Annotated in this window: 58 protein-coding genes and 1 tRNA gene (1 of these 59 running past the window's edge); 56 read left to right on the top strand and 3 right to left on the bottom strand. The window is 42.4% G+C overall.

Annotated features, from left to right (window positions below):
- From CSV68_RS12130 to rsmI, 11 genes are all read left to right on the top strand, one after another.
- A protein-coding gene (locus CSV68_RS12130) for a winged helix-turn-helix domain-containing protein (RefSeq protein WP_099662264.1) crosses the window boundary here: on the top strand, window positions 1-716 show its 3' end. Its footprint begins 1,750 nt before the window's first position; 716 of the gene's 2,466 nt are visible here — the last part of the coding sequence; the start codon falls outside the window, past its left edge; the stop codon is at window positions 714-716.
- A gap of 108 nt (window positions 717-824) precedes the next feature.
- Window positions 825-2,249, top strand: a complete 1,425-nt coding sequence (locus tag CSV68_RS12125) for an aminotransferase class I/II-fold pyridoxal phosphate-dependent enzyme (protein ID WP_099634804.1) — start codon at window positions 825-827, stop codon at window positions 2,247-2,249.
- Between the two features lie 15 nt (window positions 2,250-2,264).
- Window positions 2,265-2,906: a dTMP kinase gene (gene tmk / locus CSV68_RS12120; protein WP_099634805.1), complete on the top strand. Its 642-nt coding sequence runs from the start codon at window positions 2,265-2,267 to the stop codon at window positions 2,904-2,906.
- 53 nt (window positions 2,907-2,959) lie between these two features.
- Window positions 2,960-3,289 (top strand): cyclic-di-AMP receptor, encoded by a 330-nt coding sequence (locus CSV68_RS12115; protein WP_009499399.1) that lies wholly within the window; start codon window positions 2,960-2,962, stop codon window positions 3,287-3,289.
- 17 nt (window positions 3,290-3,306) lie between these two features.
- Window positions 3,307-3,747 (top strand): YaaR family protein, encoded by a 441-nt coding sequence (locus CSV68_RS12110; RefSeq protein WP_099634806.1) that lies wholly within the window; start codon window positions 3,307-3,309, stop codon window positions 3,745-3,747.
- Window positions 3,748-3,815: 68 nt separating this feature from the next.
- Window positions 3,816-4,826, top strand: a complete 1,011-nt coding sequence (gene holB / locus CSV68_RS12105; protein WP_099634807.1) for a DNA polymerase III subunit delta' — start codon at window positions 3,816-3,818, stop codon at window positions 4,824-4,826.
- Complete coding sequence (locus CSV68_RS12100) at window positions 4,819-5,646, top strand: PSP1 domain-containing protein (RefSeq protein WP_099634808.1); 828 nt, start codon at window positions 4,819-4,821, stop codon at window positions 5,644-5,646. Before holB ends, CSV68_RS12100 begins: the two co-directional genes overlap by 8 nt.
- A 13-nt stretch (window positions 5,647-5,659) precedes the next feature.
- On the top strand, window positions 5,660-6,019 hold the full coding sequence (yabA, locus tag CSV68_RS12095) for a DNA replication initiation control protein YabA (RefSeq protein WP_099632507.1): 360 nt from the start codon (window positions 5,660-5,662) through the stop codon (window positions 6,017-6,019).
- Window positions 6,020-6,074: 55 nt separating this feature from the next.
- Window positions 6,075-6,818 (top strand): tRNA1(Val) (adenine(37)-N6)-methyltransferase, encoded by a 744-nt coding sequence (locus CSV68_RS12090; RefSeq protein ID WP_099634809.1) that lies wholly within the window; start codon window positions 6,075-6,077, stop codon window positions 6,816-6,818.
- Complete coding sequence (locus CSV68_RS12085; protein ID WP_085132302.1) at window positions 6,805-7,068, top strand: GIY-YIG nuclease family protein; 264 nt, start codon at window positions 6,805-6,807, stop codon at window positions 7,066-7,068. The genes CSV68_RS12090 and CSV68_RS12085 overlap by 14 nt, the downstream gene beginning before the upstream one ends.
- Window positions 7,068-7,943 carry a 16S rRNA (cytidine(1402)-2'-O)-methyltransferase gene (gene rsmI, locus CSV68_RS12080; RefSeq protein ID WP_099662268.1) on the top strand — a complete coding sequence of 292 codons (876 nt, stop codon included), beginning with the start codon at window positions 7,068-7,070 and terminating at the stop codon, window positions 7,941-7,943. Before CSV68_RS12085 ends, rsmI begins: the two co-directional genes overlap by 1 nt.
- Before the next feature lie 45 nt (window positions 7,944-7,988).
- On the opposite strand, the gene CSV68_RS12075 is transcribed toward rsmI, so the two are convergent.
- Complete coding sequence (locus CSV68_RS12075; protein WP_029054857.1) at window positions 7,989-8,264, bottom strand: transition state genes transcriptional regulator AbrB; 276 nt, start codon at window positions 8,262-8,264, stop codon at window positions 7,989-7,991.
- A 303-nt stretch (window positions 8,265-8,567) separates the two neighbouring features.
- Between CSV68_RS12075 and metG the strand changes: the two genes are divergently transcribed.
- From metG to CSV68_RS12040, 7 genes are all read left to right on the top strand, one after another.
- Window positions 8,568-10,526 carry a methionine--tRNA ligase gene (gene metG, locus CSV68_RS12070; RefSeq protein WP_233192916.1) on the top strand — a complete coding sequence of 653 codons (1,959 nt, stop codon included), beginning with the start codon at window positions 8,568-8,570 and terminating at the stop codon, window positions 10,524-10,526.
- Between the two features lie 443 nt (window positions 10,527-10,969).
- Window positions 10,970-11,737: a TatD family hydrolase gene (locus CSV68_RS12065; protein ID WP_099634811.1), complete on the top strand. Its 768-nt coding sequence runs from the start codon at window positions 10,970-10,972 to the stop codon at window positions 11,735-11,737.
- A gap of 132 nt (window positions 11,738-11,869) precedes the next feature.
- Entirely contained in the window at window positions 11,870-13,153 is a 1,284-nt protein-coding gene (locus CSV68_RS12060; RefSeq protein WP_233190460.1) for a G5 and 3D domain-containing protein, read from the top strand.
- A gap of 134 nt (window positions 13,154-13,287) precedes the next feature.
- Window positions 13,288-13,854, top strand: a complete 567-nt coding sequence (gene rnmV, locus CSV68_RS12055) for a ribonuclease M5 (RefSeq protein ID WP_099662262.1) — start codon at window positions 13,288-13,290, stop codon at window positions 13,852-13,854.
- Window positions 13,847-14,740, top strand: a complete 894-nt coding sequence (gene rsmA, locus CSV68_RS12050; RefSeq protein ID WP_099662261.1) for a 16S rRNA (adenine(1518)-N(6)/adenine(1519)-N(6))-dimethyltransferase RsmA — start codon at window positions 13,847-13,849, stop codon at window positions 14,738-14,740. The genes rnmV and rsmA overlap by 8 nt, the downstream gene beginning before the upstream one ends.
- 143 nt (window positions 14,741-14,883) lie before the next feature.
- Complete coding sequence (veg, locus tag CSV68_RS12045) at window positions 14,884-15,150, top strand: biofilm formation stimulator Veg (RefSeq protein WP_029054863.1); 267 nt, start codon at window positions 14,884-14,886, stop codon at window positions 15,148-15,150.
- A 140-nt stretch (window positions 15,151-15,290) separates the two neighbouring features.
- Entirely contained in the window at window positions 15,291-15,464 is a 174-nt protein-coding gene (locus tag CSV68_RS12040; protein WP_085427746.1) for a small, acid-soluble spore protein, alpha/beta type, read from the top strand.
- Between the two features lie 143 nt (window positions 15,465-15,607).
- On the opposite strand, the gene CSV68_RS17440 is transcribed toward CSV68_RS12040, so the two are convergent.
- Entirely contained in the window at window positions 15,608-16,906 is a 1,299-nt protein-coding gene (locus CSV68_RS17440; protein WP_233192915.1) for a lytic polysaccharide monooxygenase, read from the bottom strand.
- A 509-nt stretch (window positions 16,907-17,415) separates the two neighbouring features.
- Between CSV68_RS17440 and CSV68_RS12015 the strand changes: the two genes are divergently transcribed.
- From CSV68_RS12015 to CSV68_RS11900, 24 genes are all read left to right on the top strand, one after another.
- Window positions 17,416-18,462: an S-layer homology domain-containing protein gene (locus CSV68_RS12015; protein ID WP_099662260.1), complete on the top strand. Its 1,047-nt coding sequence runs from the start codon at window positions 17,416-17,418 to the stop codon at window positions 18,460-18,462.
- A 177-nt stretch (window positions 18,463-18,639) separates the two neighbouring features.
- Window positions 18,640-18,843: a hypothetical protein gene (locus CSV68_RS12010; protein ID WP_099634816.1), complete on the top strand. Its 204-nt coding sequence runs from the start codon at window positions 18,640-18,642 to the stop codon at window positions 18,841-18,843.
- 33 nt (window positions 18,844-18,876) lie between these two features.
- A complete protein-coding gene (locus tag CSV68_RS12005) occupies window positions 18,877-19,944 on the top strand; it encodes an NAD(P)H-dependent flavin oxidoreductase (protein WP_099662259.1) in 1,068 nt (355 codons plus the stop codon).
- Between the two features lie 14 nt (window positions 19,945-19,958).
- The gene (locus tag CSV68_RS12000; protein WP_099662258.1) at window positions 19,959-20,309 is read left to right on the top strand and encodes a DUF2200 domain-containing protein; all 351 of its coding nucleotides are present in this window, start codon (window positions 19,959-19,961) and stop codon (window positions 20,307-20,309) included.
- A gap of 191 nt (window positions 20,310-20,500) precedes the next feature.
- Entirely contained in the window at window positions 20,501-21,367 is an 867-nt protein-coding gene (gene ispE, locus CSV68_RS11995) for a 4-(cytidine 5'-diphospho)-2-C-methyl-D-erythritol kinase (protein ID WP_099662257.1), read from the top strand.
- Window positions 21,368-21,425: 58 nt separating this feature from the next.
- Window positions 21,426-22,268: a pur operon repressor gene (gene purR, locus CSV68_RS11990; RefSeq protein ID WP_099634820.1), complete on the top strand. Its 843-nt coding sequence runs from the start codon at window positions 21,426-21,428 to the stop codon at window positions 22,266-22,268.
- Window positions 22,256-22,630 carry a RidA family protein gene (locus tag CSV68_RS11985; RefSeq protein ID WP_099634821.1) on the top strand — a complete coding sequence of 125 codons (375 nt, stop codon included), beginning with the start codon at window positions 22,256-22,258 and terminating at the stop codon, window positions 22,628-22,630. Before purR ends, CSV68_RS11985 begins: the two co-directional genes overlap by 13 nt.
- 257 nt (window positions 22,631-22,887) lie before the next feature.
- Window positions 22,888-23,175 (top strand): septation regulator SpoVG, encoded by a 288-nt coding sequence (gene spoVG / locus CSV68_RS11980; protein WP_099632522.1) that lies wholly within the window; start codon window positions 22,888-22,890, stop codon window positions 23,173-23,175.
- Window positions 23,176-23,637: 462 nt separating this feature from the next.
- A complete protein-coding gene (gene glmU, locus CSV68_RS11975) occupies window positions 23,638-24,996 on the top strand; it encodes a bifunctional UDP-N-acetylglucosamine diphosphorylase/glucosamine-1-phosphate N-acetyltransferase GlmU (RefSeq protein ID WP_099634822.1) in 1,359 nt (452 codons plus the stop codon).
- Between the two features lie 27 nt (window positions 24,997-25,023).
- Window positions 25,024-25,983, top strand: coding sequence for a ribose-phosphate diphosphokinase (locus tag CSV68_RS11970; protein ID WP_099634823.1), 960 nt, complete (start codon window positions 25,024-25,026; stop codon window positions 25,981-25,983).
- 81 nt (window positions 25,984-26,064) lie between these two features.
- Window positions 26,065-26,694 (top strand): 50S ribosomal protein L25/general stress protein Ctc, encoded by a 630-nt coding sequence (locus CSV68_RS11965; protein ID WP_099634824.1) that lies wholly within the window; start codon window positions 26,065-26,067, stop codon window positions 26,692-26,694.
- A gap of 80 nt (window positions 26,695-26,774) precedes the next feature.
- Window positions 26,775-27,341, top strand: a complete 567-nt coding sequence (pth, locus tag CSV68_RS11960) for an aminoacyl-tRNA hydrolase (protein WP_099634825.1) — start codon at window positions 26,775-26,777, stop codon at window positions 27,339-27,341.
- Between the two features lie 53 nt (window positions 27,342-27,394).
- Entirely contained in the window at window positions 27,395-27,613 is a 219-nt protein-coding gene (locus CSV68_RS11955) for an anti-sigma-F factor Fin (protein ID WP_099634826.1), read from the top strand.
- 103 nt (window positions 27,614-27,716) lie between these two features.
- On the top strand, window positions 27,717-31,250 hold the full coding sequence (gene mfd, locus CSV68_RS11950) for a transcription-repair coupling factor (RefSeq protein WP_099634827.1): 3,534 nt from the start codon (window positions 27,717-27,719) through the stop codon (window positions 31,248-31,250).
- An 83-nt stretch (window positions 31,251-31,333) separates the two neighbouring features.
- Complete coding sequence (gene spoVT, locus CSV68_RS11945) at window positions 31,334-31,870, top strand: stage V sporulation protein T (RefSeq protein WP_099634828.1); 537 nt, start codon at window positions 31,334-31,336, stop codon at window positions 31,868-31,870.
- A gap of 574 nt (window positions 31,871-32,444) precedes the next feature.
- Window positions 32,445-33,650, top strand: a complete 1,206-nt coding sequence (locus tag CSV68_RS11940) for an NAD(P)-dependent malic enzyme (protein WP_099662256.1) — start codon at window positions 32,445-32,447, stop codon at window positions 33,648-33,650.
- Window positions 33,651-34,121: 471 nt separating this feature from the next.
- On the top strand, window positions 34,122-34,715 hold the full coding sequence (gene ytaF, locus CSV68_RS11935) for a sporulation membrane protein YtaF (RefSeq protein WP_099662255.1): 594 nt from the start codon (window positions 34,122-34,124) through the stop codon (window positions 34,713-34,715).
- A gap of 51 nt (window positions 34,716-34,766) precedes the next feature.
- The gene (locus tag CSV68_RS11930; RefSeq protein ID WP_099662254.1) at window positions 34,767-36,359 is read left to right on the top strand and encodes a putative polysaccharide biosynthesis protein; all 1,593 of its coding nucleotides are present in this window, start codon (window positions 34,767-34,769) and stop codon (window positions 36,357-36,359) included.
- A gap of 5 nt (window positions 36,360-36,364) precedes the next feature.
- Window positions 36,365-37,825, top strand: coding sequence for a bifunctional methyltransferase/pyrophosphohydrolase YabN (yabN, locus tag CSV68_RS11925; RefSeq protein ID WP_099662253.1), 1,461 nt, complete (start codon window positions 36,365-36,367; stop codon window positions 37,823-37,825).
- Window positions 37,822-38,112 (top strand): RNA-binding S4 domain-containing protein, encoded by a 291-nt coding sequence (locus CSV68_RS11920; RefSeq protein WP_099634833.1) that lies wholly within the window; start codon window positions 37,822-37,824, stop codon window positions 38,110-38,112. The genes yabN and CSV68_RS11920 overlap by 4 nt, the downstream gene beginning before the upstream one ends.
- A 245-nt stretch (window positions 38,113-38,357) precedes the next feature.
- Window positions 38,358-38,654 carry a sporulation protein YabP gene (yabP, locus tag CSV68_RS11915; RefSeq protein WP_029054884.1) on the top strand — a complete coding sequence of 99 codons (297 nt, stop codon included), beginning with the start codon at window positions 38,358-38,360 and terminating at the stop codon, window positions 38,652-38,654.
- The gene (gene yabQ / locus CSV68_RS11910; RefSeq protein ID WP_099634834.1) at window positions 38,651-39,136 is read left to right on the top strand and encodes a spore cortex biosynthesis protein YabQ; all 486 of its coding nucleotides are present in this window, start codon (window positions 38,651-38,653) and stop codon (window positions 39,134-39,136) included. Before yabP ends, yabQ begins: the two co-directional genes overlap by 4 nt.
- A gap of 29 nt (window positions 39,137-39,165) precedes the next feature.
- On the top strand, window positions 39,166-39,579 hold the full coding sequence (locus tag CSV68_RS11905; RefSeq protein ID WP_099634835.1) for an FtsB family cell division protein: 414 nt from the start codon (window positions 39,166-39,168) through the stop codon (window positions 39,577-39,579).
- Window positions 39,580-39,700: 121 nt separating this feature from the next.
- The gene (locus CSV68_RS11900; protein ID WP_029054887.1) at window positions 39,701-40,126 is read left to right on the top strand and encodes a S1 domain-containing RNA-binding protein; all 426 of its coding nucleotides are present in this window, start codon (window positions 39,701-39,703) and stop codon (window positions 40,124-40,126) included.
- Between the two features lie 681 nt (window positions 40,127-40,807).
- Here CSV68_RS11900 and CSV68_RS11890 read toward each other — a convergent pair.
- Window positions 40,808-40,881, bottom strand: a tRNA-Met gene (locus CSV68_RS11890).
- 208 nt (window positions 40,882-41,089) lie between these two features.
- Here CSV68_RS11890 and CSV68_RS11885 point away from each other — a divergent pair.
- The 14 genes from CSV68_RS11885 to lysS all read left to right on the top strand — a co-directional run bounded on the left by CSV68_RS11885 (window position 41,090) and on the right by lysS (window position 57,234).
- Window positions 41,090-43,489 (top strand): SpoIIE family protein phosphatase, encoded by a 2,400-nt coding sequence (locus tag CSV68_RS11885; protein WP_099634837.1) that lies wholly within the window; start codon window positions 41,090-41,092, stop codon window positions 43,487-43,489.
- Between the two features lie 35 nt (window positions 43,490-43,524).
- Entirely contained in the window at window positions 43,525-44,934 is a 1,410-nt protein-coding gene (gene tilS, locus CSV68_RS11880; RefSeq protein ID WP_099634838.1) for a tRNA lysidine(34) synthetase TilS, read from the top strand.
- A gap of 19 nt (window positions 44,935-44,953) precedes the next feature.
- Window positions 44,954-45,496, top strand: a complete 543-nt coding sequence (gene hpt / locus CSV68_RS11875) for a hypoxanthine phosphoribosyltransferase (protein ID WP_085132333.1) — start codon at window positions 44,954-44,956, stop codon at window positions 45,494-45,496.
- Window positions 45,497-45,627: 131 nt separating this feature from the next.
- Entirely contained in the window at window positions 45,628-47,640 is a 2,013-nt protein-coding gene (gene ftsH / locus CSV68_RS11870; RefSeq protein WP_099634839.1) for an ATP-dependent zinc metalloprotease FtsH, read from the top strand.
- A 139-nt stretch (window positions 47,641-47,779) separates the two neighbouring features.
- Entirely contained in the window at window positions 47,780-48,544 is a 765-nt protein-coding gene (locus CSV68_RS11865) for a type III pantothenate kinase (protein WP_099634840.1), read from the top strand.
- 12 nt (window positions 48,545-48,556) lie between these two features.
- Window positions 48,557-49,426, top strand: a complete 870-nt coding sequence (gene hslO, locus CSV68_RS11860) for an Hsp33 family molecular chaperone HslO (RefSeq protein ID WP_099634841.1) — start codon at window positions 48,557-48,559, stop codon at window positions 49,424-49,426.
- A 297-nt stretch (window positions 49,427-49,723) separates the two neighbouring features.
- Window positions 49,724-50,650 (top strand): cysteine synthase A, encoded by a 927-nt coding sequence (gene cysK / locus CSV68_RS11855; protein ID WP_099634842.1) that lies wholly within the window; start codon window positions 49,724-49,726, stop codon window positions 50,648-50,650.
- A gap of 230 nt (window positions 50,651-50,880) precedes the next feature.
- Window positions 50,881-51,522, top strand: a complete 642-nt coding sequence (locus CSV68_RS11850) for a peroxiredoxin family protein (protein ID WP_099634843.1) — start codon at window positions 50,881-50,883, stop codon at window positions 51,520-51,522.
- 26 nt (window positions 51,523-51,548) lie between these two features.
- Window positions 51,549-52,979 carry an anthranilate synthase component I family protein gene (locus CSV68_RS11845; RefSeq protein ID WP_099662251.1) on the top strand — a complete coding sequence of 477 codons (1,431 nt, stop codon included), beginning with the start codon at window positions 51,549-51,551 and terminating at the stop codon, window positions 52,977-52,979.
- A complete protein-coding gene (gene pabC, locus CSV68_RS11840; protein ID WP_099634845.1) occupies window positions 52,976-53,827 on the top strand; it encodes an aminodeoxychorismate lyase in 852 nt (283 codons plus the stop codon). Before CSV68_RS11845 ends, pabC begins: the two co-directional genes overlap by 4 nt.
- 2 nt (window positions 53,828-53,829) lie before the next feature.
- Complete coding sequence (folP, locus tag CSV68_RS11835) at window positions 53,830-54,681, top strand: dihydropteroate synthase (protein WP_099662250.1); 852 nt, start codon at window positions 53,830-53,832, stop codon at window positions 54,679-54,681.
- Window positions 54,682-54,702: 21 nt separating this feature from the next.
- Window positions 54,703-55,071, top strand: coding sequence for a dihydroneopterin aldolase (gene folB, locus CSV68_RS11830; protein ID WP_085132342.1), 369 nt, complete (start codon window positions 54,703-54,705; stop codon window positions 55,069-55,071).
- A complete protein-coding gene (gene folK / locus CSV68_RS11825; protein ID WP_099634847.1) occupies window positions 55,068-55,577 on the top strand; it encodes a 2-amino-4-hydroxy-6-hydroxymethyldihydropteridine diphosphokinase in 510 nt (169 codons plus the stop codon). Before folB ends, folK begins: the two co-directional genes overlap by 4 nt.
- 166 nt (window positions 55,578-55,743) lie before the next feature.
- Window positions 55,744-57,234, top strand: a complete 1,491-nt coding sequence (gene lysS / locus CSV68_RS11820) for a lysine--tRNA ligase (RefSeq protein ID WP_099662249.1) — start codon at window positions 55,744-55,746, stop codon at window positions 57,232-57,234.
- Window positions 57,235-57,671: the final 437 nt, after the last annotated feature.

Genomic DNA, 57,671 nt, shown 5'->3' with positions numbered 1-57,671 from the left:
GTTGTAAGCTGTATATGGCAGATGGCGAGATAGAAATAGCGCATGGAGCGTTGAAGAGTGCTTTGTCTTATACAGAAGATAGTTACTGGAAAAGGTTTTTATATGCTTCCGAAGCACTCCTCTACTTGAGGCAAGATTGTCTAGAAGAAGCAGATGCTGCCTTCTTGAAAGCGCGGGAGGCTAACCTGGAGGGACTTCCACAACATCCATTTATCACACTTATAGAAGCAAGACTATTGATTATGAAAGGGAAATGGGAAGAGGCATTGAAGAAAGTAATACAAGTGAAAATCGAAGCGTTACAGGAAGGGCAAACCGAGACTATCGTCGAAGCGATGATCTTGGAGAGCTCGTGTTACGCCCATCAAGAACACTGGCTAAAGATGACTCAGTCATTACATGATGCTATGACTTATAGTAAAGAATACGATTATACGCAATTATTCATGGAGGAAGAGAATATAGAATTAATGTTAAAGGGATATGTAAAAATTCGTGAGCAACAACAGTATATGAATTGGACCCAGGTCCCCTATTTCTATGTAGAACGCTTAGTACAGGCGACATTAGAACAGAATCCAATCCTAAATCTTCTGACACCACTTGAACGAGAAGTAATTTCATCTCATGTATTAGATAAACGCATAAAAAAAGACAGCCAGAAATTCTTCTTTAACGAAGGAGAGTGTACGTATCTACTTGACTTCGATATATGAGAAATCAAATGTAAGATCACGAACACAAGCTATTTTAAAAGCGATTCTCCTTTACTCAGGAGTGTCGCTTTTTGCTATACTAAATGAAAGTAAAGGAGTGCGTAATAGATGAAGTATCAAGATCGTCCACTTGTGCAAGCCTTGCAGAACTTTCATGACCGGAAACCTGTATCATTCCATGTGCCCGGACATAAAGGTGGCGCATTATCCAATTTGCCAGTTGCTGTGCGTCAAGCACTCGCCTACGACTTGACGGAGCTTACAGGACTTGATGACTTGCATGAACCGTCAGCAGCCATTAAAGAAGCAGAAGACAAGTTGGCATGTCTTTACGGTAGTGAACGGAGTTTCTTTCTAGTGAATGGTTCGACTGTTGGAAACCTGGCTATGCTGTATGCAACCGTTCGACCGGGTGACTTAGTAATGGTACAACGCAATGCACATAAATCGATATTCAATGCACTGGAACTGACAGGGGCCAACCCGGTGTTTCTATCCCCAGATTGGGATGAACTGACACAAACGGCTGGAACGGTATCTTTGAAGACCGTAAAAGAGGCCCTTACACAGTATCCAAATGTAAAAGCAGCCGTCTTCACGACGCCTACTTATTACGGAATACTAAATAAAGATTTAGAACAGATTATAGAAGTGTGTCATAGTTCTAGCATACCGGTTCTAGTTGATGAAGCGCATGGGGCACATTTTATAGTACATGATGCATTTCCAACGAGCGCACTCGAACTCGGAGCAGATCTGGTCGTTCATTCAGCGCATAAAACATTACCCGCGATGACTATGGCCTCTTTTTTACATATACATTCGCAATTTGTGAAGATGGAAAGAGTCGCACATTACCTCCAGATGTTACAGTCCAGCAGTCCATCTTATTTATTGATGGCATCTTTGGATGATGCAAGGTATTATGCAGAGACATATGATGAAAAAGACTTTGAAAGCTTTCAATTATATAGAAGGAATTTAATTCGAGATTTGTGCAACATGGCGGGCGTTGAAGTAGTGGAAACTGACGATCAACTGAAGTTACTCATACGCGCAACAGGTCATACGGGGTACGTCTTGCAAGAGGCCTTGGAGCATCAGGATATTTATCCGGAGTTGGCCGATCTATACCAAGTGTTGCTTGTCCTGCCTTTAGTGAAAGTAGGGGATGGAAAACGCTACATTGACGTGGTGGACAAATTTAAGGTAGCGATGAACTGCTTAGCGGAGAAAAAAACTACTTCAGTGCGGATCCACAACTATTTATCAAAGAGTTCTCCGTCAACGGTAGTATATACAGCAAGTCAGCTTCATACGATGGATATGGAATGGCTAAACATGCAGAGCGCCACTGGCAGAGTGGCGGCGGATGCGATTATTCCGTATCCGCCAGGCATTCCACTTTTATGTGCAGGAGAGCGTATTAGCCATGAACACATGGAACAAATAGATGATCTATTAATGGCGGGCTGTAGATTTCAAGGAGCAATTAATAAAGAGACGAAACAAATAAAAGTAGTTGTTGAATAGATAGGGGATAACAAGATGGCAGGATTATTCATTAGTTTTGAAGGACCAGAAGGGGCTGGCAAGACGACTGTATTGCAAGAAATTGCAGAGCGCCTAAAAGCACAAGGACAAGATGTAGTCATGACACGAGAACCAGGTGGCATTCCTATAGCAGAAAAAATCCGTGAAGTCATTTTGGACTCAAACCACAGTGCGATGGACGGTAAGACGGAAGCGTTGCTGTATGCAGCTGCGCGGAGACAACATTTAGTAGAGAAAATTATCCCTGCACTGAAGCAGAATAAAATCGTGCTATGCGATCGTTTCATTGATAGTTCATTGGCTTATCAAGGGGTTGCACGTAAACTTGGCATCAACGAAGTTCTGGCAATCAACTTGTTCGCGATTGAGGAATATATGCCGGATTGCACCATCTTCTTCGATGTGCCGCCCGAAGTGGGGCTAGCCCGTATATGGAAAGATCAAGAGCGTGAACAGAACCGTCTAGATTTGGAAAAACTGGAGTTTCATGAACAAGTGTATAAAGGCTATCAAGAAGTAATGCTTCGGGATGAAGGGCGAATCCAGGTGGTGGACGCACAACAATTACCAGCACAAGTAATTGAAAATGTTTGGCAAATTGTAAGTTCAGAAGTCAACTTACATAAGAATTCATGATATAATAAAAAAGAAACATGTTTTTATAAGAAATCGGAAAAGGGGAGAGTACATTGAAACTGATTGTAGCAGTGGTACAGGACCAAGATAGTAACCGATTATCTTCTGCATTGACTAAAAGTGATTTTCGGAATACAAAGTTAGCCAGTACAGGTGGATTTCTTCGCGCTGGTAACACAACGTTTCTAATGGGTGTGGAAGATGAGTTAGTCTCCAAAGCACTGGATTTAATTCGTGATAATTGCCGTTCCCGCGATCAAATGGTCGCACCGGTTTCACCAATGGGTGGTAATGCGGATTCATATATTCCGTATCCAATTGAAGTAGAAGTAGGCGGAGCTACTGTATTCGTCTTGCCAATTGAACAGTTCCACCATTTTTAATCTAGAGGTGAATGCTGATGAAAGTCAATGGTGAATACCGTACAGGGATGGATAAGTTACCGCCTGACCCTCTTCGGCATGCACAAGGTAATGCCAAGTTTGGACAAATGGTAGAAAAACAAGGATCTCGTCTGCAAGGAGAACAGATCGCACGGTTGTTTGGGGATATCTCAAGTGCGGGGGATCGACTCGCTAGGTCCCGGAATTTACGTGATATGGCGAAGTACAAGATGTTGATTAAACGTTTTTTGAAAGAAGCGGTAGATTCAGGTATTGAGCTAACACAATCTCATACATGGAACCAATTCGGTGAAGGCCGCCGATTAAAACTTGTCCAAACAATAGATGAAAAACTAATCGCGTTGACGGAAGCACTGTTGGATGAAGAAGCGTCATCCATTGATTTACTCGCCAAAATAGGTGAAATCAAAGGTCTTCTGATCAATTTATATACGTGATCCCGTGCCGCACTCACATGTAGCACGGGGTTTTTTGTAACATCTTTACTAACTAAGGAGGAGCTTGCATGTCACAGAAGTTGCACGACCATGCATTGCAGTCTCAGAAGCAGGTTATTGATAAATTAACTATGATTCACCGAAGACAGCGTATTGGACATGCCTATATTTTTGACGGTTCAAATGGGGCAGGCAAAGAAGCGATTGCACAATATTTCACAAAACTGCTATTATGCATGAATCCGAAAGAAAATGTTCCATGTGAAACATGTCATTCGTGTAAACGTATAGAATCGGGTAACCATCCGAACTTAGTATGGATTAGACCCGACGGACAGGATATCAAAAAGGATCAAATGTCCGAATTAATTATGAAGATGACGAAAAAAGGGTATGAAGAAGGACGAAAAGTATATGTGATTGTTAATGCGGAAAGAATGAATGCTTCGGCAGCCAATACATTGCTGAAATTCCTAGAAGAACCTGAAGGAAGCGTCACAGCTATTTTACTTACAGATTCTTATCCATCCATTTTGCCGACCATTCAATCACGTTGTCAGCGAATTTCACTACAGCCAATGAATCGCCAGAATAGTATTGAAAGTCTTGTGGAAAAAGGAGTTACAGCCTCTATGGCATCTACTGTAACGATGATGACAGCAAATGTCGAAGTAGCTTATGAAATGGCTCAAGAAGATTCCTTTGTACAGAGACGGAAATTAGTGTTAAAATTAGTAGAGGCAATCGAACAGAGAACTCCGGGTGAGGCATTGCTGTTCATTCAGACAGATTGGATGCCTTCCATGAAGGAAAAAAGTGATTGTGAACAAGGACTCGATTTGCTTCTCTTCGCATACCGTGATATTGTGGCGGTAAAAGCAGGGTTGCAGTCGACGATATCCTATCCCGATCAAGTAGAAGTCTTCACAGGACATTCTGTCAAAAATACTTATAGCAGTTTAACTGTTAAAATAGATGCCGTCTTGCAGGCGAAAAAACGATTGCATCAAAATATGAATCGTACGCTTTTACTAGAACAATTGGTGCTTACTATGCAGGAGGGGTTATTGTTTGTTTAAAGTCGTAGGCGTCCGCTTTAAAAAGGCGGGAAAATTATATTATTTCGACCCATTGGATATGCCGATTGAAATTGGTGACTATGTCATTGTGGAAACCGCGAGAGGCGTAGAGTACGGTAAAGTAGCCAGTCGAAGTAATGAAATAGATGATGAAGATGTCGTTTTGCCATTGAAAAAGATCATTCGTCTTGCAGATGAGGGTGATCGTGAACGCGTCAAAGAGAATGAGCAAGAAGCTAATGAAGCATTTGATGTCTGCGTAGAAAAAATTGCGGAACATCAATTAGATATGCGTTTAGTAGATGTAGAATATACATTTGATCGTAATAAAATTGTTTTTTACTTCACTGCTGAAGGTCGAGTAGACTTCCGCAACTTAGTGAAAGATCTCGCTGCGATTTTCCGGACGAGAATCGAATTGCGCCAAATCGGTGTGCGTGATGAAGCAAAAATGCTAGGCGGTATTGGTCCATGTGGTAGAATGCTTTGCTGTTCAACATTTTTGGGTGATTTTGAACCAGTGTCTATTAAGATGGCGAAAGATCAAAACCTTTCATTGAACCCATCGAAAATTTCTGGTCTGTGTGGTCGCTTGATGTGTTGCTTGAAGTATGAAAATGATGCATATGAAGAAGCGAAAGCACTCATGCCCGATCTTGGTAAACAAGTAGTTACACAGGATGGAGTAGGGAAGGTAGTCGGACTGAACTTATTGGAGCGTGTGCTTCAAGTGAATATGCCGGCATTTGAACGAGTAGTGGAATATGCGTGGAGTGAGATTGAGGATTTACAGAAAGAAACAGCTCAATTGACTAAATGATGAGGTGGAACAGTTGAAAGAAGTGAACTTCCTTGACAGGGTAATGGATTTTGAACAACAGTTGGATTCTATGCAAAAACAATTCAGGGAACTCATTGGATTTGTTGCAAAGATGACTGAAGAAAACCACTCGCTTCGTCTGGAAAACCATCATCTACGAACGCGACTCGATGAAATCGATAAGATTACACAAGAAATAGAAGAGGCCGCGCGTGATGAACGTCCAAAGAAGCTTGATGTGGGCGAAGGCGTAGACAATCTGGCTCGTTTGTACAATGAAGGTTTTCATGTGTGCAATGTCCACTATGGCAGCAGTCGTAAAGGCGAGGATTGTCTATTCTGCCTGTCATTCTTAAATAAACAGAACGGTTGAGAGGTCAATTCCTATTTTTAGGTATTGGCTTTTTCTTTTGATTGAAGGAGTGTAGATTGTGAACCTACAAAGTGACGAACGATTGGATTATTTATTAGCAGAGGACTTGCGGATTATTCAAAGTCCTTCCGTTTTTTCCTTTTCACTAGATGCGGTGCTGCTGGCGCGTTTTGCCTATATGCCGATCCGTGGAGGCAAGATTGTGGATTTGTGTACGGGGAATGGTGTAATCCCATTGTTCATGAGTGCTCGAACAAAAGGTGAAATCATCGGTATTGAGTTGCAAGAACGGCTAGCGGATATGGCACACAGAAGCGTAGCGCTTAACGGTCTCGAAGAACAGATAACAATTGAACATGAAAACGTCATAGGGATTGCAAAGAAAATTGGTTACGAAGTATATGACACCGTAACATGCAATCCGCCTTATTTCCCGGCAAATGAAGCAAGTGCTAGAAATAAAAGTGAGCACTATACGATCGCTAGGCATGAAGTGGAGCTAACATTAGATCAAGCAGTGAAATCTGCAAGTGAATTATTGAAGCAAGGTGGAAAAGCGGCTTTTGTCCACCGGCCTGGCAGACTTCTCGACATCATTACATCGATGAGACAGTACCGTCTGGAACCAAAGCGCATTCGTTTTGTCTATCCGAAAGAAGGAAAAGATGCGAATACACTGTTAATTGAAGCAATTAAGGATGGAAAACCTGATCTGAAAATCCTACCTCCTTTATATGTCTACCGCGAAAATGGGGAGTATACAGAAGAAGTGAGGCAGCTATTGTATGGAGAAGAATGAACACTTCTTCTATGTGCTGACATGTAATGATGGATCGTATTATGCTGGATATACGAATGATTTAGAACGTCGCTTGCGTGTACATAATGAAGGAAAAGGTGCTAAATATACGAGAGGGCGCTTACCTGTAAAGTACATTTATCAAGAATCGTTTGAAACGCAGCGACAGGCGATGCAAGCAGAGTATCAGTTTAAGCAATTGACCAGAAAACAAAAAGAACACTATATAAAAAAGGAGCGGTCCACATGATTACGTCACAAAAGAGTGCCGAAGCAACAGAGTTCGGGAAGCTGTTCATCGTAGGCACACCAATCGGCAACCTCGAGGACATGACATTCCGTGCAGTCCGAATCTTACAGGAAGCAGATTATATTGCGGCGGAGGACACGCGTAATACGATAAAATTATGTAATCATTTTGAGATTACTACACAAATGATCAGCTATCATGAACACAATACACGTGTGGCGGGAGAAAAGATTATAGAACTCCTTCAAGAAGGGAAGGATATTGCTATTGTCAGTGATGCAGGAATGCCGTGTATTTCAGATCCTGGTGCAGATCTAGTGGAATTGGCTATTGAACAGGGAATTGCTGTCGTTCCTGTTCCAGGACCGAACGCAGCCATTACAGCATTAGTAGCATCAGGTATTACACCACAACCGTTCTTGTTTTTTGGCTTTCTATCGCGTCAAAAGAAGGAGCTGAAAATCCAGCTCGAGAAATTACAGCGCTATGAGGAAACCTTATTGTTTTACGAAGCCCCTCATCGTTTAAAACAGACACTGCGTGGCTTAGCAGAACAGTTTGGGGATGAACGAAAGATTGTAATGGCCCGCGAATTGACGAAGCGATTTGAGGAATTCTTGAGAGGGACAATTGCAGAAGCAATTGAGTGGGCAGATTCCAATGAAATTAGAGGAGAGTTCTGTTTGGTCGTGGAAGGTAATCAGGACATCCAACAGGAAGTTGCGACTGCCTGGTGGACAGACTTGTCAATCAAGGAGCATGTTGAACATATAATAGAAGAAAAAGAAATTCGTTCGAAAGATGCGATAAAAGAGGTAGCTGATCTTCGTGAGGTAAGTAAACGAGTTGTTTATCAGGCATATCACGTAGAATAAGACAAAAAAGTCCTGAACGTGTTAAACGTTCAGGACTTTTACAAATCAATTGATTTTATTTTGAATTTCATCCATCAATTGTTTTGCGCCTTCAGGACTCAAAATTAACTTGCCGTCGATCAAACGAAGGTTATCATCCGATACTTCCCCCGTAATAGAACATGTCATATTAGGCATGTACTTTTTCAAGATGATTTTGTCGTCGTCCACGTATATTTCTAATGCGTCTTTTTGCTCAATACCGAGCGTACGACGGAGTTCAATCGGTATCACAACACGGCCTAGCTCATCAACTTTTCTTACAATTCCAGTAGACTTCATGGAAAAAATTCCTCCTACACTCCAAATTTAACATTCGTCAAAATTCGACATGATTCTCTTGTCTGTTAAATATCATACCAACTCTTCCAATAACCGTCAATCATCATAACTCAAATAAACACTATTAATTTTTATTAATTTTTTGACAGGTAAAAAATGTGAGATGGTAAAGGTATGGGGATTACGGGCAGTGAGCAAGCTGAAGAAAGTTATAAAAATATAAGGGTTCGGAGGAGAACATGGCACTTTTGTGCAACATCCTATAAAATGAAAGTATACATTAATTATTTGGAGGAATTACGCGTGGAGAATCAATCAAAAACGTTTTATATCACTACACCTATTTATTATCCAAGTGGGAAATTTCATATAGGAACGGCATACACGACAATTGCATCGGATGCAATGGCGCGATATAAGCGTTTACGTGGCTATGATGTCAGATTTCTAACTGGAATGGACGAGCACGGTCAGAAGATCCAGGAAAAGGCAGAAGAGGAAGGTCAGTCTCCCATTAAATATGTCGATGGCATTGCAGACATCGCGAAAGACCTGTGGAAACTGATGGATATCTCTTATGACGACTTGATCCGTACGACGGAAGATCGTCATAAGTCAATTGTTGAAAAGATATTTAAGAAGTTTCTCGAAAATGGAGATATTTATAAAGGAAAGTATGAAGGATGGAAATGTGTTCCGTGTGAATCTTATTTTACCGAATCGCAACTAGTTGATGGGAACTGTCCAGACTGTGGTCGTCCGGTTCATCGAGTGGAGGAAGAATCATACTTCTTCAATATGAAAAAGTATGCAGAACGTTTACTTACGTATTATGAAGAAAACCCAACGTTCATTGAGCCTGAATCACGTAAGAATGAAATGATCAATAACTTCATTAAGCCAGGACTTGAAGATTTATCTGTTTCCCGTATGTCGTTCGACTGGGGAATTAAAGTGCCTGGGGATCCAAAACATGTTATTTATGTCTGGGTTGATGCATTGACGAATTACATTACGGCTCTTGGTTATATGTCTGATGACGAGTCTTTATTCAATAAATACTGGCCAGCGGATGTTCACGTGGTTGGTAAAGATATCGTACGTTTCCATACAATTTATTGGCCAATCTTCTTGATGGCACTCGATTTACCATTGCCGAAGAAAGTATTTGCACATGGATTCATCATGATGAAAGATGGCAAGATGTCCAAGTCTAAAGGGAATGTGGTCTACCCAGAAATGCTCGTTGAACGTTATGGGCTAGACGCTACACGTTACTTCTTGCTTCGTGAATTACCATTTGGTCAAGACGGTGTATTCTCACCGGAGGCATTTGTCGAGCGTATTAACTATGACTTGGCGAATGATTTAGGAAACTTATTAAACCGAACGATCTCTATGATCAATAAATACTTCAATGGTGAAGTTCTGACGGAAGGTCTTGTACCGACTGAATTTGATGCACCATTACGCGACATGATTCAGCATACAGTGAAGAAATATGAGGCTTCTATGGAAAAGATGCAGTTCAGCGTCGTACTTTCCGATGTATGGGCATTAATTTCTCGTACAAATAAGTATATTGATGAAACATCACCGTGGGTATTGGCGAAATCAGAGGAAGATCGCATGAAATTAGCGTCAGTTATGTATCACTTAGCGCTATCGCTTCATCATACAGCGGTACTCTTGCAGCCGTTTATGACAAACGCGCCGAAACAGATGATAGAACAACTTGGTCTTTCTAAAGATTCATTAGGATGGGATACACTAGATGAGGGCTATGCGATTCCTGCAGGTACAACTGTCATCAACAAAGGCGTTCCTATCTTCCCACGTCTGGAGACAGAAGTAGAGGTTGAGTACATCCGTCAGCAAATGGCGATCACAGCTCCTGCTGAAGTGGAAGAGAAGGTGGAAGAAGTGAAAGAGGAAACGAATGAGATCACGTTTGACGCATTCATGAATGTAGACATGCGTGTAGCTACTGTCACGGCATGTGAAAAAATGCCAAAAGCCGACAAGTTATTAAAGCTACAAGTTGATTTAGGCTACGAGCAACGTCAAGTAGTGTCGGGCATTGCGCAACATTACGATGCTGAGGATCTAGTAGGCATGAAAGTAATTGTCGTTGCGAATTTAAAGCCGGTCAAACTTCGTGGAGAATTATCACAAGGTATGATTTTAGCAGGCGAAAAAGATGGCGTGCTAAAACTTGCAACAGTTGATCCTGCATTAGAAAATGGTGCGCAAGTAAAATAATTCATCACGTCATAAAGCTGTCATGAGAGGTCGCAATCAACGACTTCTGGTGGCAGTTTTTTTGTGTATAGGCATTAAGTGAGGAATTGGATAGTAGGATGCGGAGTTATGTTGTTGCAGATGGTTTTCTAGTCGGCTATTTTTATAGGAGAATGGTTCTGCTTACGCAAAGAGTGGAATATTCATTATCCTTCCCTCGGTACTTACGGGCGGCTTCCGCGATATACCCACTTTGCTTAATTTTATGTCACAAATGTTACAACAAACCTATAAAAGCAAAAAGTTTGCCATATACTTCCTAAAGGTTCAGCATGTCTAGTAGTAAAGCGTTTCTGGTTTATTAAACAGAATAAACAATCTATTTGTAACACAACTGTAATACAACTGAGATGAAAGACACAATCAAAGACAATAGAATAGAAAACAGTGTTAGGAGAGATACTATGTTTATTGATACACATGTTCACTTAAATGCAGATCAATACGAAGAAGACGTGGAAGAAGTCATTCAACGTGCAATTGATGCAAACGTAGAAAAAATGGTCGTAGTTGGGTTTGATACAAAAACTATCAACAAAGCCATGGAGTTAGTAGAACAATATCCATTCATCTATGGTGTTATTGGTTGGCATCCTGTTGATGCAGTAGATTGCACAGAAAATGATCTACACTGGATCAAGGAGTTGTCGGCCCATCCGAAAGTTGTCGGCATTGGAGAAACCGGTCTCGATTACCACTGGGATAAATCACCGAAAGATATACAGCAAGAGTTATTCCGTAAACAGATACGACTGGCAAAGGAAGTAGAGTTGCCAATCATCATTCATAATCGCGACGCAACAGGCGACGTAGTTCGTATTCTTCAGGAAGAAAATGCGGCGGAAGTCGGTGGGATTATGCATTGTTACGGCGGTAGTGTTGAAACAGCCCAACAATGTATAGAAATGAATTTTCTTATCTCGCTAGGTGGGCCTGTAACATTTAAGAATGCTAGAATGCCAAAAGAAGTAGCGACAAAGATTTCACTAGACAAGCTGTTAATCGAAACGGATGCACCGTATTTAACACCGCATCCTTATCGAGGGAAGCGCAACGAACCTGCCTATGTCACGTTAGTGGCGGAGGAAATTGCGCGGTTGAAAGAAGTGTCGGTTGAGGAAGTAGCAAAGCAAACGACTGCAAATGCATTACAACTGTTTAAGATTCAGTGAACGACTTATGGCAATTATTTGTCTTACAGATCTGAAATGTCTCTAGTAAGGAACGGTTAGTAGTTTGGAAGTTTGACAGTGTAATTTAAACGCTATATACTCAGCCGAGTAATGAAAGGGGAATTTTTTAACATGTCTCAGAAGAATACTAAGTTTATGCGCATTGGGATTTTATTAATGGCAATGGCATTATTCGTAGCAACAACGTCACTCGTATTGATTGACGGAAAAAAGAAGAACATCTCAATGGACCTTAATGGTAAGCAAATAGAATTACGTACAGCAGCATCTACAGTTGGAGAAGTACTAGCGGCTAATGACGTAAACGTACAAAAGCATGACCTAGTAGAACCGACAGTTAACACGCCGCTTGAAAACGATACAGAGATCAAATGGCAAAAAGCAAACAAAGTAGTAATTGACGTAGATGGTAAGACACAAGAACTTTGGACAACGGAAGCTACCGTAAATGATGTACTTAAAACAGCAGAAATTGAAGTTGCTACACATGACGAAATTGAACCAGCTCTAGAAACGAAGATTACAGAAAATCAACCGATTGCGATTGCTAAAGCATTCCCGGTTACTGTTAAAGACGGTGGAAAAGAGCGTACTGTATGGTCAACACAAACTACTGTTAGAAAGTTTTTGACAGATCAAAATATCCGTCTTTCAAACTTGGATAAAGTAGAAGGCGACACAAATGCAAAGTTGACGGCATCTAATGCTGTAGTTAACATTGCACGTGTAGAGAAAGTTACAGATGTAGTTGAAGAAACAGCAGACTTCAAAACAAAAAGAAAAACAGATATGACGATGCTTCAAGGTAAAGAGAAAGTTGTCACTAACGGAAAAAAGGGTAAACTACAAAAGAAATTCCAAATTACAAAAAAGAATGGAAAAGTGGTTTCTCGTGAATTAGTTGGTAAGACAATGGTGGAAGAGCCTACACATAAAGTAGTTCATGTAGGAGCTAAAGCGCCAAAAGTAGAAGTAGCAACTGCAGCTCCGGCTCCAGCAAAAGCGACTGCAAGTGCATCTACAAATGCAACGGCAAAATCTTCAAGTACACCAGCAAAAGCGCAAGTAGCAGTTTCACGCGGTAACAGTAGCGAGCCAAGCGGTGGAAAAGAATTTTACGCAAATGCGAGTGCATATACAGCTTATTGTAATGGATGTTCAGGAATCACAGCGACAGGTATTAACTTGCGCGCGAACCCCAATATGAAATTAATTGCAGTTGATCCACGAGTGATTCCACTAGGATCTAAGGTTTGGGTGGAAGGTTATGGTTATGCAATCGCAGGAGATACAGGTGGAGCAATCAAAGGAAACCGTATCGATTTACACATGCCTACAAAAGAAGCGGCTTATTCATTTGGTCGTCGTCAAGTAAAGATTAAAGTCATCAACTAATAGCGGTATACCGATAAGGAGAAGAAAAACTCTTCCCCTTATCGGTTTTTTCTGTTTCCTGCCGGTATGGTTGTACAGAATCGAAAAAACACAGTAAAATAGTAAGAATGATATCGTAAGAAAAGAGGAATAGTGTGAATATAGAAGAAGTAGTTGTGGTGGAAGGGAAATCCGACACGGTGGCTGTCAAACGTGCTACAGGAGCGGATACAATTGAAACGAACGGTTCGGCGATCTCAGACAAGACGCTCGAGCGGATACGCCACGCGCAGCAGACGCGTGGAGTCATTGTCTTTACCGATCCGGACTTTCCTGGTCGACGTATTCGGGCAATTATCGAAGAACAGATTCCCGATGTAAAGCATGCATTTTTACCGAAGAAAGAAACTATAGCGAAAAACGGACGTGGAGTAGGAATTGAACATGCGAATGACGAAGCGATTCGTCAAGCTTTGGCTTCTGTTTATACGGTGAGTGAGCATACAATAGAAGAGATCCCGATGGCGGCTTTACTAGAGGCTAGACTAATCGGTCACATGGACTCCAGAAAACGAAGAGAACGTCTGTCGGAGTTATTGCATATTGGACAGGTAAACGGCAAAGGATTGAAGAAACGGCTAGAGATGTTCCGGATTTCTGTCGCAAAGTTGAACAAAGCGATACAAATTCTCGATGAGGAGGAAATGAAAACAGATGTATAAAGACATAGCAACGCCAGTGAGAACGAAAGAAATTTTGCAAAAACACGGGTTTTCATTCAAGAAGAGTTTAGGTCAGAACTTCTTGGTAGATTCGAACGTATTGCATAACATCGTCTCTCATGCAGCGATCACGAAAGATACAGGAGTCATTGAAGTAGGACCTGGAATCGGTGCGTTAACAGAGCATCTCGCACGACAGGCGGGGAAGGTTGTAGCATTTGAAATAGACGGCCGACTGTTACCTGTACTTGAAGATACGATGTCACCTTATCCGAATGTCACGGTGATTCACCAAGACGTACTAAAAGCGGATATTCATCAAGTGATTGAAGAACAGTTTGCAGACTACGAAGACATCGTAGTCGTGGCCAATTTACCGTATTATATTACAACGCCGATTATTATGAAATTCTTAATGGAAAAAGCCCGCGTAAGTCAGCTTGTCATTATGATGCAGAAGGAAGTAGCAGATCGAATTACAGCAGTACCTAGCACGAAGGCATATGGTTCATTATCAATCGCTGTCCAGTACTATATGGATGCAGAAGTATCTATGATTGTCCCGAAGACAGTGTTCATTCCGCAACCGAACGTTGAGTCAGCCGTACTTAGTTTGACGCGCAGAGAAGAGGCACACGCTCCTGTAGCGGATGAAGACTTCTTGTTCACTGTGACACAAGGATCGTTCTTGCATCGCCGCAAGACGCTGTGGAACAACCTTCAGTCCTCACTCCCTGAAGGAAGAGAAAAAAAGCAGTTGATTCAACAAGCATTTGAACAATCAGGTATAGATCCGATAAGAAGAGGGGAAACATTATCGATTGCAGAGTTCATCAAACTGGCCAATGCACTATACCCTCACTTTGGCAAGCTAAAACCGGAATAAAATTAATGACAATTTCATATGAAAAATTAGTGAAATTCATCATAAAGTGATTGACAAAGACATAGGCAAACTGTTAAAATAAAAATTTTGTTGACAAACGCATGTAAAAATGTTATGCTTATATTTAGTGAGGTGTAAGTAACATGCCAAAAACATTAGCAGACATTAAAAAGTCACTGGACGCTCATTTAGGGAAACGTCTCCACTTGAAAGCAAATGGTGGTCGTAAGAAGACGATCGAACATGCTGGAGTCTTGCGCGATACGTATCGTGCCGTTTTCGTAGTAGAGTTGGATCAGGATGACAATGCGTTTGAAAGAGTTTCTTACAGCTATGCTGATATTTTAACCGAAGCGGTTGAAATAACAGTCCTTGATGGTTCGGACCAAACGGCCTTTATCATCAAATAATTCATCATGCTATTTTAATTTATTTCCTAGTGAATCCGCCGGAATGTTCTGGCGGATTTTTTATTTTGTTACATAACTGAAGTGTAGTTTTCCTTGGACAGCACACACTACAAGTGTCAGCCGCAAAGGAGGAAACTATAATGGCGAGAAAAGGCGTCATGTCAGATCAATTGAAAGTAGAAATCGCGAAAGAGCTTGGCTTCTATGATGTAGTACAGAAAGAAGGCTGGGGCGGTATTCGCTCACGTGATGCAGGAAACATGGTAAAACATGCAATTGAAATGGCGAGTAGACAAGTGGAGGAAAAGAAATAATCCAACCAATGTCCGTAGAATCCAAAACAGGCTGACAAAAGGAACTGCAAAGGGGAAATTGCTTTGCAGTTCTATTTTTTGATAAAAAAGAAGGCTATCTACAAGTTATTATAACTTGTAGATAGCCTTTCAATCATATCGAATTACTTACGCTTCCACTGTTCACTATCACTCGGAACATTTGCACGGGTCCACCATTTGGCTTCGTATAGATTGCCGTTATATATCACTTGATCGCCGGCAACGTATACATTTGCAGTGCGCCACTGAGGCACACCTGTAGCAGCGGACTTCACAAGTTTCCATACAGCTGAATCCCCTGGGAGATCTCCGCGAGTCCACCATTGTGCTTCATATAAACTATTCTCATAGATTACTTGATTTCCTACTAAATAAACAAGCTTCTTTTCCCATTTCTTCACATTGGCATTAATGATCTTGATGAATTTCCAAACATCTTTTTTTCCTGGAGTATCACCGCTCGTCCACCACTGCGCTTCGTATACGATACCTTCGTGTACCACTTGATTACCAACTGTATAGACGTTTTTCATCTTCCAGTTGCGCAGGTCTGTGTTAGCCGGTTCTAATAGTTTCCATACAGCAGAATCACCAGGGAGATCACCACGTGTCCACCACTGTGCTTCATATAATGAGCTTTCGAATTGTGCCTGATCGCCTTCTACATAAACCTTGCCTTCGTCCCACTTGACTGCCGGTGGAGCAGGCCTATCTAAATCAGGTTTTGGCTGAACAGGCTTTTCCGGTTTTGTTTCAGGTAACGGCTTGCTCGGAATAATAGGTGTCATATCAATATTCTTATCGGGCTCAGTTGGTATTGCCTGTTTTCCACCAAAGTCCGCATCAATGACGTTATAGAATGCATTCTTTGTATCACCAATATTCCATACAGCGAGGATCACGTGATAACCCGTACGTTCAGGTACATTGCAAGTATGCGTTACTTCCGAAGGTGGTCTCTGTTTTTTGCCGTCTACTGTACAGAACTTTTGAAGATCTGCGCGTTTCAACGGTTGGTTCGTATCCCATCCTGTACGTGTAATGTAATATTCCCATGATCCTGTTACATGTGGTGCTGTGAATTTCCATTTGAATTGATTCATCCCGTTTTTCATTTCAACTTTCTGCCAACGAAGGCGGGTTTGTGCATCTAATTCGAAGAAAGTATTGGCGCTGGCAATTTTACCGTCAGCTGGACCACCAATCGGAAAATTCCCTGGTGCTTCCAAGCTCTGTGGTTCATAGATGATTCTCCCACAGTTCTTATTATCTCCTTGCTTGCATAATAGTGCTCGACTTTCTGGTTGGCTTACGTACCCGTGTGCAGATGCCTGACTTGAAAATGAAAAAGTCATTAGCATGATAAAAAGTGCACTGATAAGTACAGACCAGGGAGTCATGTGGTGCATATGTAACTTCATTTCTCTTATCCCCCTAATAGTTTGTATTAACTATGTTTGCTATATTTGTATCATAGCTCTTTGTTTACAGGAATCAATGTTTGAAAAACAGCACTGTATTAGTAAAATAATTTAGAAGCCAATATAAATATGAAGTAAAGGAAATATTTCACAGTAATTATGGATAAATTATAATTCTTTATACCTGTTAAAGATAGTCTATATGTACAGGGATTTACCAAATAAGAAAAGTAGAAATAAGGTATTATACTCATGTGTTTTTATTGTCTTGTGTTGCACAACACAAGGTGTTGATTTATTCTGACTACCTACTACTCAATCAGCGATAGTCTACAGTTAAAGTAACTAGAAAATTAGACAGTATGATTGTATACAAATAAATTCTAAGTATTTCTTTAGCAAATTTAGTCCGTTTGTGTAGTAAAACAACATGTTTTAACGTATTCAACTTTTTATCTATTTAACATGATATAGTCGTTACATCTTATGGAAAAAGGGGATAAATACGTATGAAAAAGGTTTTAGCAATATTTTTAATACTCCTATTGACGTTTTCAGTAGCTCCTAAAACACAAGCTTCTTCTAAAGTTTTTACAGACGTCCCGAAAAATCATCCGAACTACACGGCTATTATGTATTTATTAGAGAATAATGTGATTGAGCCTAGTGCTCGCTTTGGGTTAAATGATAAAGTGACGCGAGAAGAAGTCGCTGTCATGGTGGCTAAAGCTACGGGATTGGATGGAAAGAAAGCAAAGACGAAATTTAAAGATGTTCCCGCGAGCAGGTATTCCTCTGGTTATATCAATTCTGCCGTGAAAGCAAAAATCATCAATGGCTATCCTGATGGTACATTTAAGCCTACGCAAAAAGTGACACGTGGTCATATGGCTGCCTTCATTGCGAATGCGTTTAAGCTCAGCAAGGAAAAAGATATTCGATTTAAAGACGTATCCAAGAGTTCTACTGCTTATAGTGCCGTGCGTAAACTAGCATTTGAAAATATCACCTCGGGCTATCCTGACGGTACATTTAAACCAAATGAAACATTAACACGTTCGCATATTGCTGCATTCGTGGCGAGAGCTATGGATCCGGCTTTCCGACCTGCACCACCTGTCATGGTGACAAGAGGCATTCACTTTGGAATGGATCCAGCTCAAGTGATGAGTGTTGAATCAAAGTCACCGGCGATATTGCTTTCAAATTTACGTGAGGGAAATAAACGATTATTGATCTACCGAACTACAAAGTATAGTTACTATACAGATTTAATTTATTACTTTGAAAATAACAAGTTGCAGTTCATAACCTATGACTTTATGGGCGGAGAAGATTACTATCATACTTCAGATGAGATGTTTGCGATGTACAATGAATTAAACGAGCATGCCCAACGTGAATTTGGGGCGGACTATTATTCTGACACTGACTATGAAACTACGTTTAATTCAGGATGGGAAAAGACCGGATACGTGGTCATACTGACAGTGAATGATGACGATGTCAGTACAACGGCAAATTTAGTTTATTTACCGGATTCAATGATAAAATAGTGTGTAGATTATCGGAGTTGCAAAGTGAATCCCATTTGCAGCTCTTTTTCTATTACTTAGAACGAACAAGGGAGCACCAATTTTTTGTGGTTTACGTTATGATGGAGAGAATATTCATTATACGTAAGAAGACTCTTTGGAAGGTTTTGGTAGTTGCGGAAAGTGGGAGGAGAGAGTGTGAAGAAAGGAAATCTAGGCAGAGCATTATTTGTGGGAGTGTTTGTCGGTATGGTCAGCTTTATCAAAGAGTTACTTTATCCTGACATGCACTCACTTTTGTCGATTTTACTTATGGTGGTGGCCGCCATAATGGGTTATTGGCTGGGAAATAAAGTGTTGCTAAAGCGTCAGGGAGAGAAAGGTAGCAAAACGACTATGTAAAATACATAATCATGCTAGAGGGGGTCCAACAAGATGTGGAATGAAAATGACGTAACAAAAATGCTTGGAATTACATACCCCATCATTCAAGCGGGAATGGCTGGCGGTACGACCACGCCTGAATTGATAGCTGCAGTATCCAATGCGGGGGGCCTGGGTACGCTCGGGGCGGGCTATATGAATGCAGAAGATATGAGAGAAGCGATAAAGAAGATTAAGGAATTAACGGATCGGCCTTTTGGGGTCAATTTGTTTATTCCTGAAGCATCAGAGATATCCAAAGATAAGGTTAAAAAAACCAATGAATTATTACGACCTTATCGTGAAGAGTTACGTGTAGCTGAGCCTGAAATAAAGGAAGTGTCTACAGCAAATTTTGATAAGCAAGTGGATGTTATTATTCAAGAACATATAGCGGTTTGTAGTTTCACATTCGGCGTGCCATCTAAAGAGACTATCCAACAATTACAGGGAGTGAACATCATCGTGATGGGGACTGCTACAACTGTGAAAGAGGCTGCTATCAATGAAGAGTACGGAGTTGATATGGTCGTACTGCAAGGAAGCGAAGCCGGAGGTCATCGTGGTACGTTTTCAGGAAGTTTCACTGACTCCATGATTGGAACAATGTCGCTTGTTCCTCAAGCTGCAGACCATGTTAAGATTCCTGTTATTGCTGCGGGAGGAATTATGGATGGAAGAGGTGTTTTGGCAGCTCTTACACTTGGAGCGCAAGCGGTTCAAATGGGAACAGCTTTCGTGACGGCTATTGAAAGTGGTGCAAAAACGCAACATATCGAAGCTATTCTTAAAAGTACGGAAGATCAAACCGTCATTACATCCGTATTTAGTGGTAAGCCTGCAAGAGGGATTCAGAATGACTTTATTCGTGAACTAAAACCATACGAAGAAGATCTGCCGGATTATCCTATAATGAACACACTAACGACAGCGATTCGTAGTGAAGCTGCCAAGCAAAATCGGCCTGAATGGATCCATCTTTGGAGCGGGCAGTCGCCTCGCTTAAGTACTAGACAACATGTCGCGGATTTGCTGACGGACATCGTTTTTCAAGTGGAAAATATAATAAGTACTAGATAATTGGAGGGTGAATGATGACTACACATAAGATTTATACTATGAGTTTTGCCAAAGTCTATCCGCTCTATATTAACAAGGTAGAAAAAAAGGGACGCACAAAATCAGAAGTCGATGAAATCATTCGTTGGTTGACAGGATACAGCCAAGAAGAACTGGAAATCCAGTTGGAAAACCAGACAGACTTCGAGACTTTCTTTGCGGAAGCACCTGAGCTGAATTCATCACGGACACTAATTACAGGTGTTATATGTGGGGTTAGAGTGGAAGAAATAGAAGAATCAACGATGCAGGAAATACGTTATTTGGATAAACTGATTGATGAGTTGGCAAAAGGAAAAGCAATGGAAAAAATCTTGCGCAAATAACAAATGGAATTCTAAGTGTTCAAAAATAGCTGTAGGAAATCATCTACTTCTGAACTCTGGAATGAAAATTAACGTGACAAAAAGAACTGCGAAGCCTTTGCGGTTCTTTTTTTTATTTAATCCCCTTATGTTCTATTGATTCTGTGGTAATATATGAGCAAGAACAATGCAGTGGGGAGGGAGCTTTTATCATGATTTACGAAAAGGCGCCTGCGAAAATCAACTTAACATTAGATGTGTTAAGCAAACGGTCGGATGGCTATCATGATGTCGAGATGATTATGACGACGGTTGATTTGGCTGACCGTATTTGGCTTCGTCCTACGACGGATCATGCCATTACAATTCAGTCATCTCATCGATTTGTGCCGAATGATCGCAAAAACTTGGCGTACCAAGCAGCGGATTTATTGCGCAAACGCTATCACTTGAATTACGGAGTTGAAATTACTCTGGATAAGAATATTCCGATTGCTGCAGGACTAGCCGGTGGTAGTTCAGATGCTGCCGCCACGCTTCGTGGATTAAACCGACTTTGGGAACTCGGATTATCTTTGGATGAGCTGGCAATCCTGGGTGCGGAAATCGGATCAGATGTATCATTCTGCGTTTATGGCGGCACAGCTATTGCAAGAGGGCGAGGAGAAGACATCACGCATCTACCTGCTCCACCTAACTGCTGGGTCGTGCTGGCGAAGCCGACAATCGGTGTATCGACCGGCAATATCTACGGACAGTTGAACTTGTCTTCTATTACGCATCCGCAAACGGAGCGTATGATGGAAGCATTGCAAGAAAGTGATTATGACAAGATGTGTGCATCACTTGGGAATGTGTTGGAGCCTGTCACGATGGGACTTCATGAGGAAGTTGTTATACTCAAGGAACAAATGGAGCGTTTTGGGGCAGATGCCGTTTTAATGAGCGGTAGCGGTCCAACGGTATTCGGACTAGTGAAACATGAATCGCGTGTACCGAAAATTGTCAATGCCTTGAAGGGATTTTGCCAAGACGTACATGCCGTGCGCATGCTTGGGGAACCTATTGTAGTTGATTAATACCGGACGATTATGATAATCTACTTATAAATCATTCGGATTTAGGAGTCGGTATTATATGAAATGGAAAAGAAGTGAAAGGCTTGTCGATATGACACGTCATTTGCTGGAAAATCCACACACACTCATTTCTTTGACGTTTTTTTCGAACCGGTATTCAGCCGCCAAGTCCTCAATTAGTGAAGATCTTGGTATTTTGAAAGAGACATTTGAAGAGAGCGGCACGGGTCGTCTAGTGACGATTTCAGGTGCTGCTGGCGGTATTAAATATATTCCGTTAGTCGGTCGTGAGGAGATAAAAGAAGTCATTCATTCATTGATGAATGAACTAAGAAAATCGGATCGATTGCTTCCTGGCGGTTATTTGTATATGACTGACTTGTTAGGAAATCCTCGGTTTCTCGATCGAATTGGCAAAGTGATTGCAACTGCTTTCTTTGATAAAGAAATCGATGCGATTATGACAGTTGCAACAAAAGGAATTCCCATTGCTCATGCTATTGCCCGTCATTTGAACGTACCTGTTATCGTCGTTCGACGGGACAGCAAAGTGACGGAAGGTCCTACTGTTAGTATTAATTACGTTTCTGGTTCAGCGCGCAGAATCCAGACAATGGTGTTATCGAAGAGAAGTATGCAAAGCGGTCAAAAAGTCTTGTTGACAGATGACTTTATGAAAGTGGGCGGCACAATGCAAGGTATGAAAAGTCTACTTGAAGAATTCAACTGTGAACTGGCTGGCGTGGCAGTCTTAGTAGAAGCTGAACACCTTGAAGAAGTTCTGGTAGATGATTATCTTTCATTAGTGAAATTGCATGCTGTGGATGAGAAACGCCGTAAGATTGAGTTGGAAGAAGGGAACTATTTCACGAGAGGCGGTAATGAGTTATGGAATATGTAAAAACAGAACAAGCACCACAGGCAATTGGACCTTATTCACAAGCAGTAAAAGTGAACGGCGTAGTGTACACTTCAGGACAGATTCCTTTGACGCTCGCTGGTGAAGTAATAAGTGGCGGCATAGAAGAACAGACAAACCAAGTTCTCCAAAACTTGAGTAAAGTACTGGAAGAGGCAGGTTCAAGTTTACAACAAGTCATTAAAACGACAGTGTTTATTCAGGATATGGATGAATTTGGAGCATTGAATGCCATTTATGAAGAGCATTTCGGGGAGCATAAGCCGGCTCGTTCGACAGTGGAAGTGGCTCGACTACCAAAAGACGTACGAGTCGAAATCGAAGCAATTGCGCTTTGTGAATAATTAGATATAAAACCCGACCCGATCTAGTGAAGATCAGGTCGGGTTTTCTTATTGCCTGTTTGAAAATGATTAGGTTGAAAGTAGCTATAGATTTGAAATAATATACAAATATTAAAAAATTCACAAAAGATTCTATTTTCATTTGCAGTAAAAACTAGTATTATAGAATCAGCACCAGTATTATGGGTAAAAAAGTAATCGTACCAACTAACCTAGAATACGTTCAGTGTGAAAACGACAACAAGGGAGTGGGGAAAATGGAAATCACAGATGTGAGATTACGCAAGGTAGACACGGAAGGTAGAATGAGAGCAATTGCTTCCATTACGCTTAACGATCAGTTTGTCATCCATGATATCCGAGTCATTGAGGGGAATGACGGGTTATTCGTGGCAATGCCGAGTAAGCGTACACCAGATGGGGAGTTTCGTGACGTGGCGCATCCAATCAATTCAGATGCACGGACAAAGGTACAGGAGTCCATCCTGGCAGCTTATCATCAAGTAGACGAACAGCAAGGGGAATTGCAAGAGGCTGTTCTATAATTTTATAATGTAAGAGAAAGCGTTACCATATGTCGTATCCATAAAAAGGCCATCTATTCGAGTAGATGGCCTTTTTGTCGTGTTGAAGTGGAGGAGTTGGCAAAGGGTTAGGGTGGGATTTGCACTTCGGAGAGGGGACGCTTTCCTAGAGGGCTCACCGCGGACCTATGGGAAAGCATCCGCCAACTGGAGCTTCCATCCCTTCGCACTCACAAATTCATTTACTATTACTGAGAAAGTGCTTTTGAACTTAAATAAGTTCACCCACACCCACAACCAAACTTACTTTGAACACTTCATCTATATTTTCTTACAACTTTTATTCCTATACCAATATAATCGCAAAAAGATTAACAATCATAAAATAAAGTTATGTAATTGTCAAGGGGAAATGCTTGAAAAAATCAGTCATTTCCGATATAGTCAATTATGAATTTATCAAACAAGGATGGAGGCTGGCAGATGACAAATACATATGCGATCGTCCTAGCAGCAGGACAGGGCACGCGAATGAAGTCGGATCTTTATAAAGTACTTCATCCAGTCTGTGGAAAGCCGATGGTAGAGCACGTAATCGATCACATTCGTGACCTCCACTCAGATCGGATCGTCACGATTGTCGGTCATGGTGCCGAAATGGTAGAGCAGACATTGGGCAACAAAAGTGAATACGCGCTACAAGCACAACAACTGGGCACAGCACATGCCGTGCAACAAGCTGAGGCGGTACTTGCGGATCTTGAAGGCACAACACTAGTTGTCTGCGGTGATACACCATTGATCAGCACGAAGACGATGGCAGCGCTCCTCGCACACCATCATGAAACGGAAGCAAAAGCGACAATACTTACTGCAATAGCAGATGATCCAACAGGTTACGGCCGCATCATCCGTGCAGAGAATGGTGACGTAATGCGAAACGTCGAGCATAAAGACACAAACGACGGTGAGCGTCTCGTTAAGGAAATAAATACAGGCACATACTGTTTTGACAATCGCGTGTTATTTGAAACACTGAAAAAAGTGAACAACGATAACGCACAAGGCGAATATTATCTCCCAGACGTATTAGGAATTTTAAAATCTGAAGGACAGCGGATTTCGGCTTATACAACGCCAGATTTCCATGAAACATTAGGCGTCAACGACCGTGTGGCACTAGCACAAGCAGAAAAAAGCATGCGCCAATTAATTGCGGAGAAGCATATGCGCAACGGTGTCACAATCATCAGCCCTGAGCAGACAGTGATCAGTGCAGAAGCTGAAATTGGACGTGACACTGTCATCCAACCTGGCGTAATCATTGAAGGCGCTACAAAAATTGGGGCACAATGTATCATTGGTCCGAACAGTCATATCCAAAACAGTACAGTGGGTGACGACACGACGATTCACTCATCCGTCGTTCGTGATAGTATGATTGGGAATCAGACGGCAGTTGGTCCATTTGCACACTTGCGTCCCGACACACAGCTTGGTGATCATGTCAAAGTAGGTAACTTTGTTGAGGTGAAAAAGTCTCAGCTTGGTGACGATAGTAAAGTTTCTCACCTCAGTTACATAGGGGATACAGAAATAGGCAAGAATGTTAACGTTGGCTGTGGTACGATTACAGTGAATTACGATGGTAAAAACAAGTACAAAACAGAGATAGAAGATAATGCATTTATTGGTTGCAATGCCAATTTGGTTGCACCGGTCACGATAGGAAAGAATGCGATTGTGGCAGCGGGATCCACAGTCACAAAAAATGTTCCGGAAAATTCACTTGCAATTGGACGCGTTCGGCAAGAGAATAAAGAAGGATACGTAAAAAACTAATCTTACCCAACCAACAGGAGGGCCATCATGGCAAATCAATATCCAAACGACAAACTGAAAATCTTTTCTTTAACTGCGAACGAACCACTTGCAAAAGAAGTAGCAGATCAAGTCGGGCTTCCGCTCGGCAAGCTCTCAGTCAAACGTTTTAGTGACGGAGAAATCCAAATTAATATCGATGAAAGCATCCGTGGCTGTGAAGTGTTTGTTATTCAATCAACTTCTAATCCGGTCAACGATAACTTGATGGAGCTTCTCATTATGCTAGATGCCTTAATGCGTGCATCCGCGCGTACGATTAACGTAGTCATGCCCTATTACGGGTATGCACGCCAAGACCGTAAAGCGAGTTCACGTGAACCTATAACGGCTAAATTAGTTGCAAACTTACTTGAAAAAGCAGGCGCTGATCGCGTCATTGCAGTAGACTTGCATGCACCGCAAATTCAAGGGTTCTTCGATATTCCAATCGATCACTTGATTGCAGAACCAATCCTAACGGAGTACTTCCAGAGTCAAGGATTAGCAAGCGATGATCTTGTTATCGTTTCACCTGACCATGGTGGTGTGACGCGCGCACGTAAAATGGCCGATCGTATGAAAGCGCCCATTGCAATAATCGATAAGCGTCGTCCGCGCCCGAACGTAGCGGAAGTGATGAATATCGTTGGCAATGTAGAAGGAAAAACAGCCATTCTGATTGATGATATTATCGATACAGCTGGTACAATCACGATTGCTGCGAGCGCCCTAATTGAAAGTGGAGCAAAAGAAGTGTATGCTTGTTGTTCACACCCAGTTTTATCCGGGCCAGCGATTGAGCGCATTAATAATTCTCAAATCAAGCAATTAGTGATTACGAATTCTATTAAATTGCCGGAAAGTAAACAATCTCCAAAAATCAAACAGCTATCGATTGCGCCTTTGTTGGCAGCTGCAATCATTCGTGTGTTTGAGAACAAGTCTGTAAGCACATTATTTGAGTGATAATGAGTTAACTGATATCTTCTGATATTGAAAATCCAAAGATTTATAAAAAACTTTTTGATAGGATAGGTGACTATACAAATGAGCACAATTAAGTCGAATTTAAGAGAAACTGACAAGAAGACAGTAAGCGAATTAAGAAAAAGCGGTTGGATTCCTTCCGTAGTATACGGTTATAAAACAGAAAGTACGCCAATCGCAGTAAAAGAGCGTGATCTTCTAGACACACTTCGTGAAACAGGAAGAAACGGTGTAATCAAATTGACTGTTGACGGCAACGACGTAAACGTCGTATTAAACGATTATCAGTCAGACGTTTTGACTGGTTTCCTTACACACGCTGACTTCTTGGCGATCAACATGACAGAAGAGCTTGAAGTAGACGTAGCAATCAACCTTGTTGGAGACGCACCAGGTGAAAAAGCAGGCGGAACAATTCAACAACCAGTATGGGAAGTTACAATTCGCGTAAAGCCATCTGACATTCCTGATCATATCGATGTAGATGTTTCAGAACTTGAAATTGGTGAAACAATTCTTGTTGGCGATATCCGTGACAAAGTGAAGTTTGAAATCTTAACTGAAGACGAAGTAGGATTAGTAACTATTTCTGCACCACGTACTGAAGAAGAGATGGAAGCATTAGATGAAGCGACTGAAAGCACTGAAGCTGAGCCGGAAGTAATCGGTGAAGATAAAGAAGAGAAATAAGTTACAAAATGGGCGCACGAGTTTGAACCGTGCGCTCCTTTTCTATGTATATATATCGTTTAGAAAAGGAAGAGAAGAACATGAAATTATTAATTGGTCTCGGAAATCCCGGGAAAAACTACGAAAACACGCGCCATAATATTGGTTTTCAAGTCATTGATGAATTGGCTAAGCGCTGGCAAGCTCCAGCATTTCAGCAAAAATTCAATGGCCAATTTACGACTGTCCATACAGCCGGAGGTAAAGTGATATTATTAAAGCCGATGACCTATATGAACTTGTCCGGCGAGTGCGTCCGTCCTTTAGCGGACTACTTTGAAGTGAATGATGAAGAAATCGTCGTGCTATACGATGACTTGGATTTACCTGCAGGGAAAATCCGACTTCGTCAAAAGGGAAGTGCTGGCGGTCATAATGGCATGAAGTCCCTTATTGCACATCTAGGCACTTCTGAATTCAACCGAATTCGTATTGGTGTTGATCGTCCTACTGGTGGTATGAAGGTTGCTGACTATGTATTATCTCCGTTTAGCAAGGACGAGCAACCATTGATCCAAGACGCGATACAAAAGAGTGCAGAGGCCTGTGAAGAATGGGCAACAAAAAAGAAGCCATTCCTTGAAGTGATGAATAAATTTAACGGATAAGCATAATACATCAACTCTTTGCCTATACTTTGAAAAAGGAAGGTGAAGAGAATATGATCCGTTATTCTTGTAATCACTGTCATACGGAAATCGGCTCCATTCCATTTGAATCGGCCAAAGATACCCTCAGTCAAATAGACGGTGATGATAAAAGTACATTTTTGTCCGTAGATTCAGATGGTGGCCTGCATATACGATGTATTTGTGAACACTGCGAGCAATCATTGCAGGCGTTCCCGGATTATTACACCTTAAAAAAATGGTTACAATAAGTAACGGATGCTTTGGCGCTGATAGCCAAAGCTTTTTGTGCATAAAGCATTCTGTTCAATATATAGAGAGAGACTAAGTTAATAGATAAGGAGGGGTAGTCAAGTGGGAGTAATAGAACAGCTTTTTCTAGAAGAGAAAGAGATTCAAGGTTTGCTGAACGACTTGGAAGACGGGCAGGATCAGCAGTTGATCACAGGTCTATCGGGCGGTTCCAAAGCGGTTTTCTTTAAATTGATTCAGCAGTCATTGACACGTCCTGTCTTGATTGTTTCACCCAATATGCTTCAAGCACAGCGAACATATGAAGACTTGAGCAAGTTGGTGGGGGATGAACATATTCACTTATACACTGCAGAAGAACTTGTTGCAGCAGACTTTTCATTCGCAAGCTATGAATTACGTGCGGGTAGGATTGATACATTGGATCACATGGCACGTACAGGCAGTGGTATTTATATTACACCGGTTGCAGGGTTGCGGAAGCTGTTGCCATCAAAGGAACGATGGTTGGCTCATTACGTAACGGCTTCAACAGACGAAGAGATTGATATAGGTGTCTGGCTGGAAAACTTAGTATCCATGGGCTATATACGAAAAGACCTGGTGAGCGCGCCGGGTGAATTTGCGTTACGCGGTGGAATACTGGATATTTATCCGCTTACGATGGCAGAACCAGTTCGTATTGAATTATTCGATACGACAATAGATTCCATTCGAACGTTTTCGGCGGAAGACCAGCGTTCAACAGGTAAATTGGAATCAATCACATTGTTGCCGGCGAACGAATTCATCTGGACACCTGAAGAATTGCAGCAAGTATCACAAAAGGTGGAGCAAGCGCTTGGCGAAAGCTTGACTAAAATCAAAAGTGAAGAATTACAGCAGCAATTATTGATGACGATCATGCAGGATATCAGCATGATGAAAGACGGGATTGTGCCGGACACGATGAAGAAGTATGCTTCGTTTTCCACTGAAGCGAGCGCTATGCTGACTGACTATTTCCCCGAAAATGGCGTCATTTTATTTGACGAGCTGGGGCGAATACAAGAATCCGTGGCTACTTTGGAGTCGGAGGAGCAGGAATACCAGCTTTCAATGCTCGAAGATGGAAAAATGTTGCATGACACGAAACTTGCATGGAAATACGAGCAAGTACTATCGGATATTCATCAACAACGACTCTATTTGTCTTTGTTTACGCGAACAGTGCCTGGTTTCACTATTAAGAAGTCCATTTCGATTTCGTGTAAGCCAATGCAACAGTTCCATAGTCAGATGCCCCTATTGAAAAGTGAAATAGAGCGTTGGAAACAAGGGAATTATAATGTTTTTCTCTTGGCTTCTTCAACTGAGAGAATGAAGACTATTCAAGAGATTTTACGTGAATATGATATTGAAGCAGCGATAGATGGCAAGCCTAGTAAAGAGGGCGTGTTGTCTATTATAGAAGGCGATTTATCGGCAGGTTTTGAATTGCCGTTCCAGAAGCTTGCTGTCATTACAGATGCAGAATTGTTTACTGGTAAGCCGAAACGTAAAGCGCGTCCCTCTAAATTAACGAATGCCGAACGGATCAAAAGTTATTCAGAGATCAAGCCAGGGGATCATATCGTCCACGTTCATCACGGGATAGGGAAATACTATGGCGTCGTAACATTGGACGTTAAAGGTATCCAGAAAGACTACTTGGATATTCGTTACCGCGGTGAGGATAAGCTCTTTGTGCCGGCTGACCAGATCGATTTAATTCAAAAGTATGTAGCTACAGGAGAGAAAGAGCCAAAGCTACATAAACTTGGCGGGACGGATTGGGTAAAAACCAAACGTAAAGTAACGGCGGCCATTCAGGATATTGCGGATGACTTGATCAAATTATATGCCAGACGAGAAGCGGAAAAAGGCTTTGCTTTTGGTGAGGATGACGATTTGCAACGTTCATTTGAAAATGCTTTCCCTTACGAAGAGACACAGGATCAGTTACAATCTATCGAGGAAATTAAGAGAGACATGGAACGTATACGACCTATGGATCGATTGTTATGCGGTGACGTAGGATACGGAAAAACTGAAGTTGCGATCCGTGCTGCATTTAAAGCAGTAACGAATGGTAAACAGGTGGCATTCTTGGTGCCCACTACGATACTTGCACAGCAACATTTCGAGACGATGAAAGAACGTTTCGCAGATTATCCTGTAACGGTTTCATTACTCAATCGTTTTCGTTCTAAGAAAGAGCAAGATGAAACGATTAAAGGTTTGAAAGCGGGTACTGTTGACATTGTCATCGGTACACATCGCTTATTGTCGAAAGACGTTGTTTATCAGGATCTTGGGCTTCTCGTTGTCGATGAAGAGCAACGTTTTGGTGTAACGCATAAAGAAAAATTGAAGCAGTTGAAAAACAATGTAGACGTACTGACGTTGACAGCAACTCCGATACCAAGGACTTTGCATATGTCGATGGTAGGAGTACGCGATTTATCCGTAATTGAAACACCGCCAGCCAATCGGTTCCCTGTTCAAACATATGTTATGGAACATAATGGTGGACTCGTACGTGAAGCGATTGAGCGGGAGATGGGACGTGGCGGACAGGTCTTCTATTTATATAATCGCGTAGAAGATATGGATCGTAAAGTTCAGGAAATTCGTGACTTGGTGCCAGAAGCGCGTATCGCGTCTGCACATGGCCGGATGGGTGAGGCGGCTCTCGAAGCAGTCATATTAAGTTTTCTAGAAGGAGAATTTGATGTACTGGTGACAACTACCATTATTGAAACTGGAATCGATATTCCAAACGTCAATACGTTGATTGTCCATGATGCAGATCGCATGGGGCTATCACAGCTTTATCAATTACGTGGGCGTGTCGGCCGTTCCAATCGCGTAGCATACAGCTATATGCTTTATCAGCGTGACAAAGTGCTAACGGAAGTTGCAGAAAATCGCTTACAGGCAATCAAAGAGTTTACGGAGCTAGGCTCAGGTTTTAAAATTGCCATGCGTGATTTATCCATTCGAGGAGCGGGGAATTTACTTGGTTCGCAACAACATGGATTCATTGATTCTGTTGGTTTCGATCTGTATTCCCAATTACTACAAGAGGCGATAGAAGAGAGACAGACAGGTGTCGTCAAAGAAGACAAAGCAGATGTCGAAATCTCCTTGCCTATTAATGCTTACTTACCGGAATCATACATTCATGACGGTTATCAAAAGATTCAAATGTACAAACGCGTAAAAGCGATTACGGGCGATGAGGATTATCTGGAGCTTGTCGATGAAATGATCGATCGATTCGGTGATATGCCATTTGAAGCCGATTTACTACTCCGCGTTGGACGTATGAAAGCGTGGGGACGTGACGCTGGCGTAGTTTCTATCAAGAATGTACAGGGAATAGTAGAAATCCGCTTGTCAGCAGAAGGAACAGCTCGCGCTGACGGTGCAAAGCTTATGGAAAGTTCATTGAAGTTTGGCCACGCGGTTGGACTGACGATTGACAACGGACAAATTACTGTAACTGTGAATGAAAAGAAGTCCAATCAATTTACAGAATTCGATATGGTAGAAGATATGGTACACACGATGCAGGAAACGGCAAAGGAAATAGAATCTACGGATGCCTTGTAACACCTTGATTGCATAAAATGACCAATGTTGATGCATACTATTCTCAGAAATACATTTAATTTCGAGAAAGTGAGGCATTATACATGAAAGCAACGGGTATTGTCCGCAGAATTGATGACTTAGGAAGAGTAGTTATACCAAAAGAAATAAGAAGGACACTTCGCATCCGTGAGGGGGACCCTTTGGAGATATTCACTGATCGAGAAGGGGAAGTCATTTTAAAGAAGTATTCACCTATTTCAGAGCTTGGTGAGTTTGCGGTGGAATATGCAGAATCACTTTATGAAACAATTGGTACACCTGCGCTAATCAGTGATCGCGACGAGATGCTCGCGGTAGCGGGACTTGCCAAGAAGGATTATATGAACCGGCAGTTAGCCCCCGTATGCGAAGAAATCCTAAATGGTCGAGCTACAGTCATGGAGAAACATGAGAAGACGGTAGAATGGGTGCCGGGTCAGGTAGAGCAGATTAAATCTTATTGTATAGCGCCAATCATTACAAATGGCGACGCAATCGGTGCCGTCTATTTGCTGTCCAAAGTACATTTTGTTGGAGAAGTCGAGCAAAAAGCAGCAGAAACAGCTGCCAACTTCCTAGCAAAACAGATGGAAAGCTAAACAATTTTAATAAAAAAGTTAAATTTTCAGCCAAAACTCACAGTAGAAAAATCTTCTGTGAGTTTTTTGGTGTGAAATATACTGAAAATTTATTTCAGCATATTATTTTTAGAACAATAATAAATGATAAATTTTCATTTAACCTATAAATTGGGGTATACGCAACTAATTAATTTACATAAAAAACCATTTCCGTCTTTGTGACAATCAATATATTTCAATATTTTTCATCAATTAAAAAGTGAAGATTATCACATACTATATACATAAGTCGTTTTTCAGGACCATATTTCTTTACGTGAAGCTTTTCACAAAAGCCTTTAGTGAAGGGCTTCACAAGGCATAAATTGAAAAGTGAAAGGTTTCACATACTACGAAAAAGCATAAAAGTCAAAACTTTTTTAAGAAAATTTTAAGGGCACAAAAAACCCGAGATGGAGGCGATGTAACCGCTTACTAATTCTTAATTTTGGGAGTTAATAGAATATTGCCACTTGTATTTACTTCTCGTTTGCGCTTATAATCACTACCAACACGAATGAACAATAAAAAACCAGACAGGGAGAGCGATATTATGAACAGGAAATACAAATCTTCTTTACACATGCATCAAATTCACAATGGAAAAATGGAAGTTATTTCGAAAGTGCCATTAGAAAATAAAGAGGATTTGAGTTTAGCGTACTCACCAGGAGTTGCTGAACCTTGTGTAGAAATCGCTCAAGATCCATCTCTTGCGTATGAATATACAATTAAAGGGAACTTAGTTGCAGTTGTGACAGATGGAACGGCTGTACTTGGACTAGGAGATATCGGCCCTGAAGCAGCTTTGCCGGTAATGGAAGGGAAAGCTCTATTGTTGAAGCAATTCGCAGGGATTGACGCATTCCCGATTTGTCTGGATACAAAAGACGTAGATGAAATTGTTAACATTGTAAAAGCGATCAGCCCCACATTCGGTGCTGTAAACCTAGAAGACATTTCGGCTCCACGTTGTTTCGAAATCGAACGTAGATTACGTGAAGAATGTAGTATCCCAATCTTCCATGATGATCAGCATGGTACAGCAATTGTAGTAGGTGCGGGATTGCTAAACGCATTAAAAGTAGTCGGAAAAGAGAAAGAAGACGTGAAAATCGTTTTGAATGGCGCGGGTGCGGCTGGAGTTGCGATTACGAAACTATTGTTGAGTATGGGCTTCGAAAACATTATTATGTGTGATTCAAAAGGTATTATTTTTGAAGGCCGCGAGAATGCGATGAATGACATCAAACATGAAATGTCACGCGTCACGAACCTCGAGAAAATTGAAGGTTCATTAGCAGCTGCAATGAAGGGCGCTGATGTATTCGTTGGTGTATCCGTTGCGAACTTGCTGACGAAGGAATTAATTGCACTAATGAATACAGATCCTATCGTATTCGGACTGGCGAATCCAATGCCTGAGTTGAAGCCTGAATTGGCAGAGGAGTATGGTGTGCGTATTATTGCGACAGGCCGTTCTGATTATCCTAACCAAGTCAATAACGTCTTGGCGTTCCCTGGTATCTTCCGTGGAGCTCTGGACGTTAGAGCGACAGAAATTAATGAAGAGATGAAGCTTGCCGCGACATATGCAATTGCAGATTTAATCAAGGATGAAGATCTACGTGATGATTACATCATTCCGGATCCATTTGATGATCGTATCCCAACAATTGTCGCACATGCAGTAGGAAAAGCTGCAATGCGCACAGGCGTATCCGTTTCAAAGGAACTGATCTTGCCTACTCCCAGATGAAGATGAATAATAACCCGTCTTTCCTATAAAGTATAGGGAAGACGTTTTTTATTTTATGAAGCGAGTGGATGATAAGGGGGAGCGTTGTTCGGCGTTCCGGGAAGACGCTTTGTCATAGGTTCGCTGATTATTGATGAGAGCGTGGTAACTGGTGCTCATATATTCTTACAAGCGCTCATAGTTCATAGCTAACCGCTCTATGGCACCCGGCTTCCGCTCTATCCACATACACAGGCGCTCTATCATACCCCGCAAGCGATCATACTTACACTGCAACCGCTCAATGCGTTTGCGATTATGTCTGGTCTTGACTTTGAAAAAGTAAAAACGTATCACGAATTCAGCCAATACCTACAATGAAGTCTCCCCCGCTCATTGGAAAGGTTGGATCTATTATGCGCCTAGCACACACACGCCTGCTCTGTTGCGCACGTATAGTATGATAAAACCAAATAGGCTGGGGGGAGCGGAATGACTTGGCTATTGATCGCAGGCTTTGCAATTTCATCTAGCATTGACAACTTTGGAGTCGGACTTTCTTACGGGGTACAGCGAGTCCGCATTCCATTTACGTCGAATGCACTTATTGCGGTAATTTGTTTTATCTTCAGTTTGATTGGTATCGTTTCGGGTGCGTGGCTAGCTGAAATGTTACCAGGCATACTACCTGATCTTATAGCGTTTGCTGTACTAAGTATCATCGGAATACGCATTATGATTATCGCGTTTCGTCAACAAAGAAAACACCAAGCGAATGTGTTCAGTGAACCGGAAAAGATGGATTTTGATGGATCCTCGCACATTAGTCTGGGGGAAGCTTTACTGCTCGGTATTGCGCTTTCTGCGAATGCATTAACGAATGGTGTCGGAGCAGGTCTTTTAGCATTATCACCAGTTGCAATCGCATTATCAGCAGCGGTTGGTAGCTATATTACATTGTCTATTGGTGTGGGACTGGGCGCAAAACTGGCAGGAGTGCAGATTGGTAAGATGTCGGTTGGTCAGTTCGGAACATTCATGAGTGGTGTTATTATTTTATTGATTGCAATCACACGCCTACTCTGATGTGATGTGATGGTATACTAGAAATCATCATCAAATGAAAGAGGCGCGTATATGGCGTTGACTAAATGGAATATGAAGTCGTTTATGAAAGGTGCATCGATTTTAACTATTGCCGCTATCATTGTAAAAGTGTTGAGCGCGGTCTATCGTGTGCCATTTCAAAACTTAGTTGGAGATAAAGGGTTCTATATTTATCAGCAAGTGTATCCGTTCATCGGAATATTTATCGTTTGGACATCTTCGGGTTTTGCCGTTGCGGTGTCTAAGATGCTTGCGGAAAGCAAAGGTCCTGGAGAATCGCGTGGGATTTTACGCGTGTCACTCGCATATCTTCTCGTTTTATCTGTGGGGATCTTTCTATTATTGCGTTCAGGTTCATCTTTTTTTGCTGAATTGATGGGAGACATAGCACTGGCACCCGTTTTGCAGACCGGTGCATATATTGTTCTCGTACTACCGTTCCTAGCTGTACTGAAGGGCGTCTTTCAATCGGAAGGCCAAATGATACCTGTAGCGATCTCAAACGTCTCAGAGCAGTTATTCAGGGTGATCATCGTACTAGCGGGTACGTGGATTGCGATACGTGCCGGAACATCGCTTTATAAAATAGGGGAAATTACGATGTGGGCAGCGGTCGCAGGTGAAGCAGCAGGTGTCTTGATTCTGACAGGGTTTTTCCTACGACGGGAAAGTTTGGCGGTAGCTATTATAAAACCGTGGCAAGTAATCAAAGATCTGACTAAGATTAGCATCGGTGTCAGTGCGAGTTCACTAATTTTATTAGTCTTTCAATTGGTGGACTCTTTCACGATCTATAACGCATTAGTCGAAGCGGGTGCAGTGAGTGAGATTGCTATGGAAATGAAAGGTGTCTATGACAGGGGACAGCCGCTTGCGCAAATGGGTATTTTGCTTGCGTCTACTTTGGCGTTGGCGCTCGTGCCGTTAATCGCACACCATGCCTCCAAAACCAATGGACGAGGCGCGTTACCGTTCATTAGCCTAACGTTCCGTACATCTATTTTATTCGGCTGGGCTGCGACGATTGGATTGGTTCTCGTCCTCCCTTTTGTCAATGAAATGCTGTTCCAAACACGAACAGGATCAGTTGCGCTAATCATCTTCTGTATTCAGATTTTTTGGTTGTCGATTATTTTACCTTTGACGGCTATTCTTCAAGGAAGTGGAAAAGTGCGTGGACCACTACTACTCATGCTACTTGGCGTCGTAATAAAACTATCGACTACACCATGGATGGTTCGCCAGTATGGAATTGAAGGTGCCGCGGCATCAGGCACTATTGCGTTCGCGGTCGTTGCTGTGTTATTAATTATTTACTTTAAGAGATTTTGGAAGTTCCCACTGGCCTCGCGACGTTATTATTGCGTGCTGATTAGCGCAGGCGTTGCAATGGCAGTGGTATTGATTCCCTGGATGCTTATAGCGGACTATTGGCTTTTTGACGGATTATCCTCACGAATAAGCTCAACGTTAACGGCACTATCTGCTGTCGTAATTGGAGCAATCATATTCCTTTTCGTCATCTTGAAATCACGTATAATGAAAGAAAAAGAGTGGTATTTACTGCCTTTTGGAAAACGATTGGCGACTATGCAACTATGGCTAACTAAAAATAGAAGGTGAATTATGTGAATAAAATAACTGTTATCGGACTTGGCGCAAGTGATTTGGAACAGCTATCACTAGGCACGTACCGATTATTGAAACAAGCGGACCATCTTTATATTCGGACGGAAGAACATCCCGTCGTGGCGGAGTTGCGTTCAGAAGGATTAAATATGGAAAGCTTTGATTCGATTTATGAAGAAAATGATGCATTTGAAGACGTCTATCGAAAAATCGTCAATAAACTTCTTGAACTCAGTACGCAACAGCCGATTACATACGCGGTGCCTGGACACCCACTTGTAGCGGAACGTACAGTCCAATTATTGATTGAAAAAGAACGTCTGGGTGAGATTGAACTTTATATCGCAGGCGGCAGTAGCTTTTTGGATCCGATTTTCACAGCGTTGCGTATCGACCCGATTGAAGGATTCCAGTTGCTTGACGGTACGGATTTGAAACGCGACGACGTACGCATGGATCAGCACGTATTAATTGGACAAGTCTATGATGCTTTCGTCGCTTCAGACGTGAAATTGTCTTTGATGGAGAAATATCCCGATCATCATGTTGTCACAATTGTTACGTCAGCGGGTTCCCGCGATGAAAAGTTGACTGAAATCCCGTTGTTTGAGCTTGACCGTACAGTGACATTAAATAACTTAACGACTGTCTACGTGCCACCTTTACTTGATCACGAACAACGACTGAAAGAGTGGAGTTCATTTAGGGACATTATTGCAACGTTGCGAGGCCCAGACGGCTGTCCTTGGGATCGCGAGCAAACCCATGAATCATTGAAGCGCTATTTAATCGAAGAATCCTTTGAGCTGATCCAAGCCATCGATGAAGAAGATGACGACGCAATCATCGAAGAACTAGGAGATGTTTTACTGCAAGTCTTCCTTCATGCTCAAATCGGTGAAGACAATGGGTACTTCTCTATGGAAGATGTACTCGAAACTATCGGTTCTAAAATGATCCGTCGTCACCCGCACGTATTTGAACAAACACAAGTGGACACAACGGAAGAAGTGTTGGCGAACTGGCAAGCCATCAAGGATCAAGAAAAACCGAAACCAACTACGTTGCTAGAAGGACAAGAACGTTTGGCATCTTCCTTGCTGACATCTTATAATTATCAAAAGACCGCGGCCAAAGTGGGATTTGACTGGCCTTCCATCGAAGGAGCTTTCGACAAGTTCCAGGAAGAGTGGCAAGAGTTTCGTGACGAAGTGAAAGATGGCGGCCCGGAGCAACAGCTAGATGAGCTCGGAGACGTACTGTTCACTATTGTCAACATTGCAAGATTCTTGAAAATATCACCAGAAGAGGCCATGTGGCACACAAACGAAAAGTTCAAATCCCGTTTTCAATTCGTAGAGCAATCTGTGAAACAAGGAAGTGGGAAATTTGAAGATTATACATTAGATGAACTAGAAGAGTTCTGGCAACAGGCCAAACGAAAGGAAGAATCCAAATGAGACTCGATAAGTTTCTGAAAGTATCACGCTTTATCAAACGCCGGACGCTTGCGAAACAAGTGGCTGACCAAGGTAGAATTACGATTAATGGGAAAGTAGCCAAAGCATCGTCGGTCGTTAAGCCGGGCGATGAGCTTTCAATTCGCTTTGGACAGAAGATCGTCAATGCTACGGTAAATGAACTGAAGGCATCGACTAAAAAGGAAGATGCGGCAGGTATGTACACGATCACCAGCGAAGAGCGCTTAGAGAAAGTGGAACCTGAGTTTGTGGATGACGAAGAGTAATACTTATTCAAGGAAGACGGTCTGACGTCAGGTTAACTTTTTTCATATAGAAGTAAAAAGGGTTAAGGGTGTAGGGTTTGCTCTCCTAAGGAAGCGTCCTCAGCTGGCGCATCTATTCCCTCGCACTCCCTAATTTACTCACTAAAGATATTGAACTCAAAACCTCTCATTTTCAAAACAGCTTGTCATGTTTGGCCAAGCCTCTGCATATGATAAGGGGAACGTACTAGAGAAGGGGGACGCATATGCAGATTCAAACAGACAGCTCGATGTATACTATTCCATCAGGAGACCACGTAGTGACGATGCGCAATCGTAAAAGAATGGACCTCACATCCGTGAAAACGATCGACCGCTTTGACCAGGAGGAATTTCTTGTTAGAACCTCGCTTGGCGTACTGCAAATCCGTGGGGAGGAACTGCGTATTGTACATTTAGATGTGGACAAGGGCCTGCTCACGCTTGAAGGTACCGTCCAAACACTTCAATACGATGATGAAGAAGCAGGCTCACGCAATTTCCTCCATAAACTATTCGGATGAGCCTAACCGTCCAGTTCTTCAGTCTATTGGCGATGATCGGGACAGGGGTTACTGCTGGAATTGTAATGGATTTATTCGGAACGATTATCGCTGGGTGCGATAAACGTTCGTTTATAAGAAGATGGGCATTCTGGTTGGAATGCCTGATCTGGATTATGTTAGGTATCGGGTCGTTTTGGGTATTAATCATGGTACGCGACGGGGCATGGAGAATGTATGACCCTGTTGCACAGGTTAGTGGCCTGTTATTGTACGCAGCCATCTTCCATTATCCTGTGAGATTCGTAGGTAGACTACTGTTACTTGTGGTGCTTAGGCCGATTTGGCTCATCATTCGTCTTGTCTACCTAACGATTCAACGTATTCTCTATTTAATTGCCTCTATTCTGACACTAATCACGTCGCCGTTTATAAGATTAGTAAAGAACATAGGGAAATACCTTCAAAATAAATGCAGAGTACTATATAATAGAGTGCAATAGTAGAATTACGCTAGAAAGGTGTGTGCGCCATGAAAAAAACACAGAAGCCCTCAACGAAGAATGTAACATCAATCGATACAGACTATGTGCGCTCCATGCAAAAAAAAGAAAATTTTAAAAAAGCACAACAAAAACGTCTGCGAAATAGGTTGGCTGTATTTTTTGTCATCGTCTGTGTGGTTGCTGGAAGTTTATTCAATATGAATGCCGGACAGAAAGAAATCCTGGCTGCCAAACATAAGGAAAAAGCCGAAGCAACAGCTACACTAGAGGATTTGAAAGAGCAGCAAGAACAACTAAATACGCAGTTGATTCGATTGGATGATGACGAGTATATTGCTAAACTTGCACGGAAAGAATACTTTCTTTCTGAGTCCAATGAGATCATTTTTTCCATTCCCGATAAGAAAAAAGAGTCAGAAAAAGACATAAGAAAAGAGTAGTCATGTTGACACTCTTTTTTTGTTGGCTATAATATAGGTAGGAGCCTGTAAAATACAGGCACTGCCAATATGGTTGATAGGCTTACGAGCCGCTTAAAACTTAAGGAGGAGCATTTTTTTTATGTCAATTGAAGTAGGCAGCAAGTTAGAAGGTAAAGTAACCGGGATCACAAATTTTGGGGCATTTGTTGAATTGCCAAGCGGATCCACAGGATTAGTCCATATTAGTGAAGTAGCTGACAATTATGTCAAAGATATTAATGATCATTTAAAAGTCGGCGATATGGTTGAAGTCAAAGTAATGAATGTGGGATCTGACGGTAAAATCGGTCTTTCCATCCGTAAGGCTAAACCTGAGTCAGAACAACGTCCACAGCGTCCACAACGTCCAACTAGACCTCGTCAAGGAAGCAAACCGAGCTTTGAACGACCAGAGAATTTTGAGCAGAAGATGGCAAAATTCATGAAGGACAGCGAAGAACGTCTAACTACCTTAAAGAGAGCGACAGAGTCCAAGCGTGGCGGTCGTGGAGCCAGAAGAGGATAACTTGCTGACTGATTCAACTGTAAACTAAAATCAGATGACATCCTATACGTATGTTCCGCACTATGGAGCATGCGTTTTTTTGTGTCTAAAAATGTATTTGGATGTATTGACTGGTGTGGGGTCGTTGCTCGAATTTGGCTTGGTCATTGAATGTAGTGAGGCTCATGCTTTGGACCCGCGTAGGCACGTGGGGGATTGCCTCCAGCCATGAGCCAACTAGCGGTGGGGCTTGCTAGTTGGCTTATGGCCACGGCCTACCCCGCAGTTGTGCCTGCGCTACTAAGTACTTACCAATTTTGTTTGTGGTTTATAGTAGATAAAACCAGTAACTGGGTAGTACTAGTTTCTATTCTTGCAAAAGAAGAATCAGAACTGCTTTACACACCATCCACCACCGCCGAAGTGAGGCCAATGATCGCTCCACTTACACTGCCAGTCAAACTACTACCTCTGCATAAAACAAAGAAGAGTAAGGGGTCGCAAAAACAACTACCTAACATCGTATCCTACTTACTTGTGCGAACATTTTATCCAAGTCCTCAAAAAGTACCTGAACTGCCCAACGCACTATCTAACTAAGCCATGTCCTACTTACCTATACCAACTACCTTGTCCATGTAATCACCAACACATAGAAAAACTCCCCTTGCCTAAGCAAGAGGAGTCTTCGTGTTTCTATTATAGCGGCGGAGGGATTCGAACCCACGACCTTTCGGGTATGAACCGAATGCTCTAGCCAACTGAGCTACACCGCCAAGACATTTGCTCGTTGAGATTATACAATTCCCAACGCAACGTCTCTTATCATACTAGGCATTTGAACAACTGTCAACATCTCTTTTACTAAAAAATAAACATACGGAATACGTCGAAATGTTTTGCGAATATGCCGCCACAAACAGACAAAATTTCTCGGGAATCCAATGTATAGTTTTATGTAAGAGAACATAGGGGGTATGAGAAATGAAGATGATTGACAATATGGAGCGACCGATTGTGCAGATGTTCAGGGCGTACTGGCAAGAACTTATGAATCGAAAAGTATACTTGTTAACGGCTCTTCTTTTCTTAGTAGGATCATTCTTTTTATCGCAAGCAGTAGTGTTCGATATGGCAGTACCATTCTTCTTGCCGATCTGGGCGTTAGCCAGTATGCGCTACCGTCAACACATGATCTTTGTATTTATAGGAGGGATGGCGGGCAGTGCGTTTCTTGGGGTGGGACAAGCTGTCATTCATTTGGCACAATTGTTATTGTTCCATTCAATCATAAAGGTTCCAGTCGTGAAAAGGTCAATTCCGATCGCTGTCGCCGGAGCAATGATTATTCCACAATTAATCTGGCAACTCGTAAAATATGGCGACGGGATGTTGCCTTTAGCGATTCAGTTGTCGATAGGGTTAGAAGCATTGCTTGCGTTGTTCATGACCATTTTCATGTTACTGGCTTTTCCTTCTATAGAAAGAATGCTATATGGACCGTGGAATCCTGAGCAGATCAGTGCGATGTGTATTGTGGGAGCGCTGGCGGCTACCGGAATGGGAGGATTCCAGATCGGTACGGTGTCGGTTGCCGGCGTATTCTTGTTTTTAGCGATATTTGTAGCCGCCGTGGTTGGGGGGGTGCCTTTCGCTACAACGGTCGGAATGATTATCGCGTTGATTATAGGTGTATCAGAGTTGTCCTTCACGGGCATGATGGCTTTATATGGTATGACCGGTTTGCTGGCAGGTTCATTAAAACGTTTCGGAAAGCTCGGTGTCATCACTGGCAGTGTCTTTGTTTCGCTCTTTTTCCTTCTATATGATGCGACACTGCCTTTAGATACCGTTCATTTTTCCACGGTGGGTGCCGCGGCCTTACTGTTTATATTGATTCCTTCGCGCAAATTAAGTCAAATACGACAAGTGTTATTGCCCAAACAAGAAGGAATATCCGAAAAGCGACAGCAATGGCTGGCGGATAAACTGGATGGTCAGTTAGAGGAGTTTCAGCAGTTCGCTCATTTCATGTCAACACTCGTAAATGATCGTCTGTCTCCTGAAGAGGAAGTAGCAGCGACAAGTCAAGTACCTTCTATTTGTCAATCCTGTTTTCGTTACCGCAAGTGCTGGGAAAATGAAGAGGACGGTATAGAACCGTTGATTGACGAATGGGAAACGACCTATTCCGCAACGAAAAAGGCGGCTCGTGTACGTGTTGAACAGAAGATAAAGTATAAATGTCTACGATTTAAGGGATTAATGAATGAATTGGAAGAAAGAGGGGCCAATAAGTTATTGATGGGGCAGTTGCAGCATGGTCGAAAGATGTTAGCTCTGCAGTTGCGCGATATGAGTACTCATATCGAAAAAGTCATGAGAGAGGTAAAGGAAGATCTGACTACGTATAAGTTGGCTGAAGAAGAGCTTGCGAATCGGTTACAATCACAAGCAATAGAGTTTTTCCAAATAGATATATTATCGGAAGAACGAGGTGCCTGCAGAATTGTAATTTCTGTGCCGGAAAAAAAGGCGGACTTTGAAGCGGAAACAACGGTTGGAGAGTATTTATTACTGCCTATCTTGGAGCAAATGTATGATGAACCAATGCATATTTCAAAATCGACTTATCAGCCGTTCCCGTTCCCACATGTGCAATTGACCTTTAGTTCTGCCGTTCGTTTTTCTCTTGATTACGATATCGTCACGACGGCAGGAAAGGGATCGTTCAATGGCGGTGATGCGTATGAGTTATTCAAGATTCACGATGGATTGTCAGCCGTACTGTTATCGGACGGGATGGGACAAGATATCAATGCATACCACGAAAGTAGAAAAGTAATCCGGCTAATGCGTGAATGTTTAGGACAAAAAATGGATCCTGAAACAGCTATTCACACATTGCATTATATGATGGCGTTGAATGGATTGGATGACATGTATGCAACTCTCGACTTGGCATTAATTGATTTACAGGAAGGGCGACTGTGGTCGTGGAAAGCTGGTTCAATGAGTACTTACATTAAAAGAAGTGACGACTGTATCCGATTAGACAGCAAAACAGTACCCTTTGGCTTCTTGCCGTCATTTTCTATAGAAGCGAAAAACGAAAAGCTTAAGTCTGGTGATATTGTCGTTATGATGACGGACGGCATATTTAATGGAGATATACCGCTTGATATCCAAGAAGACGTGATGAATCAAACAATAGAACGCTTTAAGGATATGGATTGCCGAACGATTGCCGATCAAGTGATGATGGAGATGGAACGAGTATTTGAATCAGTGGAAGATGACCGGACGATTCTCGTGATGAAAGTTGGTCATATTGTGCCAAAGTGGTCAAAAGCTAATAAGCAACCTCGAATCATTTCTAGCTAAACAATGTTAGAATAGAGAGAGGAGGGAGATGGATCATGAAAAGTTTGCAGCAAAAGGTATTGAGTTTTATCGACAAGCAAACGTTGATTCCTCCCGGCTCTCGTGTATTAGTCGCGTGTTCGGGTGGTGTGGATTCTATGGCACTGCTTCACTTTCTTGCAACGCATCAGCAATCTCTGGTCATTGAAGTAGCGGCCATCCATGTAGATCATATGTTACGTGGTGTTGAATCTGCTGAAGATGCGTCTGTTGTGAAGCAACTGTGCAAGGAATTCGGGCTACCTTTTTATTCTGAACAAGTACCCATTCCGGCTATCTTAGAAAGCCAGGGCGGTAATATGCAGCAAGTGTGTCGGCAACAGCGTTATGCGTGTTTCGAACAAACGATGGAAAGTGAGCGGTTTACGATTCTCGCTACTGCCCATCATGCGGATGATCAACTGGAGACGGTGCTGATTCAATTAAGCAAGGGGCAATCATTAAATGGTATGCCGATCCAGAGGGCAATTCATTCGGGTAAAGTCGTACGTCCGTTCCTTCCATTAAGAAAGAGCGAATTGTACACATATGCGTCACATCACAAAATAACGTTCAGAGAAGATCCTAGTAATCAGCAAGACCATTATTTACGTAATCGTATGCGGCATCAGGTGCTACCGGTCTTGACGGATGAAAACCCGTCGGTCGCGGTCAACACAGTCCGTCAGACAGAACAAAGGCAAGCGGATGAAAGTTTGCTAAATGAGCTTGCTGATCAACATTGGCGTTCGATTGTTACGTATACGGATGAGCAGCTTCCCTCTTTTCAACGGGAGGCATTTCTTGCTATTCCCTATGCTTTACAAAAGCGCGTGATTCAACTACTATTAAAATGTCTAACTAACCCAGCAGCAGAGAACGCTGAGTGGCATTTTGCATTAGTGGATGAACTGTTACAACACATTACGAACTCGGCTGGGAATGTCACAATTGATTTGGCGTATGGCTATCGGTTTGTCAGGGAATATGATAAACTGCTAATTACAAAAATGGATATAGATGTAGCAACTCTTCGTCCAAAAGTACTTGCGAAAGATACTTGGCATACGTGGGGAAATATTCAGTTTTACTGGCATCATGCCAACGCAAATATAATTGAACAACTCTTACCATCAGATGAGATTAGGTATTTCCAATTACCTGAGTCAGAACTTCCGTTAACTGTAAGGCTTCGGATGACCGGAGACAGAATGTTGATCAAAGGAATGTCCGAGACAAAACGTGTGAAGCGGATATTGATTGATGAAAAGATAGGAATCATGCAAAGACAACAGCAGCCTGTCATTACGACGGCAAGCGGTACTGTGTGTGCAGTACCCGGTGTACGGTATAGTGAGATGTTTTCACACCGCCAACTGGAAGGCGATTCATACATATGGATTACGCGAGAAGGCGAGATAAGATAAAATAGAGGGGGACGGGCCGATGATCGCGCAAGATATCGAGCATGTTTTAATTTCAGAAGAGCAACTAGAAGAGAAAGTCCGAGAACTCGGAGCAACATTAACTGAGGAGTATCGTGAAAAGTTCCCATTAGCAGTCGGTGTACTTAAAGGTGCATTACCATTCATGAGTGACCTGATCAAACGCATTGATACGTATATTGAATTAGATTTCATGGATGTTTCTAGCTATGGAAATGCGACGGTATCATCAGGTGAAGTGAAGATCATTAAAGATTTGAACACAAGCATAGAAGGTCGCGATGTGTTGATTATTGAAGATATTATCGACAGTGGAAAAACACTGAATTACTTAGTTGAGCTGTTTAAATACAGAAAAGCAAACTCTATCAAGATTGTTACGTTGTTGGATAAGCCAACAGGACGTAAAGTGGATTTAAAAGCAGATTACGTAGGTTTTGATGTGCCAGACGCATTCGTAGTTGGATACGGATTGGATTATGCAGAGAAATACCGTAATTTACCGTATATCGGTGTATTGAAAAAGGAAATCTACTCTTTCTAACGAAAACGTAATGAACCGGATTGAAGGCTATTTTCCTTAAGGCATTTCTTTTGTTAAGTAGTGTTAATCTATGCTAAAATTTACAATAGTTTTCTGTTTAGTTTTTGTTGAATGAGATGAGGAGGCTTGGGATGAATCGAATACTTCGATACTTTCTTTTATATGGATTGATCTTCCTAGCAATAATGGGGATTTTCAGTTCGCTTAACAATCCAAATCCGAAGATGAAACCAATTCGGTATGATGAATTCGTCACAGCGCTGGAACAGGGAAAAGTTGAAAATGCAACTTTTCAGCCATTACAGCTTGTGTATGAAGTAAAAGGTGAAATGGCCGGCTACGAAAAAGGTGAAACTTTCGTAACGAACATTCCGGAAAATGATATGGACAGTATCGGTGAAATTGTCAAAACGACAAGTACTGAGATTGACATCCTGCCGCCAAAAGAAACAAGCGCGTGGGTATCGTTCTTTACAGGACTCGTACCATTCATAATTATTATTATCCTTTTCTTCTTCTTACTGAACCAATCACAAGGCGGCGGTGGCGGCAAGGTGATGAACTTCGGGAAAAGTAAAGCGAAACTGCAAACGGACGATCGAAAGAAAGTACGTTTCAATGACGTTGCAGGTGCAGATGAGGAAAAAGCTGAGCTTGAAGAGGTCGTGGACTTCTTGAAAGATGCCAGTAAGTTTGTGGAGTTAGGTGCGCGAATTCCAAAAGGGATCTTGCTAGTAGGACCTCCAGGTACAGGTAAAACATTGCTTGCACGTGCAGTAGCAGGTGAATCAGGCGTGCCATTCTTCTCGATTTCAGGTTCTGATTTCGTTGAGATGTTTGTAGGGGTGGGTGCTTCTCGAGTGCGTGACTTGTTCGAGAATGCCAAGAAAAACTCACCATGTATTATCTTTATTGATGAAATTGATGCAGTTGGACGTCAGCGTGGAGCCGGATTAGGTGGCGGTCACGATGAGCGTGAGCAAACATTGAACCAGTTGCTAGTAGAAATGGATGGCTTTGAAGGAAACGAAGGAATTATTATCGTTGCCGCTACAAACCGTCCGGATATTTTGGACCCGGCACTTCTTCGTCCGGGACGTTTTGACCGTCAAATTACGGTTGGCCGTCCAGACGTTAAGGGAAGAGAAGCAGTGTTGAAAGTTCACGCGCGTAACAAACCGCTTGACGATACAGTCGATATGAAAGCTCTAGCTCAACGTACGCCAGGATTCTCTGGTGCTGATCTTGAGAACTTATTGAACGAAGCGGCCCTTGTAGCAGCAAGAAGAAATAAACTGAAAATCGATATGTCCGATATTGATGAAGCAACGGATCGTGTTATTGCAGGTCCTGCAAAAACAAATCGCGTCATTTCGAAAAAAGAACGAAACATTGTCGCGTTCCACGAAGCGGGTCACGTTGTTGTGGGCTTAATACTCGATGATGCAGAAATCGTCCATAAAGTAACTATCGTTCCTCGTGGGCAGGCTGGCGGATACGCCGTCATGCTTCCGAAAGAAGATCGCTACTTCATGACAAAACCTGAACTCCTCGACAAAATTGCGGGACTTCTAGGTGGGCGTGTATCAGAGGAAATCGTACTTGGTGAAGTATCAACCGGTGCACATAATGACTTCCAGCGTGCAACAGGTATTGCGCGTTCGATGGTTACAGAATACGGAATGAGCGATAAAATTGGTCCGATGCAGTTCGGTCAGACGCAAGGCGGCCAAGTATTCCTTGGACGTGACTTCAATTCTGAACAAAACTATTCTGAAGCAATCGCGTACGAGATTGACTCTGAAATGCAAATGATTATTAAAGAACAATACGAACGTACGAGACAAATTTTGACTGAAAACCGAGATTTGCTTAATCTGATCGCAACGACTTTATTAGAAGTCGAAACGTTGGATGCGGAACAAATCAATCACTTGAAAGATCACGGTACATTGCCTGACCGTCCATACGACAACAACGATGGCAGCAATGGTGACAAGAAGGTTGTAGAAGAAGCTCCTGCGGAAACTACTACTTCGGATAGCACGGGTGCACCATCTGACCCGTCAATCGGAGACTTGCCAAGTGAAGGTGGAGCGGTAGATAAGACGCTACCATCTATTGACGAAGAACGCAGAGACTAAGCGAACCCAACAGCCGACTGTATACAGTCGGCTGTTTTCTTATGAAGGGGAAGTGCGTTCAGTACACATTCACAGTATCTGCATGTGAAATTATGATATGATGTACGGGAAAAAGTCAAAGCAAGAGGGGACAGCGACTATGTTATTAGTATTAGATACAGGCAATACGAATATTGTGTTAGGTGTATATGAAGGGGATCAATTGAAGCACCACTGGCGGATGGAAACCTATCGACATAAGACAGAAGACGAATACGCTATGCAAGTAAAGGCGATGTTCCAGCATGTGGGGCTGTCATTCACTGACATCACAGGCATTATTATTTCTTCTGTAGTGCCGCCTGTTATGTTCCCGTTAGAGCAAATGTGTAAAAAGTACTTCAATCAAAAGCCGATGGTCGTTGGACCCGGTGTGAAAACAGGTTTAAATATTAAATATGAAAATCCTCGCGAAGTCGGTGCAGACCGAATTGTCAATGCGGTGGCAGCTATTCGCGAATACGGTAGCCCGCTCATTATCGTAGATTTTGGAACAGCGACTACGTATTGCTATGTTAATGAACATGGCGAATACATGGGCGGATCGATTGCGCCTGGTATTAAGATCTCTATGGAAGCTTTATTTGATCGTGCTTCTAAATTACCGCGCGTTCAACTCGCTCGTCCGGAACATGTAGTAGGTAAGAATACGGTTGCTGCCATGCAGTCGGGTATTATATTTGGATACGTCGGCCAAGTAGAAGGAATCGTCAACCGTATAAAAGAAGATTGCGAAGTGGAACCTACTGTCATCGCAACAGGTGGGATGGCGGATTTAATTGCATCTGAAACCAAAGTGATTGATATTGTGGATGATTTCCTGACACTTAAGGGATTACATCTAATTTATGAGAGAAATTTGTAAGGAGAGAATAAAATGACAACAGATTATTTAGTAAAAGCATTAGCCTTTGAAGGTCAAATCCGGGCTTATGCAGTACGTTCAACAGAAACAGTAGGAGAGGTGCAAGAGCGTCACCAAATGTGGCCGACTGCGACTGCCGCTCTAGGACGTACGATTTCAGCGTCGGTCATGATGGGCGCTATGTTAAAAGGTGAAGATAGCATTACGGTGAAGATTCAGGGTAATGGTCCACTAGGTCCAATTGTCGTGGATGCTAACGCAAAAGGGGAAGTTCGTGGTTATGCGACGAACCCACAAACGCACTTGCCGTTAAATGAACAAGGTAAATTAGACGTTCGTGGTGCAGTAGGTACGGAAGGTATGCTGTCTATCGTAAAAGATCTAGGGATGAAAGATTACTTTACAGGGCAAGTACCGATTATTTCCGGGGAAATTGCTGAAGACTTTACCCAGTACATGGTAGTATCTGAACAAGTACCGTCTGCTGTTGCATTAGGTGTACTCGTTGATCCGGATAACACAGTTAAAGCGTCAGGTGGATTTATTCTACAAGTAATGCCAGGGGCTACGGAAGAGACCATTGAATTGCTGGAAGGAAGAATCGCAAACATGACGGCGATCTCTACTATGATCGACAACGGACTGACGCCAGAAGGAATCCTGGTAGAAGTACTAGGTCAGGAAAACGTAGAATTCCTCTCTAGAATAGATGTGAAATTCGATTGTGAATGTTCCAAAGAGCGTTTTAGCGAAGCGATTAAAGGACTTGGAGCTGTAGAAATCCAAGCGATGATCGATGAAGACCATGGTGCAGAAGCGCAATGTCACTTCTGTTTGGAGAAGTATCAATTCTCTGAGCAAGAACTCCGAGAGTTAATTTGATCAGAATCTAAACTATTGACCCGTTGCCGAAAGTGTTTTGCGGCGGCGGGTAATTTATTAATTTCCGGAAATTTATGTAGTCCAGTTAGAAAGCGCTGTCAATAACCACGCAAGTGTTCTGGCTAAAACGAATACACACTTGTATATACATCGACATCGGGATTGCTGTACAACCTGTTTAATGAGAAGTTTATAATCGTAATCTTCTGAATGGTTTTATTGACAAGTGAAATAGAAGGTAGTAATATTAAGTCAACAAAGCATATTAAAATACTAGGTATTAGGAGCGGATGACAAATGAGTAGAGTGGGAAATTCTGTTATTGATTTGGTAGGTAATACACCGTTAGTAAAATTAAATCGTTTAACAGGTGCAGATGACGCAGATGTGTATTTGAAACTAGAATTCTTCAATCCTGGCTCAAGCGTCAAGGATCGTATTGCGCTTGCTATGATCGAGGCGGCGGAAAAAAACGGTGAACTGAAAGAAGATAGCACAATCATCGAACCGACTAGTGGGAACACAGGAATCGGTCTTGCTATGATCGCAGCTGCTAAAGGATATAAATCTGTACTAGTTATGCCTGACACGATGAGCTTAGAGCGACGCAATTTACTTCGTGCGTATGGAGCGGAGTTAGTACTGACTCCAGGAGCTGAGGGAATGAAAGGTGCAATCTCGAAAGCCGAGCAATTAGCAGCGGAAAATGGCTGGTTCTTGCCACAACAGTTCAATAATGAAGCAAATCCTGAAGTTCATCGTCTGACAACAGGTCCAGAAATTGCGAATGCTTTTGATCAAGTAGATGCATTTATCTCGGGAATCGGTACGGGTGGTACGATTACAGGAGTAGGTGAAGTGTTGAAAGAGCGTTTCCCTGGAATTCATATCGTTGCGGTTGAGCCGGAAGATTCGGCGATATTATCTGGCGGCAAGCCTGGACCACATAAAATTCAAGGGATTGGTGCTGGATTCGTTCCGGAAGTATTAGATACGGATATCTACGATGAAATTATCAAAGTTTCTAATGATGACGCGTATACATTTGCGCGTCGTGCGGCTCGTGAAGAAGGTATTCTTGGAGGAGTATCTTCAGGCGCGGCGATTGCGGCTGCGTTGCAAGTGGCAAAGAAACTAGGTAAAGGTAAAACGGTTGTAGCGATCATCCCGTCTAACGGAGAGCGTTACTTAAGCACACCTCTTTATCAGTTTGATGAAGAGTAAAAGGTTAGGTTTCGTTGGAGCTATCTGCTAGGGGTGCGGTAATTCCGAAGACATAATTTTTACTTTGCACATATGAAACTGTCACTAGAAGGAGTAAGTTGCTTCTAGCGACAGTTTCTTTTTATATTCAGGAACTAAATGGCGAAATCGTCAAGCTGTTATCAGTGGGAAAAGTTCTGTATAATTGAGACGAACCAAGCTAGCTATACATAGAACAGAGGAGGCTCACTGTGAATAAAAAGTGGAGCATAATAGTTTCAGTTTTAATTGTAATTGTCATGGGCACGATAATTTTATTATTGAATAAGGAAATTAAAGAGGAAACGGGCGGCATTCCGGGTTACGAAGATTTGAATATGGAAAGTTTGCCGAAAGACGTGGTAGATCGTTTGCCGGAAGATTGGCAAACTTCTACAGACACAGATAAGCCAGGGCTTGCTAAAGGGGACTTAGCTCCAGATTTTGAATTGACTACACTATCAGGTGATACGGTAAAGTTGTCCGATTATCGTGGCAAAACGGTCATGTTGAACTTCTGGGCATCGTGGTGTCCGCCATGCCGTTCGGAAATGCCTCATATGGAAAACTACTATACAGACAATAAAGAATCCGATGATATGGAGATACTCGCAGTCAATATGACGAAAACCGAGAAGAATAAAGTAGAGAGCGCGAAAGAATTCGTCGACGAATATAAATTAACGTTCCCAATTTTATTGGATAAAGATAGCGATGTTATGAAAATGTATCAGATAAAAGTCTATCCGACCTCTTACATTATCAATAAAGAAGGTGTGATCACGGATAAAGTGATGTTGCCGTTGGATGATACGATGATCAAACAATTGATAGAAGAAAGTAACGCGGAGTAAATATCAGAGACGCAGGGGGAACTAGCATGAATACAGTAGCCTATCAGACGGCTTCAATGACAAAAGACGAATTCTTTTATGCCTATTGTCAACTTGCAACCGAGAAGGAACGACATGTTTTATTAGAGAGTGGTCGTGGCGGAAAGATGTGTGTGGCGGGACTTGATCCGCTTGTGACATTCAACGCAATTGAAACAGGTCTACGTTTAGAATGGCGTGATGGTAAAGAAGAGTGGCTGACGGGTGAGGATCCGCTAGTCTTGTTGAATGATTTTATGGCGCACTATGACTTAGAGCATCGGGATGATTTGCCTACCTATCAAGGAGGGCCGATTGGGATGGTCAGTTACGATTATGTTAGACGCTACGAGACGTTACCCATTCACGCGAAAGATGATTTGAAGACACCGGACGTATTCTTTTATCTATTTGATCAGTGGGCTGTGCTCGATATAGAAAGTGACAATGTCTATTTTATGACATTGCCTGAGAAACAACATGCACTGGACAGTATGGTGAATGAATGGACGGAAGCTTCACAATTGGGTCTGCTGAACCGTCAGTTTACTGCCGGACAGGCAGTGGACGTGGACGTTACGGAAGAAGATCTACAAGTCTCTGTCACGGGTGAGCAGTTCGAGCAGATGGTGCGTGATGTACAGCAATTCATTGAGGATGGAGATGTGGTGCAAGTGAATTTGTCCGTACGTCAGTCAAAACCACTTGTTGCACCTTCGTTGTTGATGTATGAGGCATTGCGGTCATTCAATCCTTCACCTTACATGGCCTATATGGCGGCACCGGATTTTGAAGTGGTCTCCGGTTCTCCTGAGCTATTGTTGAAAAAGCGCGGAACTGAATTGAGTACACGTCCAATTGGTGGTACGCGAAAGCGTGGGATGACGGATGCGGAAGATCTTGCGTTGCAGGAAGAGTTGGTATCGAATGCGAAGGAAATAGGTGAGCATAAGATGCTTGTTGATCTGGAATGTGCAGACTTTCAAGGGATCTGTCAGGAAGGTACAGTGGAAGTCGATGAATTCATGGTCGTCGAAAAGTATTCGCACGTCATGCATTTAGTATCGAATGTTCGTGGTACTGCGTCTTCTGAAGATCTGGCACCTATTCTGCATGGGGTATTCCCTGGAGGCTCAATTACGGGGGATCCTAAATTGCGTACGATGGAAATTATTGAAGAACTGGAACCAACCCGAAGAGGGCTCTACACAGGGTCAATGGGTTGGATTGGTTTCAACGGAGATCTGGAGCTGAATATCACTATTCGTACAGCGTTTATTCAAGATGGTATCGTGCATATCCAAGCAGGTGCTGGCTTAGTGCCTGATTCGGACCCTGCCGCTGAATATCAAGAGTCTCTTAATAAAGCGAAAGCGCTATGGCAAGCAAAAGAAATGGCGGAATTGGTGACTCGTGATGAAAGCGGGCAACTGCATTGATTTGCTGGATGAATGGCAAGCGAATAGTTGCGGAAGATTTGAAGATATCCCCTTTTGACCATGGATTTCTTTACGGGCTGGGATTTTTCGAAACGTTTCGTACATATGGCGGAAAAGTATTCCTCTATGAGCCGCACATGATTCGTTTGCGATCGGCCTTGGCGGATTACCGCATTGACATGCCATATAGTGATGAAGAAATTCTAGCAGCTATTCACTCTTTGTATGAAGAGAATGGCTATGAGGATGGGTATTACCGATTGAACGTATCAGCTGGTGTGCATGATATCGGGTTAGCGCCTGCAGAATATAAACAGCCAAATGTATTGATCTTCCAAAAAGCACTTAACTTGCCGCCCGTACATACGGAGAAAGATGGTGTCTGGCTTGCGACAACGCGTAATGAACCAGAAAGTGTCGTTCGTCATAAGTCACACCAGTATGCGAACAACGTCAAAGGACGTTTGGAGTTACCTTCATTAAAAGAAACAGAAGGCTTATTTGTTACTTCGGACGGCTATGTGGCAGAAGGTATAACGTCGAATGTGTTTTGGGTGAAACAAGGCGAGTTGTATACACCTTCATTGAACGCGGGGATTTTACCGGGTACGACGAGGGCATTTGTTATCGAGATGGCTGGAGAACTCGGATTATCACTCAATGAAGGGTTGTATACGCAGGAGGAGCTTGAATCAGCGGAAGAAGTATTTATTACTAACGCAATTCAGGAGCTAGTCCCAATTCACCGAATAGGAAAAGTACAATTTTTTGGAAAGGAAGGGCCGGTCTATCAACAATTGCATGCCGGTTACCAACAAGCTGTCAATCGAATGAAAGTGAGTGACTAGAAATGAGATTATCAAAAGCACGTGCTTTTTATAGACTGGGTGAAACGACGATTAATTTTGCGGAAGAAACCGTGATTATGGGAATACTTAATGTCACACCGGATTCGTTTTCCGATGGCGGAAAATATGGACAGCAAAACCCGGCGCTTGAACATGCACGGAAAATGCTTGCCGATGGTGCAGAAATCATCGATATAGGTGGAGAATCCACTCGTCCTGGCTACACACCGGTTTCAGTGGAAGAAGAAATAGCGCGTGTTGTACCGGTCATTGAGTTGCTCGCTAAGGAACTCGGCTGTGTAATATCAATTGATACGTCAAAGGCGGTTGTAGCGGAAGCGGCGATTGTGGCGGGCGCTAGTATAATTAATGATGTATGGGGTGCGAAAAGGGAACCGGCAATTGCTGAAGTGGCGGCGCGCTATAAAGTACCTATCATTTTGATGCATAACCGTGAAAATCGGGATTACCAGCTGCCGTTCATGGAGGCTGTTATAGAAGACTTGCAAGAGAGTATCGATATTGCCAAGCGAGCGGGAGTTAGTGAAGAGATGATCTGGTTGGATCCAGGCATCGGCTTCGCAAAAGATCTTGAGCAGAATTTATTAGCAATGCAAGGGTTGTCTACAATTGCAGATCTTGGATATCCCGTTTTGCTCGGCACGTCACGTAAAGGCATGATCGGTAAAGTACTCGATCTGCCTGTAGAAGAACGTATGGAAGGTACAGGTGCGACGGTTTGCTACGGCATTGAGCACGGCGGACATATTATGCGTGTTCATGATGTAAAGGAAATCTCGCGAATGGTCAAAATGATGGATGTACTGACGAAGAAAGCAGCATACACTGGGTAAGCGATAAAATGGAGGGATTTCATGGATTATATTCATTTGAATGATATGGAGTTTTACGGTTACCACGGCGCATTGCCTGAAGAGAACAAACTCGGACAGCGTTTTCGGCTGACGGTTTCATTGGCGACGGATCTTGCGGAAGCTGGACAGACGGATGATTTATCGAAAACAATGAATTATGCAGAAGTGTACGAGATGTGTAAGAACATCGTAGAAGGGGAAGCGGTTCATTTGATCGAGACGGTCGCTGAAACGGTGGCGGGAACGATCATGACAGACTTTGCCGAAAAGGTGAATGGTGTTCGAGTCGTGCTTATAAAGCCGGATCCACCCATTCGTGGACATTACTCATCCGTTTCTGTGGAAATCACGAGGGGGCGTTTCTCTTGAATAACGCCTACTTGTCACTGGGGTCAAATATAGGCAATCGCCTCGAACAGTTACAGCAAGCTGTGCAATTGTTAAATGAGTATCCTTCTATTAAGGTGTTACAAGTTTCTTCGGTATACGAAACCGACCCTGTTGGATTGACTGAACAAGCAAAGTTTTTGAATATCGTGGTACATCTCGAGACTACATTAGAAGCTACCGAGTTATTGAGTGCATGCCAAACTATTGAAAACAAGCTTGGCAGAATGCGTAAAATACGTTGGGGACCACGTACGGTAGACTTGGATATCTTGCTATATAACGAGGAACACATTCAATTGGAGAATCTGATCATTCCGCATCTTCGTATGCAAGAGCGTGCATTCGTACTCGTTCCGCTAGTAGAGATTAACAGGAATGCAAAGAATCCTATAACAAGGACACTTTATCGTGAAGAGTTAGCGATAAAGGAAGATGGAGTGAATCTTTGGAAAAAGGTTGGACAAGTCGAAGAGTTTTTACGATAAGATTGAACATTGAATGACCAAACTGCTCTATAATAGGGCAGTTTTTTCTATACAATAGAACGAGATAACTGTTTGTCCTTTTGTTAGGCCTGGAATTTGTGTACAATAGTTGCAGAAGACTGATCCTGGGAAGAGTGACGGTCAAAGTATGAAGGAGTGAAAGGAAATGTCCAATATGGATGAAATGAATGATCAGCTTTTGGTGAGACGCCAGAAGATGAAAGATATACGCGAAGATGGTTTGGATCCGTTCGGTCAGCGTTTTGAACGCACGCACCTGACAAGTGAGATACGCTCTACATATGAAGAGCAATCAAAAGAAGAGCTGGAAGAAAACGAGAATGAAGTAACCATTGCTGGTCGCATCATGACAAAGCGTGGAAAAGGTAAAGCTGGCTTCGCGCACATTCAAGATCTTGGAGGTCAAATCCAGATTTATGTGCGTCTAGACGCTATCGGTGAAGATGCCTATAAGCTATTTACCTCTGCAGACCTTGGAGACATTGTCGGTGTTCAAGGTATTATCTTCAAAACAAAAGTAGGAGAACTTTCTATTAAAGCGACAAAGTTTACGTTCTTAACGAAAGCTTTGCGTCCGTTGCCTGAGAAGTTCCATGGTCTACAAGACGTAGAACAACGCTATCGTCAGCGTTATCTAGATTTAATATCAACAGAAGGTAGCAAAGAAACATTCATTATGCGTAGCCGGATCATTCAATCGATGCGCCATTACTTGGATGGTCAAGGCTTCCTTGAAGTAGAAACACCTATGCTTCACTCAATAGCAGGAGGAGCAGCAGCTCGCCCGTTCGTTACACACCACAACACATTAGATATGACGTTGTATATGCGGATTGCTATTGAACTACATCTAAAGCGCTTGATTGTTGGTGGCCTTGAGAAAGTATATGAGATCGGACGTGTATTCCGTAATGAAGGAATGTCCACTCGTCATAATCCTGAATTCACAATGATTGAGTTATATGAAGCCTATGCGGATTACAATGACATCATGGAATTAACGGAGAATCTAGTAGCGCATATCGCACAAGAAGTACTCGGCACAACTACTATTCAGTACGGTGACGACCAAATCGAATTAGCACCACGTTGGAAGCGACTTCACATGGCGGATGCAGTCAAAGAGTTTACGGGGGTAGACTTCTGGCAGCAACTAACGAAAGAACAAGCGCATGGACTGGCAAAAGAACATAACGTCCAAGTAACTCCTTCTATGGAAGTAGGTCATGTACTGAATGAATTCTTCGAACAGAAAGTAGAAGAAGAACTCGTGCAACCAACATTCATCTACGGCCATCCAGTAGAAGTATCTCCACTTGCAAAGAAAAATCCAGAAGATCCACGCTATACAGATCGTTTTGAGCTATTCATTGTACGTCGTGAACACGCGAATGCTTTCACGGAGCTAAATGATCCAATTGATCAGCGTGAACGTTTCGAAGCGCAACTGGTAGAGAAGGAACAAGGGAACGATGAAGCGCATGAAATGGATGAAGATTTCATTACGGCATTGGAATATGGACTGCCGCCAACAGGTGGACTAGGCATCGGAATCGATCGTCTCGTCATGTTGTTGACGAACTCGCAATCAATCCGCGACGTGCTGTTATTCCCTCAAATGCGTCCTAAAGACTGATATGACAGCTCCGATAGCAATATTGGAGCTGTTTTTTTATTGCTGAAATCAAGTATTTTAATGCAATGTAAAAGAAAATCAAAAAGAATTGAAGAAAACAGTTGCGTTCTTTGAAAACAGGTGGTATATTTATGAAGTTGCTTTTGAAGTTAGCGACTTAGCGAAAAACATAACAAAAAAGTTTTTCAACAAAAGTGTTGACAACGAAACAGCGAGATGTTAATATAAGAAAGTTGCCTCTTACGAGAGACCAACCGGATGAACCTTGAAAACTGAACAGCAAAACGTTAACGAAATACAGCTTGTGCACCTAACGGTGACACAAACAAAATGAGTATCTTAATTGATGCCAGCAAATGAAACTCGAGCTAATCGAATTTCTCTTATGGAGAGTTTGATCCTGGCTCAGGACGAACGCTGGCGGCATGCCTAATACA

This window comes from Sporosarcina sp. P29 (assembly GCF_002743265.1).
In the GTDB taxonomy this organism is placed as follows: domain Bacteria; phylum Bacillota; class Bacilli; order Bacillales_A; family Planococcaceae; genus Sporosarcina.
Note: the sequence above shows the minus strand (reverse complement) of the source record. Positions and strands in the feature narration are given on the sequence as shown.

Coding starts and splice junctions, on each gene's coding strand:
- CSV68_RS12125 (WP_099634804.1), top strand. CDS start 825: ATGAAGTATCAAGATCGTCCACTTGTGCAAGCCTTGCAGAACTTTCAT.
- tmk (WP_099634805.1), top strand. CDS start 2,265: ATGGCAGGATTATTCATTAGTTTTGAAGGACCAGAAGGGGCTGGCAAG.
- CSV68_RS12110 (WP_099634806.1), top strand. CDS start 3,307: ATGAAAGTCAATGGTGAATACCGTACAGGGATGGATAAGTTACCGCCT.
- holB (WP_099634807.1), top strand. CDS start 3,816: ATGTCACAGAAGTTGCACGACCATGCATTGCAGTCTCAGAAGCAGGTT.
- CSV68_RS12085 (WP_085132302.1), top strand. CDS start 6,805: ATGGAGAAGAATGAACACTTCTTCTATGTGCTGACATGTAATGATGGA.
- CSV68_RS12075 (WP_029054857.1), bottom strand. CDS start 8,264: ATGAAGTCTACTGGAATTGTAAGAAAAGTTGATGAGCTAGGCCGTGTT.
- CSV68_RS12065 (WP_099634811.1), top strand. CDS start 10,970: ATGTTTATTGATACACATGTTCACTTAAATGCAGATCAATACGAAGAA.
- CSV68_RS12060 (WP_233190460.1), top strand. CDS start 11,870: ATGTCTCAGAAGAATACTAAGTTTATGCGCATTGGGATTTTATTAATG.
- rsmA (WP_099662261.1), top strand. CDS start 13,847: ATGTATAAAGACATAGCAACGCCAGTGAGAACGAAAGAAATTTTGCAA.
- veg (WP_029054863.1), top strand. CDS start 14,884: ATGCCAAAAACATTAGCAGACATTAAAAAGTCACTGGACGCTCATTTA.
- CSV68_RS12040 (WP_085427746.1), top strand. CDS start 15,291: ATGGCGAGAAAAGGCGTCATGTCAGATCAATTGAAAGTAGAAATCGCG.
- CSV68_RS17440 (WP_233192915.1), bottom strand. CDS start 16,906: ATGAAGTTACATATGCACCACATGACTCCCTGGTCTGTACTTATCAGT.
- CSV68_RS12015 (WP_099662260.1), top strand. CDS start 17,416: ATGAAAAAGGTTTTAGCAATATTTTTAATACTCCTATTGACGTTTTCA.
- CSV68_RS12005 (WP_099662259.1), top strand. CDS start 18,877: ATGTGGAATGAAAATGACGTAACAAAAATGCTTGGAATTACATACCCC.
- CSV68_RS12000 (WP_099662258.1), top strand. CDS start 19,959: ATGACTACACATAAGATTTATACTATGAGTTTTGCCAAAGTCTATCCG.
- ispE (WP_099662257.1), top strand. CDS start 20,501: ATGATTTACGAAAAGGCGCCTGCGAAAATCAACTTAACATTAGATGTG.
- purR (WP_099634820.1), top strand. CDS start 21,426: ATGAAATGGAAAAGAAGTGAAAGGCTTGTCGATATGACACGTCATTTG.
- CSV68_RS11985 (WP_099634821.1), top strand. CDS start 22,256: ATGGAATATGTAAAAACAGAACAAGCACCACAGGCAATTGGACCTTAT.
- spoVG (WP_099632522.1), top strand. CDS start 22,888: ATGGAAATCACAGATGTGAGATTACGCAAGGTAGACACGGAAGGTAGA.
- glmU (WP_099634822.1), top strand. CDS start 23,638: ATGACAAATACATATGCGATCGTCCTAGCAGCAGGACAGGGCACGCGA.
- CSV68_RS11970 (WP_099634823.1), top strand. CDS start 25,024: ATGGCAAATCAATATCCAAACGACAAACTGAAAATCTTTTCTTTAACT.
- CSV68_RS11965 (WP_099634824.1), top strand. CDS start 26,065: ATGAGCACAATTAAGTCGAATTTAAGAGAAACTGACAAGAAGACAGTA.
- pth (WP_099634825.1), top strand. CDS start 26,775: ATGAAATTATTAATTGGTCTCGGAAATCCCGGGAAAAACTACGAAAAC.
- CSV68_RS11955 (WP_099634826.1), top strand. CDS start 27,395: ATGATCCGTTATTCTTGTAATCACTGTCATACGGAAATCGGCTCCATT.
- spoVT (WP_099634828.1), top strand. CDS start 31,334: ATGAAAGCAACGGGTATTGTCCGCAGAATTGATGACTTAGGAAGAGTA.
- CSV68_RS11940 (WP_099662256.1), top strand. CDS start 32,445: ATGAACAGGAAATACAAATCTTCTTTACACATGCATCAAATTCACAAT.
- ytaF (WP_099662255.1), top strand. CDS start 34,122: ATGACTTGGCTATTGATCGCAGGCTTTGCAATTTCATCTAGCATTGAC.
- CSV68_RS11930 (WP_099662254.1), top strand. CDS start 34,767: ATGGCGTTGACTAAATGGAATATGAAGTCGTTTATGAAAGGTGCATCG.
- CSV68_RS11920 (WP_099634833.1), top strand. CDS start 37,822: ATGAGACTCGATAAGTTTCTGAAAGTATCACGCTTTATCAAACGCCGG.
- yabP (WP_029054884.1), top strand. CDS start 38,358: ATGCAGATTCAAACAGACAGCTCGATGTATACTATTCCATCAGGAGAC.
- yabQ (WP_099634834.1), top strand. CDS start 38,651: ATGAGCCTAACCGTCCAGTTCTTCAGTCTATTGGCGATGATCGGGACA.
- CSV68_RS11905 (WP_099634835.1), top strand. CDS start 39,166: ATGAAAAAAACACAGAAGCCCTCAACGAAGAATGTAACATCAATCGAT.
- CSV68_RS11900 (WP_029054887.1), top strand. CDS start 39,701: ATGTCAATTGAAGTAGGCAGCAAGTTAGAAGGTAAAGTAACCGGGATC.
- CSV68_RS11885 (WP_099634837.1), top strand. CDS start 41,090: ATGAAGATGATTGACAATATGGAGCGACCGATTGTGCAGATGTTCAGG.
- tilS (WP_099634838.1), top strand. CDS start 43,525: ATGAAAAGTTTGCAGCAAAAGGTATTGAGTTTTATCGACAAGCAAACG.
- hpt (WP_085132333.1), top strand. CDS start 44,954: ATGATCGCGCAAGATATCGAGCATGTTTTAATTTCAGAAGAGCAACTA.
- ftsH (WP_099634839.1), top strand. CDS start 45,628: ATGAATCGAATACTTCGATACTTTCTTTTATATGGATTGATCTTCCTA.
- CSV68_RS11865 (WP_099634840.1), top strand. CDS start 47,780: ATGTTATTAGTATTAGATACAGGCAATACGAATATTGTGTTAGGTGTA.
- hslO (WP_099634841.1), top strand. CDS start 48,557: ATGACAACAGATTATTTAGTAAAAGCATTAGCCTTTGAAGGTCAAATC.
- cysK (WP_099634842.1), top strand. CDS start 49,724: ATGAGTAGAGTGGGAAATTCTGTTATTGATTTGGTAGGTAATACACCG.
- CSV68_RS11845 (WP_099662251.1), top strand. CDS start 51,549: ATGAATACAGTAGCCTATCAGACGGCTTCAATGACAAAAGACGAATTC.
- folP (WP_099662250.1), top strand. CDS start 53,830: ATGAGATTATCAAAAGCACGTGCTTTTTATAGACTGGGTGAAACGACG.
- folB (WP_085132342.1), top strand. CDS start 54,703: ATGGATTATATTCATTTGAATGATATGGAGTTTTACGGTTACCACGGC.
- lysS (WP_099662249.1), top strand. CDS start 55,744: ATGTCCAATATGGATGAAATGAATGATCAGCTTTTGGTGAGACGCCAG.